We start from the raw sequence: 57,067 nt of genomic DNA on the forward strand, positions 1-57,067 counted from the left end.
TCGCCAAACAATGTTAGAGAAATTTTCTTTTACTGGTTTCATGATTAGTTTATTGCTTGCAATCCAGTTTGGAATAGATACTATAGGTGCATTAGGATTTTCTTTTGCTAAAAAACAAAACCATCCTTCTGGTGTACCGTTTAGTATTCCAGGAACTTTATTATCAATCATTATGATTACTGCTGGCATTTTTGTTATTTTATATTTGTTAAAACGAGATTCATTTAATCAAACAATGAATTGGAAACAAAGAATTACATTTGGCTTAGCTTTTTCGATTCCATTTTGTTCATCTGTTTTTTTTAGTATTTATTTTAAAAAACAAAGTTATCTATCCTATAACTTACCGATTTGGCTAGGTGCACTATTAACCCTTTTCTTTTACGTTTCATATAAATTCTTGTATAAAACTTCAAAATTTTAACAGCTCTTTTTAGGGCTGTTTTTCTCCTGTCTAATTTTACAAATTAAAAAATTTCATAAACAAAAAAAGAAAAATGCAAAATAATTAAAGTAAATTGTTGACGTGATGCTTTTATTATCGGTATCATATTTCTTCGTGAGCAATTATTTTTCGTTATATGGATTTTTATTGTTACTAAATTTTTGAGAGGGGAAATTTGATGTCACTGAAGAAGAAAACGCAAGTACGCACCGGCAAAATGGTACGTGAACTAATGTTAGCCGACGAGGATGTAAATGCTTCGCTAATTATGGTATATAGTGAAAACGGTGTAAACGCAGAAATTAAAATCGAGGGCTTAACACCGAAATGTAACGAAGAATTATTTTTGAGCGGAAATGTAGATTGGAACAAGAGTGTTATTTATAAAATTGTCGATTTTACTGGCAATGCTGAAGTTGGGAAAGTGACATTAAGCGCCATGAACAAAAACAATGTTTCCCTGCAAATCGAACGCGTGATGTGGAGCAAAGGAACAAAAGAAGAAACGGTAGAATTGGATGAAAATCCGCTATCCGTTGTCGAAACGTCAGCGCCGAAGAAAGAAACAGTAGTTGAAACTTCAAAAGAAACGACACCTGTAACAAAACCAGTTGTAAATGTTGCGCCTGCAGAGGCACCAATTCCAAAGCCAGTGCGTCCAGAACCTGTAGTGAAAGTAACACCAAAACCTGTACAAAAAGAAGTAGTTGCACCAACTGCAGCACAAAAAGTAGTAACGGTGTCAACTCCAGTAGAGCCAACACCTTCAGCTAAACAATCTGTGACAAATCAACCAAATTCTGAATTACAAGAAAAATATGTTCGTCTTGTAAAACAAGCTGTAGATGTATGTCAAGATTACGAACTTGGCATGGATGTTGACGATTCTATCGAGAACTTAAAAAATGAGCTACACAAACAAGGAATATCGGTAGCATTCGATGCAGAAATTATGGACGCTGTAAACCGTTTGCGTTTACTGAAACAAAAAGGCATTAACGTGGAAAAAGTATTAAACTTATTATAAATAATATAGCGCTGCTTTCCTTGCTAGAGAGCTCGCATTCATAGAAAAATAAGGAGATGGGTATCCATCTCCTTATTTTTTGTAATTCCATTCATCACTTTCATATTTTTCTTTCGCTAATGTTTGCACTTCATGAAGTTGTTCTTCTGTTAACTCATACGGTACTAGTTCCACATTTAACCCTTTTTCAAATCCAATATGGAATGCATCGATCAGTTGTTGAATCGTAAAAGTACGATCTGTTAAATCATTAATTGCAATTGCTTTTGAGGAGAACATTTTTTTCATGCGTTCTTTCACACGTTCATTTGGAAACAAGAACAGATCATACAGCATGTCTAAGTCGATTTCTAACGGAATGGAACCGTGCTGTAAAATAACACCTTTTTGTCTAGTTTGTGCACTCCCAGCAATTTTGCGCCCTTCTACAACAATTTCATACCATGACGGAGCATCAAAACAAACTGCTGAACGTGGATTTTTTAAATTGTCGCGCTCCTCAGCTGTTTTTGGTACTGCGAAATAAGCTTCTAAACCTAATGCTTGGAATCCATCTAACAATCCCTGTGAAATAACGCGATATGCCTCTGTCACTGTTTTTGGCATGTTTGGATGCTCTTCAGACACAATGACACTATACGTTAATTCATTATCATGAAGAACGCCGCGCCCGCCCGTTTGACGACGTACAAAGCCAAAACCATTTCTATTTACTGCATCCATATCAATTTCTTTTGAAACACGTTGAAAATAACCGACTGTTAACGTCGGAACTTCCCACTCATAAAAACGAATTGTTGGCGGTATTTTCTTTTCACTTTGCCAATTTAACAAACATTCATCTAACGCCATATTAAACGCTGGAGAGCATTTACCAGAATTTATATAACACCATTTTTCCTTTTCCATCCCACACCTCATATAACTAATTTTTCTCACATTCTCTAGTCTATCAAATTCGACAAAATTTGTGAAAGAATACGAAATTTCTTCTAATATAAAATGAACTTGTTGCATAAATACATGTGGGCATTATAATATGAAAAGTAGGATAAGAAAAAGGGAGCGATATAATCGTGTCAACAAACGTTATTATTTTACTAGCCATAGCTGCAGGAATCATCGGCTATTCTGTATGGATGTATTTCTATCAAAAAAAATTAATTAAAACACTTTCAGAAGAAGAATTTCGTGCTGGTTACCGTAAGGCGCAGCTGATTGATATTCGTGAAACGGACGAATATAATGCTGGTCACATTTTAGGAGCGCGTAATATTCCGATTTCACAAATACGTCTTCGTTACAAAGAACTTCGTACTGATCAACCGATTTATATGTATTGCCAAAACGGTTTCCGAACAGGCCGTGCAGCACAATTCTTAAAGAAACACGGCTATAAAGAATTTTATCAATTACAAGGTGGCTTTAAAACTTGGTCTGGTAAAGTGAAAAAGAAAAACTCATAATAAATAGCTAGCTTGTGCAAGACAAGCTAGCTATTGCATTTTACTTGCAATATATACTAAATTTTGTTTAACATCTTCACTATCTTGATCACGAACATTTCGGTAAAGCAACTGATACTCTACATTCTTTTCTTTCCATGTGAGAGTCGCCATATCTTCTCCGTCTATTTCTTCGTTATTATTTTTAAAATAGGCTGTTATACCATTTGCAAGTTTTACTTTCTCTTGAAAACGATTTTGTTCTACGATAAAAGGAAAATTATACGAAAAGTTCGCAACTGTTAATTCAATATAATCCCGCATGCCTTTTTCTTGCCGTTCATATTTAATATCAAGAGCAATCCGCTTATCTCCCATTTTTCGAACTACTGCTTTTGGATTATCTGTTGATTCATATGGTAAAAATGATGGTGTGTAAAAAGAAAAAGGAAGAACGTTTTTTACAGACTGTACCGGCATTGGATCAGACATCATATCCTCACTTGCCTCTAAATCTGCTGCAAACTTTTTTTCTTCAACCATTGTTTGCTGAAAAGAACATGCACTTAACACCATACTCGAAAATACGAAACATATCATCCGTTTTTTCAACTTGTATCCGCCCTTTCCTAACATTCTCTTTTCAGGCTTTCGTATGTTATGTTCATATTCTCTTTTTCTTACTGTTCTACCTTTGAAAACTTTCCCCTTTTATCTCACACAATTTGACAAACACGCTTTTGCTATTCTCACGCCGAATTGAATCGTTACGCGAATAACAAAAGCGATATTAACAAGATAGAATATGAAACGCTTTTCATGTCAAGAGTTTCACAAGATTTCTTTGATCCTTTTCTTGTATAATAGAAATAGAGGTGAAACATATGGTAAATATAAAACAAATCGCGAAAACGGCTGGAGTCTCTGTTACCACTGTTTCACGCGTCTTAAATGAGCATCCATATGTCAGTGAAGAAAAGCGAAAACGCGTCTTAGAAACTGTTAAAGAATTGAATTACGCCAAAAATGTAAATGCTGTTCATCTTCTAAAAGGAAAAACACATACAATTGGCGTTGTGCTTCCTTTTATTAATCTGCCGTACTTTAGTACAATTATTGAAGGGATTGGAACGAAAGCACTTGAAGCCGGATACCGTATTACTCTCTGTCAAACAAACTACGATAGCATTGAAGAAATGCGTGTTCTTGAAATGATGAAAATGAAACAATTTGATGGCATGATTATTTGTTCCCGGTCAAGCTCATGGGAAGTCATTGAACCTTTCGCAAAATTTGCGCCTATCATTTCGTGTGAAAAACTGCTGCATCCGCTTATATCTTCTGTCTATGTTAATCATTACGACGGATTTCGGATTGGAACAGAATATTTATTACAAAACGGACATGAGCGCATTGGATTTTGTCTAGCACGCAAAAATAGCGTGAGCACACAGCAGCGTGAGCAAGCGTTCTTTGATACTCTACACGCATATGGTAAACGTTCACAAACAGACTGGCAGTTTTATCAATGCTACACGATTCAAGACGGTGCAAATGTCATCCAAAGCATACTAACGATGAAAAATCGCCCTACTGCTCTTTTTGCTGCAAGCGATCAAGTTGCTTCTGGATTATTAACTGAAGCAAAAAAACAAGGACTGCGAGTACCAGAGGATTTAGCAATCTTAGGATTTGATAACCATCCTATTTCTGAAGCGTTAGAGATCACAACAATTGAAAATCCTGGCTTAGCAATGGGAAGCCATGCTTTTTCCTTATTTTATGAACAAGTACAACAGGAACAAATTATAGGGACTTCTGAAGAGTTACCATTTCGTCTCATTGAACGAGGAACAGTATAAAGTGAAACTTTAATCAGGGGGATAGAGCTTCTGACGTAGAGGTGTTTTTTACCTCGCAGGAAGAAGCGAAGCCACCGAACATTCTAGCCACTGGAACTGGACAATGCTTTTGCTGCATTTTGAGGCAGGAGTATTACTGCCCACGAATAGCGGGATAAAAGTTCCTATTACTGGAGCTTTTATCACTTTTGTATGTTTATCCTTCTTGACAACACCCGTGTATTATTCTATATTTTAACTAACGAACGGTAGGTAGGGGATGAACATGACAGCAAACCGTATTAAATCTGTAGCACTTTCACACTTTGCACGCTATGGCTATGAAGGAACTTCACTAGCAAATATTGCCGGGGAGGTTGGCATTAAGAAGCCGTCAATATATGCACACTTTAAAGGAAAAGAAGAGCTTTATTTTATTTGCTTAGAAGAATCTTTACAAAAGGATCTTGAATTCTTTAAACAGTATGTGAAGAATTCAGAAGAAACTCCCTTTGGAGACTTTTTATTTCATCTTCTTAAAGATTATAGCCATCGTTTTCAAGAAAGTATTGAGGCAATGTTTTGGTTACGCACTTCGTATTTTCCACCATTTTCCTTTCGCGAGCAAATTGTCGAAAAAGCAAATGCACACATTGAAAGCATCGGACAGCTTTTAGTACCTATATTTGAACAGGCACAAGAAAAGAATGAACTTTGTAGCATTGAAGTAACAGAAGCTGTTGCAGCTTATTTATGTTTAATGGACGGATTAATGGTTGAATTTTTATTTGCTGGAATACAACCATTTGAAAATCGATTACACGCATCTTGGAAAGTATTTTGGCGCGGATTGTCAAGCTGACGGATTGCACACGCAATACGTCATTTTCTCGCCCTAAACCTAACGACTGGTAGGAAGGAGAATGAATGATGGAATGGATTTATGTTGTTATCGCAGGAATCATTGAAATTGTATGGGTAATTGGCTTAAAACATGCGACAACACCACTAGAATGGATTGGGGTTGTACTTGCAATTGCAATAAGCTTTTTTCTTTTATTTAAAGCTTATGCGAAGCTGCCTGTTGGAACTGTATATGCTGTGTTCACAGGAATTGGAGCTGGAGGTATTGTCCTAACAGAAATTTTTGTATTTGGTGAACCTTTTTCAATAACAAAAATCTTATTTATCGGATTAATTTTCGTAGGTGTTATCGGCTTAAAACGAGTAACAGGTGAACAAGAACAGAAGGAGGCTGCATAAAATGGCATGGGTATATTTGATTATTGCTGGTATTTGTGAAGTCACTGGTGTTATCTTTATGAAGATAGCCAATGAAAAAAAAGGCTGGATGCCAAAACTTATGTTAATCGGCAACTTCGGTGTAAGTTTCTTCTTCTTATCTCTCGCTATGGATACACTGCCCATGGGAACAGCTTACGCAATTTGGACTGGAATCGGAACTGCTGGAAGTGCACTACTTGGTATTCTCCTCTTCCGTGAATCCGCTGATTGGCGTCGCCTTGCCTTTTTAAGCTGTATCTTATGCGGGGCAGTTGGTTTAAAATTAATGAGTTAACGAGGTGAATGCAGTGTGGAAAAAAAGAAGTACACAAATTATGACAGGAATCGTAATTGCCATTGCATTCTTATTGCAATCTATATTCCATATTGCAGAATGGTTATTTCATAAAGCATTTGCAATCCTCACGTTTTTGCCTAACATGGCTCTTGAGGCCCTTTCTGTAATTTGGTCCATTATTGCCTCTATTATCGTTATTATCATTTGGAGTATCGTAAAACTCTGGAAAAAGCTCTTTTCAAAAGACAGTTCTTCAAACTAAGAAGTAACTGTCTTTTTTTCATATCATTTCCTCCTTTGGACATACTACGAAAAAAGGAGCTGATGATATGCAAATTTCTGTCCACAAGCAAATTTTACTGCTATTTTTCATCTTTATTACGTTTGCTCTGTTTTTTAGTTTCATCTTACATACATATAACGTACCTGTTTACTCACCAAGTATGGTGTCGGTTTATAAAGTTGTTATGCATAGTTTGTTGCAATAAAGAAGGTGTCTCGTAATGAGGCACCTTTTATAACGTATGACTTTCTTTTTTTCTAATTATATCTCTCACTTCGCTGAATGCCGTTCACCACAAAACAAAAGTCTTTCTTCATAATCATTCTGTTTCATTTGTTACTTAGTCTTTTAAAATTCCCTATCTTGAAAAAACGAAATAGAAAACAACATAGAAACAAAATACGCGATACATACTCCAATACTTAACATACTTATGATAAACATAAGATTTGAAGAGTAAAAAAACATTAACATAAGCCTTTCCTCACCAAGAACATTACACATAAGTCCTAACAATCCTATTAGTGGAAACATAACAGCCACATTAAAAATAGTAACTATTTGTTTACTCCCTCCATACTTCAAAGGAAGTAGCATAATTGCATAAAGAGCCGAGAGAAAAACACCTATAAAAATTGCATACCATGGAATATTTATAGCTTTACCTAACAAAAATTTAGGTAAAATAGCAATAATTAAAGTAGCAATTAACCCGCATCCAATAAAGAGAATTGTCGATATATATTTCGCAATGACAATATCTTTTCTAACAAATGGAAAACTAATTAATAATTTATCTGCTTCATTTTTATCTTCAACCTGTAATGGTACAAATATCAATAAGCTACAAGTAGCAAAACAAACGACCGCAATCTGAAACGGGTCAACAGATTGTTTTAATGCACAATAAATTGGCAATATAAGATAAAGAAAAAAAACTTTTCGTTGTAAGAAAAAATCCTTCCAAACTAACTGCCCCATAATCCCTTCTCCCCTTTATATATCTCTTTTTTCATATAATTTAATTGCAATAAACATAGAGGCAATATACATAACTGCCAACCCAACTATCCCCATCATGCATATGCCTACATGTGACAGATTCATGATCCAATCACCAAATGAATCCTCCACACGATTTTCTCCTCCATCTATAACAAATAACGGTATAAGCGTCGTAGGTATAATTAGTCCTATTGCAAATAAACTACGGATAATTTTTGACCCAGCTCCATAATAGATTGGCAAATATAATGCAATGTATATAAAAGGAACGATAATACCTCTTAGCACTGAATACCACTTAAGTTCGATATAGAAATAAGGATGGTATACTCGAATGTCTTCAATTACAGTCATTCCTCTCATGATCCAAACGACCGTTGTTGTTAGTACAATCGCTATAATCGCAATTATAATAAAAGTCATATATCTCGCTATAATAATATCCTTTCGTTCTATCGGTAAACTAGCAATGATTTTTTCACTGCCATTCTTTTCATCCGCTCCTACAGACAACAGAATTGATACTATTACTGATATTAAACAGCTTACAGAAAAAATGCTTGAATCTGATGGATTCGTTATAAACAAGAAAGCCGAAAACCCCAAACAAAATATCCACATGGCACGCAGAAAATACAAGTCCTTAAACACAAGCTGACGCATTTCTCTTTCTCCCCTTCGCCGTATACACGATAATATCATCAAACGTCGGCTTTTCTAACACAACTTCTTGACCAAACCACTCTACAACTGCCTGTTTATCTCTCGCCAATCCTTCAAACCCATATTTATTTTTTCTTAAACCACTAAACAATTCTTTTCCTTCTTCGTCTAACAAATCGTTGCTTCCTTTTACGATTATGTAATTCTCCAGTAGTTCGTCTTTCTCTCCAGTAAAGACGATTTCACCTTCATTGATAAATGTAATATAATCGGCAATGCGTTCTAGATCAGTTGTAATATGTGTAGAAAATAACACGGATATTTCTTCTTCCATCACAACTTCTTGCAATATATCCAGCAACTCACTTCGGACAACTGGATCTAAACCTGCTGTTGGTTCATCCATAATAATAAGCTCGGCATGATGTGACAGCGCCATAGCAATGGCATATTTCATTTTCATTCCTTTTGATAATTGTTTAATCTTTTTATTTTTCGGAACTTGTAATCGTTCCATATAAGATTCATATTGTTCTTCATCCCACTTTTTATATAACGGTGCGATAATACGCTTCATTTGTTCACATGTTAAATCTTCATAGTAATGATTTTCATCGTACACAAAGCCGATATTTTGTTTTACTTCTTTTTCATATTTTTGATTGTCCTTACCAAAAATATGAATTTCACCACTATTTCGTTTTACTAAATTCATAATCATTTTGATTGTTGTACTTTTTCCAGATCCGTTTGGTCCAATAAACCCCATAATATATCCACGTGGCAGTGTAAAATTTACATTTCGGACTGAAAAACCTTGATAATCTTTGCAAACATTTTTTAATTCTAGCATGTGTCTTATTCCCCCTTATATAAAAACGCAATCATCTGCTGCAATTCTTCAAGAGACAGCTGAAGAAGTTTACTTTCATTGACTACTTCTTCCGCTCTACTTTCTAACAATCGCAACCTTTGTTCTCGTATGAGCTCATTATTTTGCACAGAAACATACGTCCCTTTTCCAGCAACTGTCTCAATATACCCTTCTCTTTCAAGTTCTTCATATGCTCGTTTCGTCGTAATCACACTAATCTGTAATTCTTTCGCTAAACTACGGATAGACGGTAATTGCTCTCCACCTTTTAAATTCCCATTTAAAATTAGCTGCCGAAGCTGTTTACTAATTTGTTCATAAATAGGATCTGGTGAAGAGTTTGAAATAATAATATTCATATTCCCCTCCACTGTGTATATACTGTACATATCTTATATACACAGTATATACACACTTCTCTATTTTGGCAACAAAAAAAGACCAACAATTTCCTGTTGGTCTTTCATATATGTATCACTTCTCAAAGCGATTTAACATCTCGTCTCTCATACCAAAGCTCACAATCGCAATCCCGACATACATAAAAATAAGAAATGCTGGATGTACTGTATTGTACCAATGGCTATCAATAACCAAATATACCGTTAAAGCTGCAACAAGTAAAAATGCAACAATAAACATATAGAAATGACTTTTACTACCCATAATAAACTCCTCTCTAATTACTCATTTATTGTAACGAATTATCCCCTATGACTCAAGACTAAGTTTCCTGTAAATGATCTAACTCAACTTTCACAATGTCATGACAAGCAATTGGAATCAGTGTTCCTTTACTATCAATTGCAGTTACACTCTTATTATCTAATACGTGATGCTTCACTCTTTCTAACATTTTTTCTGTATCTTGGTAATAAAATTCTTTAATATCTTTAATCATATCACCATTTTCTAAATGATACACCATCCTGCAACGTTTATAGCCCATCTTTCCCATCCCCTTGTTCATTTCTTCACATATGTATGAAAAATTGACATTTTTGCTTCTCATTTACTTTAATTTCAATAAAATTCTAACAAAAATACACACTATTATCAAAGGGACTTTTTCAACAAAAATGTTGAGAAAGTATGATAATTCTCCAATCTTACATAAAACCTGCAATTTTGTAACATCTTTTTTAGGTAATGACACCTTCTTCGACAATATGAAAAAAGAACCCGCATATAGCGAGTTCTCTACAAATTATTATTGATTATTAAACTTGTACCATAGATGGTTTTTGATAGCGTAAAATCGGCTTACGTGCTGCCATTGTTTCATCAAGACGCTTAATTACTGTTGTATGCGGTGCTTCTTGAACCACTTCTGGATTTTCTTCTACCTCTTTTGCGATTTGAATCATCGTATCGATAAATCCATCTAATGTTTCTTTTGATTCTGTTTCTGTCGGCTCAATCATAATACATTCTTCCACATTTAATGGGAAGTAAATTGTTGGTGGATGGTAGCCGAAATCAAGCAAACGTTTTGCGATATCAAGCGTACGTACGCCAAGTTTCTTTTGACGACGACCAGATAAAACAAACTCATGCTTACAATGTCTATCAAATGGAAGATCGTAAAATGGCGCTAATCTTCTCATCATATAGTTCGCATTTAATACTGCATATTCTGTTACAGCACGAAGTCCATCTGGACCCATTGAACGGATATACGTATATGCACGAACGTTAATACCGAAGTTGCCATAGAACGGTTTCACGCGTCCGATTGCTTGTGGACGATCGTAATTAAAGTGGTAGCCGCTTTCTGTTTTCTCTAAAATCGGCTTTGGTAAAAATGGAATTAAATCTTCTTTTACACCTACTGGACCAGAACCTGGACCACCGCCGCCATGCGGACCTGTAAATGTTTTATGAAGGTTTAAATGCACAACGTCAAATCCCATATCTCCTGGGCGTGCTTGACTTAATACCGCATTTAAGTTTGCACCGTCATAGTACAATTTACCGCCTGCATTATGGACGATTTCTGCCATTTCTAAAATGTTCTCTTCAAATAGTCCAAGTGTATTTGGATTTGTTAACATAAGCGCTGCTGTTTCTTCGTTCACAACGCGCTTTAAGTCTTCTAAATCAACAAGACCATTTTCATTTGATTGTACTGTAATCGTCTCAAATCCTGCTACTGTTGCAGAAGCTGGGTTTGTTCCGTGCGCAGAGTCAGGAACGATAACTTTTGTACGGTTATAGTCACCGTTTGCTTCATGATACGCACGAATTAACATTAATCCTGTCCATTCACCGTGCGCTCCTGCTGCCGGTTGAAGTGTAACAGTATCCATACCTGTAATTTCTTTTAAGTGCTCTTGTAAGTCATACATTAACTCCATTGCACCTTGCACTGTCTTTTCATCTTGAAGCGGATGAATATGCGCAAGGCCAGGGAAACGTGCTACATTTTCATTAATTTTTGGGTTGTACTTCATCGTACAAGATCCTAATGGATAAAACCCAGAATCAACACCGTGGTTACGGTTTGAAAGCGCTGTGTAATGGCGCATAATATCAAGTTCTGATACTTCAGGAAGCTCTGCATCTTCAATGCGAATATACTCGCTCCCAAACACATCTTCTAATTTTACTTCTTCTACATCTAATTGGGGTAAGCTATATCCTACGCGTCCTTCTCTACTCATTTCAAAAATAAGTGCTTGGTCTTGATTCTTCATTGGATAGCCCCCATTCCGTTTACAAGTGTGTCGATTTCTTCTTTTGTGCGAAGTTCTGTTACCGCTAGAAGCATATGATTTGTTAATTCTTTATAATCACGGCCTAAGTCGTAACCACCGATAATATTTTTTGATAATAATGCATCGTTTACTTCTTGTACTGGACGTTTGCAATCTACAACAAATTCATTGAAGAACGGTCCAGCAAATGTTACTGTAAAGCCTTTTGCCTCAAGTTGACGTTTTGCATATTGTGCTTTAGAAACGTTTTGACGTGCCATTTCCTTCACACCTTGCTTTCCAAGTGCTGTCATGGCAACAGAAGCTGCTAATGCATTTAATGCTTGGTTTGAACAAATATTAGATGTCGCTTTATCACGACGAATATGTTGCTCACGTGCTTGCAGTGTTAATACGAAACCACGTTGTCCTTCAGAATCCACTGTTTGTCCAACAAGGCGTCCTGGAATTTTACGCATAAACGCTTTTGTTGAAGCAAAATAACCGCAGTGTGGGCCGCCAAACTGCGTTGGGATACCAAATGGTTGTGCATCACCAATGACAATATCAGCACCAAATTTCCCTGGTGATGTTAATGCACCTAGTGATAGTGGATTTGAAGAAACGATGAATAATGATTTTTGCTGATGAGTGATTTTCTCAATATCAGCTAATTTCTCCACTTGTCCGAAGAAGTTTGGATATTGAACGATTACGCAAGCTACTGTATCATCTACTTCACTTTGTAATACGTCTAAATCTGTTACACCATCTTTATAATCAATTTCAACAACCTCAAGGTGTTGACCTTTTGCATATGTTTCAAGAACTGCTCTTGATTCTGGATGAACTGCTTTAGAAACAAGAATTTTCTTTTTACGAGTATGACCTGCCGCTAGCATTGCCGCTTCTGCTAACGCTGTACCTCCGTCATACATAGAAGAGTTTGCTACGTCCATACCTGTTAGTTCACAAATCATAGTTTGGAATTCAAAGATCGCTTGTAATTCCCCTTGTGAAATTTCTGGTTGGTATGGTGTATAAGCTGTATAAAATTCTGAACGAGAAAGAACATGATCTACAATTACTGGTGCATAATGATCATATACACCTGCTCCTAAGAAGGAAGCATAGTCTTTTAAGTTTGCATTTTTACTAGCAAGCTCAGACAGTTCTTTTAAAAGTTCTGGTTCTGATTTTGCCTGTTTTATATTTAAATCTCCTTGAAAACGAACGCTTTCTGGAATATCAGAAAATAACTCATCGATCGTTTGAACGCCGATTGTTTGTAACATTTCTTTTTTGTCTTCTTCTGTCATTGGAAGATAACGATGCAACATGAAATTTACCCCTCTCCCCGTTACTTTGAACGTTTGTAAAATGGTGTTGGAACAACAACTGCTTTGACGCGTTTATTACGAATTTCAATTTCAATTTCTGTATCAACTGCTGCATATTTTACATCAATTAACGCTAAACCAATATTTTTCTTTAACGTTGGAGATTGTGTACCACTTGTAACTTCCCCGATTTTTTCTTCGCCCACATATACTGGGTAATGCGTGCGCGGGATACCACGTTCAATTACTTCGATGCCGACTAATTTACGAGGTGCACCGTTTTCTTTTTGTTCCTTTAGCGTTTCTTTTCCAAAGAAATCCATTTCTTTATTTGTTTTTACTGCAAAGCCAATTCCAGTTTCAATTGGTGTAATATCTTTTGATAACTCTTGACCATAAAGAGGAAGTGCAGCTTCAAAACGCAGTGTATCACGCGCTCCTAAACCACATGGTTTTAAGCCGTCTTCTTCGCCTACTTCAAGAAGTTTCTCCCAAATCTTTGCAGCCTCTTCGCTCTTACAGTAAATTTCAAATCCATCTTCACCTGTATAACCAGTACGAGATACAAGCGCTTCTACATCGTCCACAAGAACATGGTCTTTAAATTTAAAGAACTTAATTTCTTTTAAATCTTCTGAGACAACTTTTTGTAAAATGCCCTCTGCTTTTGGTCCTTGAATTGCAAGTTGTGCAATTTCACTAGAAACGTTGACTACTTGCACATCACCGCTTACATGAGAAGCTAACCACTCATAATCTTTTTCAATATTTGATGCATTGATTACTAATAAATAGTCTTCTTCTCCGCGTTTGTAGATTAATAAATCATCTACCGTACCACCATCTTCGTAGCACATTGCCGTATATTGTGCTCCGCCTACCTTTAAGATAGAAACATCATTTGTAACTACACGTTGTAAAAATGCTAAACTATCTGCACCTTTTACTTCTACTTCTCCCATGTGAGAAACATCAAAAAGACCTGCTTCTGTACGAACAGCTTCATGCTCTTCTTTAATGCTTGAAAATTGAACTGGCAGTTCCCAACCACCAAAGTCAATTGTTTTCCCACCATACTTCGCGTATACATCAAATAGCGGTGTACGTTGTAACGTAATCATGTTCTCTCCCCCTTGCACTTTCTATGACAAATTAATAAAAGTTGACTTCCCATTTCTAAACATTTTCAAATTTAAAAAGATGGGATATACGGAATCTCATGCTATTTTTTTATGAAAGCGTAAATAAAAAAGTACTTTCTTGGATAAAATACGAAAGATTCCACACATTTCACACCATTATCCTAACATTTTTCGAGTAGTTTCATCAATATTCTAGCTAAAAAAATAATTTAGAATTTATAGAAGGTGAGATATTATCCATGAATGTCGAAATTTCAATAGAACGTTCTTGGCAAGAAAACTTCTTAAAACGAATAGAAGAAGATGGTCCGTGGACAAATTGGGAACTATTTCATCTCGCATATCAAACTGAACAGTCCCTTCTCACTCCCACATTTGACGGGCTACAGGCGCCTAAACATTTACCTAATTTCACGCCGCTTCCACATCAACTAGAAGTAGCGCAAACCGTTATTGAACAAATGAACGGAAAAGCAATCTTAGCAGATGAAGTTGGCCTTGGAAAAACAATTGAAGCCGGACTTATTTTAAAAGAATATATGGTGCGCGGACTTGTGAAAAAAGTGCTCATTCTTGTACCTGCATCTCTCGTTTCCCAATGGGCATATGAATTAAATACAAAATTTTTCATTCCAGCCGCCATGCAGCGAAAAAGTTACTCTTGGGAGCAAGCTGACGTTATTGTTTCGTCTATCGATACCGCGAAGCGCTCTCCGCACCGTGATATCGTTTTAAATTTAGAATATGATCTCATTATTATTGATGAAGCGCATAAACTAAAAAACAACAAAACGAAAAACTATGAATTTGCGCAACTATTAAAGAAAAAATTTTGCTTATTACTTACCGCAACACCTGTTCAAAATCGTATTGATGAAATATTTAATCTTGTCTCATTATTAAAGCCCGGTCATCTCGGCAACCAATCTAATTTTGAAGAATATTATGCTTCCAAAAATCGCACTACTGAAACAGATGAACATTTAAAACAACTCATTAATAAAGTAATGGTACGGAATCGACGGCACGACACTGGCATCGAGTGGCCAAAAAGGCACGTTCATACGCTCTTTGTCGACTTCAATGAACAGGAAAAGGCTTTATACGATGCAATTGAAGGGTGGAAAAGACAAGATGCATGTACCTCAGCATTTTCTGCTTTAACATTAAAGCGTGAAGCGTGCAGTAGCCGCGAAGCTGTCTATTTCTCACTCAAAAAACATGTAGAAAAGCGGCAAAAAGAAAATGAGCAATATACAGTGGATCCATACATAGATGTGTTAATGGAAAAAATCAATGGTATTTCCGCTAATTCAAAAGCAAATAAAGCATTAGAAATCATTAAAGAAATTAATGATAAAGTTGTCATTTTTACAGAATACCGTGCTTCTCAAATGTATTTACAATGGTTTTTAAAACAGCACGGCATTTCATCTGTACCATTTCGCGGCGGGTTTAAACGTGGAAAAAAAGATTGGATGAAAGAATTGTTTCAAAACCATGCCCAAGTATTAATTGCGACAGAAGCAGGCGGTGAAGGGATAAATCTACAATTTTGTAATTACATGATCAACTACGACCTTCCTTGGAATCCGATGCGCCTTGAACAAAGAATCGGCCGGATTCATCGTCTCGGACAAAAGCATGATGTTCACATTTATAATTTGGCAACGAAACATACAGTAGAAGAGCATATTTTAAAACTGCTTTATGAGAAAATTGACTTATTTGAGCGTGTCATTGGTGATTTAGATGAAATTTTAACAAGAATTAATATGAAGAATATCGATGCACACATTCACGATATTTTTGCTCATTCCAAAAGCGAAGGCGAAATCCGAATTAAAATGGAAAATTTAACATCTATTATTGAATTTGCCAAACGAAATGAAGCTGAGGTGCATGGCTATGCAGCAACATGAAATCCATCATTATTTGCATTGTTTTTTCGAGGCAAACGACTGCGAAATTGTGCAGCGTTTTCCTCATTTATTGGATGTTCAATTAACAATTGAAATGGACAAACTACTTATGAACCGTCCATTTTACTGGCATTATCTTGAAAAAACAGGCGGCATACCAAATCCAATGCGCCTTACATTCATTACTGATACAAAACACGAGGAGCAAGAAGGCGAGTTCATTCACTACGGTTCTCCGCGCCTACATCAAATTTTTCAAACAACAAAAGAATTAGGTGCTTACATTCGTTTATTTGAAGATGTACATTCAAATGGAAAAACAAGCACTCCGCTCCATCCTTGGCTTGGCGTCAATATAAAAGTCTCCTATCAATGTGATCGAAAAAAAGATATGTTGTACTCAATCGGTATTCATCTTATTTCCGGTACGATGATTACCAATTTTCATGAAGCATTGGCAGCACTTCGTCTCACACCAAAAATTCCTGATTTTTGTTTTACATTAACGCCGATTATTAAACCACAAAGCGGGCTAACTAGAATTGAAGAAGCAATGAAACGTATCATTACTTCCGACGATCATTCATGGGCTGAAGAAGCAAAAATTCGTTGGAATCACGATTTACAACTCCTAAACCGCTTTTATGAGGAAAGTAATGAATTACCAGAAAGCTATGAGATAGAAAAACGAGCTTTGCAAGAACAATACGAGCCGCGCATTACGATCCAAATTATAAACGGCGGACTCTTTTATGTGACAGCAAACCATTTTCTCGCATAAAAAAACTCCTTCTACAAGGAGCTTTTTTATGTTAGAAAGTAAAAGTTCATTTTAAATTTTCCCATTATATTTCCGGCCATCGTTATGTTCTTGCTGATGAATCTTTGTCATTCTCTTTTGATATTCTCTATCTTTTGCACTTACATGATTTGCATCTGTTTCTCTATTCTTCTTTGAACCGCCAGCTCCGTTACTCATTTTGTTCACCCCACTCGTATATACTTCGACATTAGTTTTCGCAATCAACATTTCCCTTATACAAAAAATAAGGAGAGGCATTTGCCTCTCCTTACATATATTTTTGAAACATATCACGCAGTCCTTGATTCACAAGGAAAGAAATCTGCTCATCTGACTTTTCAGGATAACGATCGCGCAGTCGAATAGATGCCTTTAAAATTAAATTCTCTAATACGGAACGTCCGCCTTTTCCATAAATTGTTTCTGCATATTCTATTAATTTTCCATCTTCAACTGTTGCAGGGTTTTGATCGAAGAAAAATTTACTCATTTGTATCACCTCTCCTTTGATAGCGTTTACATTTATATAAACTAAGAATGTTATTTATTTCACAATTAATGTATGCATGTATAGATGATTAGTTCCATTATAAAACAATATTGCCACTGTATTAAAGTGTATTTTAGACAATTTTGTGAACAAATCTAAAAATGAAAGCGTTTTAATTGCTTATTATTAATAATACACCAATTAAGCATGATAATTCAATATAATATAATAGAAAGATTAATTCTTACTATTAAGGTAACCAAAAAAATTTTTATCTTGAAATAAAGTAACTACTCAGTCACTCTATGAAAAAAAGGCATAATGATTATATTATGCCTCCCAAATTCTTATTTTATCTCACATTAATGTGCTCTAGTTCTATGCTTGTGATGCCCAATCCGCTGGATATGTAACGTACATAAAACGAGCATATTCAGGTACAGAAAATTGAATTTTTGTTCCCTTCGGAATGAGAATAATTTCACCTGCTTGTGCACTTACTTTCCGGCCATCAATTATTACTTCTAGTTTACCTTCAATTACATAATCAATTTCATCGTAGTTCAAGGTCCAATCAAATGTCGTTTCTTTCATTTCCATTATACCGCAGCCTAAACGTGGACTTTCTTCTAAAGAAAAAATGTCTTTACAGTAAACTATATCCTCTTGTTTACCTGTATTTAAACGGTCTGTTTCAGCTACTTTAACCGTTGGTAATTGTACAGATATTACTCCACTTTCGTCACGACGACTAAACATTTCATTTTGAGGCGTATTTCCTATTTTCTCTGCAATGATTTTACGAACAAGATCTTCAATAACTTGTTTATCCAATGTATTCATGACTTACATAGCCTCCTTTTGTTGATTAGCATCTTTTTTATTTTCAAGCAATCTTTTTGACATAAAGATCGCTACAAACACAGCTGAAATACCCCCAACAAACTTTCCAACTATCATTGGAAAAATCATGTCTTTTGCTACACCAGCTACAAATCCTAAATGGTCACCAAAGACAAAACTTGCCGATACAGCAAACGCGACATTAATTACTTTTCCTCTAGCATCCATATCCTTCATCATGCCGAACATCGGAATATTATTTGCAAGTGTAGCAACCATACCAGCTGCTGCAATTTCATTCATTCCAAGCATTTTTCCAAGTCTCATTAATGGTTTCTTAAATACTTTCGTAATTACAAATACCATACAGAAAGCACCTGCTAATACAATCGCGATATTTCCAACGATTTCAATTCCTTCATCGATCGGTGCAAGACCAGGAATAATTGTTATATTTGTTAACTGTTTCACAATTCCACACACTAAACCAAGTGTTGCCAGAATGACGATAAACTTCCCGAAAATTGTAAATCCTTTAACCATTCCATCCGGGAATTTCCAAAGTCCTAACACGATTAACACAGCAAAAATAATAATTGGCACTAAGTTTGATAGAATCATTGACACAGAATATCCTGCAACCAGTCCACCAATAAAACAACCTAAAGGAATAGTAATAATGCCTGATAAAACACCTGTTGCTAAAAACTTATGATCTTCTTTTTGAATAATTCCTAATGCGACAGGAATAGTAAATACAATTGTTGGGCCTAACATAGAACCTAAAATAACTCCTGCAAACATTCCAGCATCTGGGTCTTTGGCTAATTCTAATGCTAATGAATACCCACCCATATCATTAGCTAATAAACTTGTCGCAAACATAGATGGATCTGCTCCCAAAGCACTAAATACTGGAACAACAATTGGGCTTAATATCTTTGCAAGTACAGGTGATAATGAAATGATACCGACCATCGCCAAGGTTAATGATCCCATCGCCATTATCCCTTCATCAAACTGCTCGCCGAGTCCAAATTTATTACCAATACACTTATCAATAGCTCCAAGTATCATAAAAATAACCATTAAATAAATAATAATCTCATTAATGCTCATTTGTTCCCCTCCGTTCTTCTTATAAATATTTTTTCATCAACTCACTTGGCGAAGGAATGACTGTATAGTGAACAACACGTTTCTTATCAATAGATAAAACAGCTATTTTCATACCTTGTTCTACATCACTAACGGTACCTGTAAAAATCGCCACAAACTTACCGCCAATCCCCATGCCTAGTGTCATTCTTTTTAATGATATAGTCGCTTCTTTTAACGCCTTATTTATCGAAAAAATTCCTGCTGATACATTTGATGCTTCAAATATTCCAACAGCATGCGTCTCTTGTTGAGGATATCGATTTTTTAAGCCAAGTAAAATCTCTTCATGTACTCCATGTAGTAAAAATGTATCTACTAAAAACCCCTTTGCTTCATTCACTGCTTTACCCATCGCTTCATTTACATCTTCAGCTTCACCACTTATAATAATTAAAAATTTCCCTGGACAAATAGGACGTAAAACATGCATTTCAACTGAGGACTGCTTAAGCATTTTATCAGCTAGTTCGTATCCTTTACTTATACTCCTTAGTTCCAATACACCGATAGAACTATTCATCATTAACCTCAATAGAATCAATAATTCCTACAATTACTGCGTCAACAGGAACATCTTGATTTTCAACAGACGCCCGGGCAGCACTTCCTTGGCTGACAAGTACGGTATCACCAATTCCAGCACCAGCATTATCTGCAGCAACAAATATATCAGTATCTCGCGTTTTATTATGCGAAAGAGGTTTTATCACCAAAAACTTCCAACCGTTTAACTTTTCATCTTTCCTAGTTGCCCAAAGACTTCCAACAACCTCTCCAATAATCATAGTGTCCCTCCATCAAGCCCTTTGTACATGCATCTGTTGCATACGAATATAATCTTTTGCTAATGGCGTAATAATACTATTTGGTGTCACGATAATTTCCTTCACGTTTCGTAAATGAAATTTTTTCAAATCGGCTTCTGTAATTACTTTTTTGGAGATCACCGCTGCTTCCGTTTGAAGTTGAGTTTCAACGTTCATTTGGCTATTTGTAACTTGTACATTATGTACTACTTTTTTCTCACAACACGACTGCAATAGCTGTGTGTCATGAATAATCTTTATACCAAAACTTTCTACTTTCGCTTGATATTCTTCATACATTTTGAATAAATGAGCATTAGCTGTTTGTTTATATTTTTTATAGACAAGACCATCATCTAAGGCAATCACGTTCTTTCCTTTTAAAAGCATTGTTAAAATAAATCGTTCCCGAGGACTACTACTTAAGCCGTTAGCAAGATTCCCTAACAATTGAATACACATTTTAGGAATAACAACGACATCACAATCCATTACCGAATCATCAAAGTATTGAATAGTGTATTCATGTGCTAAAATGCCTTCAAGTTGTGGATAAACTTCTGTTGCAACAAACACTGCTGTTTTTAGGGGCTCTGCTTTCTTTGCAACTGGTATATTTTGAAGACGGTTATACACTTCTTTCGTAATAACTTCAACTAATGCTTCCACGTTCATCTTTTCACACTCCTAGGTACTTTTTTTTATAATCTTTCCGATCGTACCTTTAACAAAACCACAAGCATTTGCCTCATCATAATCAATGTGCATATACGTCTCATATGATGAACTAACCCGTATGACAACATCATCAAAAATTAATGGACGTTTTCCAAATACCTTTACTTGAACTATTTCACCATTTACAACATTATTTTTCTTTGCGTCTTCTGGGGTCATATGAATGTGACGTTTCGCTACAATAACACCATGATTAAGATGTACAACATTTTTCCCTGTCGAAAGAACAATACCTGGTGTTCCGTCAAGTTGTCCGCTTTCTTTAATAGGAGCTTTAATTCCTAACGAAACTGCATCTGTTTGTGATATTTCAACTTGTGTCTGTTTTCGTTCTGGTCCTAATACCACTACATTATGAATAACTCCTTTTGGACCAATTAATGTTACACGCTCTCTACATACATATTGTCCAGGTTGAGATAAATCTCTTAATTTAGTTAACTCGTATCCAGAACCGAATAATAAATCAATTGTAGTTCTACTTAAGTGCACGTGTCGGCCAGAAGCTTCAATTTCAATACATGTTTCTTTTTGTACACGTTTTAATATTTCATCTACGAGACTATCCATTAATTGATTGTTCATTGCTTCCTCCTGTTTTATTTGTATTTATTTGTCCGAACTTTAAACATCAGAATCCAAAAAAGAGACGATAAACGATTAAGTGCACGAATAATATCTTCGCGTTCAATCGCCCCATAATTATTTTTAAATGCTTCATAACCAAGTAATTCTGTCTCTCGAGTAAGTGTTCGGAGCGAATTTAACATAATAACTGCTTCTCCCATTTCATAGCTAGGTTGAAAATGATCCAGACCAAAGTATTTTTTCGGATGATGCGATTGTTCACGTAATTCTTTCTGTGTCATATTTAACAAAAAAAACTCTTCTACCGTTTCCCCTAATACTTCACATCGAACTAAGTTTCGAACAAACATCAAAATCTCCTCTAAATCCTTTGCAAGCTTTGGAAGACTTTGTTTCGTCGCTAAAATTTGCGCTTCTAAAATCTTCGCTTCTAGTGAATCAAGTTTCCCACGAAAAATAATCCGAGGATGATCTTTAAAAACTAATAAATTACCGTACAATTGTGTCATATGTTCTGGCTTTTCATCTAATGAACCACCATAAATGGTCTGATAACGCATTTTCTTCTCTTTAGGTGTTTCCTTTACTTCATCATCTTTCTCTTCTTGCCTCTTTTCTTTAGCATAAGAAAGTTTAATATGATGGTCGGATAAAAAACTTTTAGCAGAAGGTGTCAAAATAACTCCTTTTTGAACTTCATATACATCAATTTCTTTCAGATTTTGATCTTTAAAGTGCTTTCTTAAGTAACTTTCCGTAATAACAGCCACACTTTCACATCCCTTAATAAGTGGTGCCAAGCTTTTGGTTACGATGAAATTATCAAACTAAATTTCAAGTTAGATAAGAGGGATGCAGATGGTTTTCCATCTGCATCCTAACTCTCATTATTCTGCTGTTTTCGGTAAAATCGCATCTACTTCTGAATGTGGTCTTGGAATTACATGAACTGATAATAACTCTCCTACACGCTCAGCTGCTGCTGCACCTGCATCTGTTGCAGCTTTTACTGCACCAACATCACCTCGAACCATAACAGTTACCAATCCAGCACCTACTTGTTCTTTACCAATTAATGTAACGTTTGCTGCTTTTACCATTGCATCTGCTGCTTCAATTGCTCCTACTAACCCTTTAGTTTCTACCATTCCTAATGCATTTGCGTTTGCCATAATATAATTCCTCCTAATTAAATGTTTTTATAATAAAATTAATTAATCTTTTCTAAAATACGTTGCACAATCATGTTAATAAGCTCTTCATTTTCATTTAAGTTTGTTGTTTTTTCTTCTAGAATAGGTGTATTCTCTTGCAGATCCTCTAACTCTCTTACACCATATGCAATTCTTCTTACATTAAATAAATTTTCCGGTCCAATATTATCCGATGTCGAACTTCCACCTACTGCTCCGCAACCGAGTGTTAACGCTGGAACTAAATTTGTCGTTGCACCAATTCCTCCTAATGCTCCGGACGTATTCACTAGTAAACGAGATACTGGTTTTTTTAACGCAAATTCACGAATTACTTCTTCATTCTCAGAATGAATGATAAGCGTATGCCCTGCACCTTCATTATGTAAAATTTCAATGCAGCGATCACATGCAGATTCCCAATCTTTTTCTGTATAAAATGCTAGAATTGGTGCTAATTTTTCTCGAGAATAAGGAACATTGCTTCCAACATGAGTTTCTTCTGCAATTAAAACTCTTGCACTTGTAGGTATATTTAACTTTGCTAATGACGCAATGTGTTCCACACTTTTTCCGACAATTTGAGGATTCATCGAACCATTCGCACGCATAATAAATTCCGATAATTTTTCACTTTCTTCTTTAGATAGGAAGTAAGCACCTTGTTTCTTTAACTCTTCCATAACAACTTGTTTGCTGCATTCTTCCACAACAATGGATTGTTCAGATGCACAAATTGTTCCGTTATCAAACGTTTTAGAATCTAAAATTCGTTTGACAGCCAAAGGAATATTTGCACTCTTTTCAATGAAAGCTGGGCCATTGCCCGGGCCCACACCAATGGCTGGTGTTCCAGATGAATACGCCGCTTTAACCATTGGAGTCCCACCTGTAGCTAAAATGAGATTAGTATCTTTATGCTTCATTAATTCGTTCGTTCCTTGAACTGTTGGAACAGTCATACAGCTAATTGCTCCATCAGGACAACCAACTTGTTTCGCAGCTTCATTAATTATTTTCACCGTTTCTAAAATACACTTTAATGCATTAGGATGAGGTGAAAACACAATACTATTGCCTGCTTTCAGTGAAATTATTGCTTTATACAGCACTGTTGATGTTGGATTTGTTGATGGAATTAATCCCGCTATTACTCCAACAGGAACAGCTACCTCCATGATCTTCGTCTCTTTATCATCACTTATAATTCCTACTGTTCTCATGTCTTTCACTGATTCGTAAACATGCTTTGATGCAAAACTATTTTTGAGAATCTTATCTTGCCAACGACCAAAACCTGTTTCCTCATTCGCCATTTTCGCTAATTTTTCTCGATGTTTATAACCAGCATCTGCGATAGCTTTCACAATTGTATTAATGTTCTCTTGCGACATAGTCGCTAATTTTTGCTGTGCACTTTTTGCTTTTTTGACCAAATGACGTACTTCTTGGATAGATCTTAAATCTTTATCATATATCTCCATTATTTATCCTCCCCCCTATTACATTGTTGAATTGCGTCAATCAACTGTTCTTTTTTTGCATACTTTATTTGGCTTTTTGGTATATTAGATATATCTAGCTTGTAAGCAAGTTTTCTTAATTCAACTAACTTCATTTGTTGAAAAGATGGTACCTTTCTCTCGGAAACTACTGCTATTTCGCTAGTATTAGGTACTTGCACACTTTCATTCTCCTGTGCTTCTTCTATTTTTTGATACGAATCAACAACCTCTTGTATTTGCTCTTCTATATAACTAGTAGGCTCGTCTTTAATCATTTTGTGTAATTCTTCATGTAATCGTGCAATTACATGGCTCGTTATTAGTACGCCCAGTTTTTTAGCAGCTTCTTCCCCTGCTTCCACAGCAGCTTGAATTGCGCCAACATCTCCTGTTAATTGAACAGTAACAAGCCCACCTTTTATTACTTCACAGCGTATCAATGTGACATTTGCTGCTTTCAATGCTGTGTCAGCGGCTTGAACTGCACCTAAATATCCGCGAACTTCAATGAGACCTAACGCTTGATTTTCCATCTATTATCAACACCTTAATAGCTCGTTGGATTATCAGCTACATATTGTACTGCTGTTGCAAAGGCATCACATGCTGCTTTGCAAGCAGATTGGCTACCTGTTAATAATGCCCCGCCAAAATTCGTTTCAGAAGGAGGACCAAAGAAAGCTCCTATACTTACATCCGCTGCTTTTAATGCTGCATCTAGGGCATACATCGCTTCAAGAGGAGGTGCAATTAAATAGGCAATTGCTTCACCTTCTTTGACATTGGCTACCTCTGATAAATAAGTACCTGTACGTGAAACACAATGTGCAAAGTAAGTAATAGAATCATCGTCATTTGCACTAACAAAATGAGCACCGCTCTCCATGAAATCAACAACTGCATTTAATCCACTTTTTACTTCTGCTGGACTTGGCCCAGCCAAAATACCAATTACTTCACCTGCAAGTTTCGTAGAGGCATTAGCAGATCCCGCAAACATACTCTTTGCATATACAACATCTACCTCTGCTGATTTAGTAGCTTCATCTAAAGCGGTATATGTCACATCATCAATATCTGCGGTAATAATTCCTAAACTTTTTTGGTGAGACTTGAGCTTAAGCTTTTCTGCCATATCAGGACTTACGTTCGAAATTAATTTAATACTTAAAACGGTTGCGCGAATTGGCTCGTTCTTCATAAATTGCCCTCCATTCTTATAGCTTTAAATCAATACCTGATGCTTTCTTATCAATCATTGTTTTAATAAGCTCTGCAATGTGTGCTCCTGCTTCTACTGGAGGTGTACCACCTTGATGAATATTGGAGATTACCGTGCGTCTTGCTTCTGGCATCCCTACTGTTGGTTTATATGCAATGTAAGCACTCATAGATTCAGCTGTTACAAGTCCTGGACGTTCACCTACTAATAAGCACACTACGTCCGCTTCCGTTGCTTCACCGATAACATCCATTGATGGTACACGACAATGTTTGACGAAGATAATTTCACCAAGCTCAATACCATACATCGTTAGTCCTTGCTTTATTGCCGGTAAAATATCACGAAGATTCGCTTCAATTGCAGCTGAACTTAATCCATCACCAACAACAATTTGTACTTTTGCACCTTTTGTTGCATTTAGCTTTATCTTATCAATTGCGTCTTTTGGAAATTGCCGTCCCAAATCAGGTCTTGTTAAATATTCATCCTTATCCTGACAGAGTGTATTTACACTTATAAGTTCCATTTCTTTTACAAAATCTTCCGATACATAAGAAAATACTGCATCTTGTGCAGTTGCATGATCTGCACGGAAACGTAATGAAGTAGTTGTTTTATAGCGAGGTCCAGCACGCCAAATTCCAATACGGGCTGACGTTTTTTCCTTCATTTTTAAATACCCTTCTCGATCCTCAGGATCTGGAACTAAAAGTTGTTTCTTAATATCAATTTTTGTGATATCTGCTAAATATTCATCACTCACTTGAAGTTCATCTGCTACTTGTTCGGTAATGCCTTCAATAGCTTCATCTTTTTTATCCCCTATCATCTCAGATAAAATATTTTCAATCATAAACTTCAAATCTTTTTCATTCACCATTAACTCTTCCTCCTTCCTTTATTTTAAAAATACAGATGCATCTCCAGCTTTTTTCGTTAGTTTCCCATTTTCAATAAAGCCCATCTTTTCCATCCATTGCTCAAATTCTCTAATTGGGCGTAATCCTAATAATTCACGTAAAGTCGCTATATCATGATGACCTGTACATTGATAATTCAACATAATATCGTCTCCATGAGGAATTCCCATAAAGAAATTACATCCTGCAGTTGATAGTAAAACAGCTAAATTTTCAATATCATTTTGATCAGCCTTCATATGATTCGTATAGCAAGCATCACAACCCATAGGGATTCCGGTTAATTTACCCATAAAATGGTCCTCAAGACCTGCCCGAATAACCTGTTTAGAGTCATATAAAAACTCAGGGCCAATAAAACCAACTACTGTATTAACTAAAAATGGATCATATTTTTTCGCAAACCCATAACAACGTGCTTCCATTGTTACTTGATCTACTCCGTGATGTGCTTCTGAAGATAATTCAGAGCCTTGTCCTGTTTCAAAATACATTACGTTTGGTCCTGCTGTTACTCCTTCTTTTAATGCTAATTGACGCGCTTCTTCGATTGTCGCTGCATTAAAACCGAACGCTTCATTTCCTTTTTGTGACCCCGCAATGGATTGGAAAATCAAACCGCTTGGAGCACCATTTCGAATTGCTTCCATCTGTGTTGTTACGTGTGCTAATACACATGTTTGCGTCGGAATATCCCATTTTTCTCTAAAATCTTCAAATCTCTTTAAAACTCGGGTTACACTTTCCGCTGAATCATCAACTGGGTTTAACCCTATAACTGCATCTCCTACTCCAAATGTTAAACCTTCCATTACTGACGCTATGATTCCATCTGGATCATCAGTTGGATGATTCGGTTGTAACCTAGCAGATAACGTACCTTTTCGTCCAATTGTTGTATTAGCATGTGCCGTAATTCGAATCTTTCTTGCACCGTAAATTAAGTCTAAATTTGACATAATTTTTGCAACAGCTGCCACCATTTCAGCTGTTAAACCTCTTGCAACCCGTTTAATATCTGCTTCCGTTGTATTTTCATTTAATATCCATTCACGTAGTTCTTCGACTGTCCAATTTTTTATTTCATTATAAATACGCTCATTTACCTGGTCTTGGATAATCCGTGTTACTTCATCCTTTTCATAAGGAACAACTGGATTGTTACGTAGGTCTGCTAATGTCAGATTAGATAAAACTACTTTTGCCGCAACACGTTCTTCTGCTGAAGTAGCCGCTAGTCCCGCTAATTTATCACCGGATTTTTCTTCATTTGCTTTTGCTAATACGTCAATAATTGATGTAAATTGATACATATGACCAAATAATTTTGTTTTTAAAATCACAAAAGCTCCTCCTTCCATCTATCTCCTAATTAATTGAAAACTAATGTTTTAATAACTACTGGCAAAACTTTACCGTTTGCTATCGGTTTACCAATATCGATATAATCACCGTTTTCTACTTGAATACTATCAATACATACAACTTCTTTTTTGCGATCCATTAATGCATACAATGTTTGTCCAAGTACTTTTGCTATATCGTGCCGTACAATAACTACGAGTGGATACTCCTTTTTCAGAAGTTCCTGCATTCCTTGTACAATGCCTTTCGCATACTCCTGAATGTCTTGGAAACAAGGATTTTTCTTTCCTTCAAAAGCAATAGCAACTTTTTGTAGATCGTTTTCTACTTTGTACCAATTTATCTTCTCGCAAATAGCTTTTGCCATTGCTTCCCCAGAACCATTTTCATCATCAAATGAAAGCTTTAGTATTGGAATATTTTTCAATGGAAATGCGTCATCCGTATACGTAATCGTACTTCCGCTAACTTCTGTCGTATGGGATCCCGCTCCTACTACGGTAGCTCTAATCGTTTCATCCGCCTTAACAACATTGAAACGGTGCATCAAAGCTGAATCAGCAATTGCTTTTCCAAGTAAAATTCCAATGTCTCCATAGCGGAAAACATCTTCATTTGTTTCATAGTAAATATAATCTGCTACACCTCCGGAGAATGATATGCATGAGATTTCATCTTGAAGCTTTAATCCTTTATTCGTAACAATCGCATCATAATAATGACTTCGCTCATGAATACCAACACTTTCTTCTAGCAGTTTTACCATATCTTGAATGATCGGCTTAAGTTTATTTGGCATTGCCGTTTGGCCAAGTGCTATATCATATCCTTTTTGCATAATAAGTTGTTGAAGCTTTGGTGATATGTATGTTATTTCGTGAGTGGATGGATGTACTTTAATTAACCTGCCACCAATATCTAGACATCCAGTGTCCTTTAGTTCTCCATGGGCAAATAATGCTAAATTACTCGTTCCACCCCCAATGTCCATATTTACAACGGAAGTAGAATGTTCCTTGGAATAACTATGTATGCCAGCTCCCTTTGCAGCAATAATACTTTCTAAATCTGGACCGGCTGTCGCAACGACAAAATCACCCGCAAAACCACTTAATGTTAAAAGGACATCATTTGCATTTTCTTTCCTTACTGTTTCCCCTGTAATTATTACTGCTCCAGTCCGAATCTCTTCCTTTTTGATTCCTGCTTTTGCATATTGTTCTTCTACAAATGCTTTTATTTGATTGGCATCAATTTTCTTATTTGAAAGAAAAGGTGTGAAGCATATATCGCTTTTATAAACAACCTCTTTCTCACTGATAACAATACGTGGAACTGAAAAAGAAGAAGCCATATTTTGGACATGAAGTTTTGATAGTACAAGTTGTGTTGTAGATGTTCCAATATCAATGCCAACACTTAATAATGTTTCTTTCATTTTTTCACCCCCATCGCGTTATATAAGAGAAAACAAAAAGGCTTAAAGTTATAAATATCCCATAACCATTGGAATTTATAACCTTAAGCCTCTTTGCTTAATTCTTTCTACAACGTTGTAGATCTGTTATTTTTTAAATGTAATTGTAATTTTTGTACCGTTTATACTTGAATTCATTTGAATATTTCCTTTTAACTTGTCCTTCACATAGCTTTGGACAATTGTTAATCCTAAACTTCTATTCGCACATGTAGCAATATCAAATCCAGTCCCATCATCATTCACTTCTATTGTAATATATCCTTGCTCTTCGATAACATTTACACGAATAGTACCATTTCTATTACCATTAAACGCATGCTCATATGAATTTTGCATTAACTCATTAATAATAAGAGCAATTGCTACTGTACGATCACTATCAATATAAATAGCTTGATGCACATCCGTTTGAACATTAACATTCTTACAATCTATAAAACACCTTTGAATATTGTAAATAATTGATTGAATAACTTCCACCATGTCTACACAATCCCCTAATTGTTTAGATAATAGTTCATGTGTAGCGGCAATTGCTAATATCCGATTAACACTTTCATTTAAGCTTTTTTTCGCTTCATCACTCTTACACCTTCTACCTTGAATGCGAAGTAGAGAAGCAACTGTCTGTAAATTGTTCTTCACGCGATGATGAATTTCACGAATTGCGACAGATTTAGAAATAATTTCAGCCTCTTTATCTTTCATCTCCGTTAAATCATGAAGAATAACTACGAGTCGAAAATCCTTTTCATAAATGAAATTCCTTTTTACCGAAAAATAATATGCCCCGATATGTATTTCCTTTTTACAAGATGAGGACGCATCCTCCATCATGATATCACCAAAAGTTGTTTGATCAAGAGAAAGATTATCATAATGTAAACCTTGGATATCTTCTAAATATCCTAAATTTCGATAGTAAGTATCTGCTATACTATTTTTCAAACGTACGTAACCATATTTATCAAATACTAGAATTGCATCATCTAGCTGATTTGAAATAGATTCGTTAAATCGTACCATTGCCGTTAATGTCGACGAAACATCTTCAATATCATAATGATTTTTTACAATATCAAAGTTCTCTTTTATAGCTTCACTTATATCCTTTTCTACTATTAGAACTGCAATCACTTTTTTCTTATGTTTGATTGGATAAACAGTTTGTCTAACAAGTTGATTTTCTTGTGTCTTAGCGACTAACTCATGTGAAGATATACCTGTCTGTAGCGTCCGTAAGACACCTGGCTCATTTGCTCGAAGCGCCTTCTCTCCAACGACAGACTTTTTATAAAAAGATTTCCCATCTCTCGGATGACGGTGATATACAACCATTGCTTCATCAGAAAATCTAGATAAAACATCAATAAATAGATCGTATCCATCATACTTTTTTAATGTGCTAGTAGTTTGTGATACTTCTATGATTTTATTTATTTCGGCATTTGTTAAATTCGTATACTTTTTACATAAATCTTGTATATGTAGACTAGTCATATGAAATCACGATTGTCCTAGCAATCTCGATTATCGGACACCTTCTAGTCATGCTTAATTTACGAATTGTTTCATATGCCTCCTCTTCAGATAAACCATTTTCCTTCATTAACATTCCTTTTGCTTTTTCTACTACTTTTCGTTCTGCAAGCTTTTTCGTAACCTTTGTTAACTCATTTTCTAACTTACGAACAGACTTACCTTTCGCAATACTAACTTCAATCATTGGAACTAATGACTTTTCATCAAGAGGTTTCACTAAATAACCTAAAGCCCCAATATTCGTTGCTTTTTCAATATTCGTAGAGTCACTGAATGCCGTCAATAAAATGACCCCTCCAGCTAACTGTTCTGAAATAATTCGTTTTCCCGCTTTCAAACCATCCAAGATAGGCATTTGAATATCCATAATTACTAAATCAGGTAAATGCCTTTGACATAACTCAATTGCTTCAAAACCATCTGAAGCTTCACCTACTACATCGTAGTTCGCTTCTTCTAACATGTCACGAATATCCATTCTTGTAATAGGTTCATCATCGACTATTACAATTTTCCTATTCATTGTGGCATACACCTCATTATCTCAGCTGAATTTACACGATTACTTTTTGTCATCTAAAAATCGTTTTATTTTATCTATTCCTATGTTTTGCACGGCAGATATTTCAAATATTTGTTCCGCACCTGCTGTTTCTAAATGCTTTTTTGCTTGTTCGATCTTATCACGATTTTCCACTTGATCAATCTTAGTTACTATGCCGATAATAGGCTGAGGAAAAACACTTCCAAATGCTGGAGGGAAGTAATTTTCTTCCTCTGTGCAATCATGCACAAGTCCTATTATATCCGCATCTACACTTGTTACAATTAAGGCTTTATAGTAATGTCGATTTTCAATATACTCTCCAGGTGTGTCGATTGCATGATCAAAATTTTCAATTGCCTGCGTTTTCTTATACTCAATTACATGTTCATGTAATTGTTGACAAAGAGTCGTTTTCCCACTACCAGTTTTCCCGATAAAAATAACTTTTTTCATGTTATGTCCTCGTAATCTTTGCAGCTGAAAATCCAAGAATTGCTTGCAAGCCATTTAACACTTCATTTAAAGCAGATTCTACAGACGAAACATCACCTGTGATGACTAATGAACCACTAAATCGATCGACAAAACCAATGGATACACCAGCAGCTTTTGTAGCAATATCTGCAGCAATAATAGAAGCTTCACTTGGTGTAATTGTTAAAATTCCAATTGACTCTTTTAACTCATTACCTAATCCTAGTTTCTTGTATATATCTTGATTTGGATTAGCGATTAAATGAGCTAAAGTTACTTGTTTCCCAGGAACATATTCCTGAATCACCCGTTGTTTTTCATTTTGTTCGCTCATGTCATCATCCTATCGTTATATAATAATTGATAAAATTTACTTATAAACACACAAAGGCCTCTTAAAAATACACATAGATATTTTTAAGAAGCCTCATCGCTCTAATCAATAGTAACACGCCGTTGTGTTACCTCAAATATAATCCAACTTGAAAACGGTGTCAATACGTTCTCCTAGGAATAATTCTGATATTTTACAATTGATACATTTTGTTCAAAATTTCTTTTACATCATCTTTTGTTGGAATACGAGGGTTTGTTACTGTACATCCATCTTGAAGTGCTCCTATTGCAATTTCATCTCTTACCTCTGCTAATTTCTTGTTATCTATTCCACATTCTTTTAACGTTAGTGGCATATTTAATTGCTTTTGCATGTTTTTAATTGCATTCACTAAACTACGTACACCCACTCGTGGATTAGATGCTGATAAACCTAACAATTTTGCAATGGCCGCATATCTAGTTGCTGCAACACTATACTCTCCTCCGATAAATCCCTTTAATTCCGCATTGTATTCAATGACGAATGGAAGTAAAAGGGTATTCATCCGTCCGTGCGGAATTTTAAATTTCGCTCCTGCAATATGTGCGATTCCATGATTCAAACCAAGAGATGTCGTATTGAATGCCATACCTGCAAGACATGATGCATTATGCATTTTTTCTCTTGCCTCAAGATCATTTCCATCTTTATACGCTTTTACTAAATAATTAAATACAAGACGAATGGCCTTCTCCGCCAATGCATCGGAAATATCATTTGCTTTCGTTGATACATATGCTTCAATTGCATGTGTCAATACATCCATACCTGTATCGGCAGTAACAAAATTAGGAACACTCACGACTAGTTCTGGGTCTAAAATCGCCTCCTCTGGAATAATCGCATCTGACACAATTGGATATTTTACATTCTTTTGCTTATCTGTAATAACAGAAAATGCGGTAACCTCTGATCCTGTTCCACTAGTTGTCGGAATTGCTATGAACGGAATTTCTTCCTTTTTAACAATTTGTCTTGAAAAATCTTTCATCGCCTTTGCCGCATCAATAGCTGAACCGCCTCCAAGTGCAATCATTAAATCGGCATTAAATGTGCTCAATTCTTTAATCCCATCAACTACAACTTCAATTGGAGGATCAGGGACAATATTACTAAAAATAATATATGTATTACTATCATTTAAATTTTTTTCAATATGTTCAATCATCCCAGATTGAACCATGAATGGATCAGTTACAATAAAAATCCTTCTATCGTTAAATTCTTTTAATCGATTTAACGCTCCTTTCCCCATATAGATATCCGTCTTAAAACTTACTCTATCCATACTTACACCTCCAAAAAAATAAAAACTTCTAATAATTCCCTTACATTACAAGAGAGACATGCTTAAGTAACTTTATCAAAATTAAAAAAGTGCATAAAAAAAGCTTTTAAAGGAATTTCTTCCTCTAAAAGCTTCTTTGCTATTTGTTATGTACACGCCATTGTGTAATATTTATTCATTTTTCATACTAACAATGTACTACTTCATCTATAGCATAGTCAACATCACATTAACTATATTTTTCAAAATTATCTACACGCCTTCGTGTATATAAGCCCTCTTCATTGAAGGTGTATGTGATCTTTAATCGCACACCTTTGTGCTTTTTGCTTTTTCATGTAAACATGAACTTTGATATTTAATTAATAATTTATCTAGCAATGGTAATAAAATCGGTGCTAGCACCATATAAAATCCAACATTTCCAATCGCGTGATTAAAATCAAACGGTATGCCCGCCAAATAATAAGCCCAAAAATATTTCAAACCATAAATCGGCGCCTGACATAAAGAGATGACAAACCCATATAAAAAACCTGTAAATCCAGCATACACTCCCATGATGACATGTGGGATTTTCGAAAACATAGGTCGAATAATCAAACCGGTAATGAGCACAATGACGACATACGCAATAATTTGTGGAATTGTCCAAATTCCCATTCCTAATACTAAGTTCGATACTACCATAACAAGTATAGCGTGCAAAGTTCCATAACGCATTCCCATCAGCAATGTTACTAAAATAAGTAATGTCGTTGTTGGTTGTACATTAGGAATAAACGCAAATACTATCCTTCCAGTAACTGATAATGCTGTTAATACAGCCACTAACGCAATACTTTTAATGTGTGTAATTGGAACATTAGAAGATTGGTTATGAAGCTGCATGTAAATCCCACTTCACTTTATCACCATTTTTTAATTCAGTTTCGTTTGCACCTTTTACTGCTGGTGTACCATTAACATCAAACAGCCAATACTTATTTTCTTTCGTATCTTGCTTAACTCCATTAATCGAAGTGATAAACCCTTTGTTATCTTCAATTTTGAAGTTTTTCTTCATCACGTCTAATAGTGTTTCTTTTCCCTTAATTTCAACAGTCTTTTTTTCTACCTTACTTTCACCATTATTCTGCGTTACTTCAATTGTTACTTTACTTACTGCATCTTTCTTATTTGAGGCATTATCAGATGATTCCTTGTTTGAACAACCAACGATGCTTATTAACATCAAGATTGCCAAGAATACCCCCATCATTGTTCTTGTAAATTTCATCCTCGTCTCCTTTCTGCCCAAATAAAAAAGGCCTAGTAAGGCATGTAAGCAAAACTAGACCTGCAGACTAACTCCTTTGCCTCGAAACAGTTAGTCTAAACAAAGCTGTAGGTAATCGACCTGACTTAAGACTAGATACCTAATCTATTACAGTGGCGGGACCGCGTTGGAATTTCACCAAACTTCCTTTACCTACAACATTTTTATGGACAATTTTTTACAAATTGATTACTAAGTTTATCAATTCACGACTATTATATCACAATGAAAGCGTAAAACAATGTCGATTTTTCAACAACTCATTTCGAATTACCTATATTTCATAAATATAACTTAAACTTTCAATCCATAATTTTTTTTGGATTTGAACAGGAATTACCCTAACATTTTGACAGAAAAGAACTTGTTATTGTCTTAATCATATAATGATTCTCATTCTATCAATTTTTTATTCTTGACTCTACAAATAAGTATAATATTCAGAACCTTTATTGTAAAATACAAACAAAGGAGGATTTCAATGAAGCAAAACAATAAAGCGATCTACGATATTATTTTTTATCTCATCTTTCCATTTGTTATTTGGAAATTCGGCAAACAATATATGGGTGCCTATTATGCTATGCTTATTTCTTCTGTGCCAGGCATTTTTTATACATTGTATTGTTTTAAGAAAGAACGGCAATTTCATATGACTGGCTTTTTTATCCTCATTACGATGATTGTAAATACAAGCGTAGATTTACTTTCCGGTTCAGCTGAAAAGATGCTATGGAACGACGTGTACTATCACATTGCACTTGGGATTGTTGTGATATGTACCATTTTTATTAAACAACCACTCATGTTGTACTTTGCAGCAGACTATGCTGCATTGCAAGGGGATGATCGAAAGGAATCACAATTGTTATATCGTGACCCACGCCTCTTTCCATCTTTCCAATACTTTACTTTCTTTTTTGGCTTACAATTTATTGTACTTAGCTGTATTAAGATCTATATGATTTCTAAATTTGGAGTAGATGGATACGGAGAAATGAAAGCCATTATGACAGGGATTGGTTGGTGCATTTCAATAGGAATTGGTGCTGGGTTCCTTTGGATTAGCAATAAGATTAAACAGGTGACTGAAGCTGAAGTTTAATGTATAAAAAGAAGTTCCACTGTTTATAAGCAGCGGAACTTCTTTTTTATGTTATATTGTCGATTTCTATGACATAGTATCCTTTTCTATATAAATTCATTTTAATTTTTCGACGCATAATTAGCTGCTATGCAGAATACAACATGCCCGCTACTTGCTTTCTCCTTTTGTTTTAAACCTTGCATGTGGTAGAAAAAGGCACTAACCGCTTCTATGCATGGCCAGATGCTCTCGCCCGCCTAAAAAGAAAAAGGGTTTTTATGTCGATTTTTTAATCTGTATTTATATAGTTTTATATCATTCCAAAGATACTTAACTCGATTTCTTTCTGATTTTCTTCATTTGACGGTAAAAAATAGTAGCGCTTAACGGTAACATCCCAAACCAACGATTCAAAAATGGTTCTCTCTCTTCACGGCGCTGCTGCCGTTTTTGTTTTCGGTCCTCTTTTGGAGCATCCATATATGATACAAATTGTTGTGTGACATATTTTACATAATCATTTGTAGACATACTTATCACCTCTACTAGATTAGTATGTCCACTTTTTTATTTATTAATCGACCCGTGAATCTCTTGCACAATTGCTTCAATGCTTTTATTCGTCGTGTCGATTTTTACTGTTGCTTCTTCATAGTAAGCTTGACGCTTTTCAAATTTCTGAATAAACGCCCCTATATTTTCTTTTTGAAATAACGGTCTTGTTGTATCCTCAGCAATTCGCTCGGCAATCACATATGGATCACAGTACAAATAAATTACCGTTCCATGTTCATTCATCCATTCTCGGTTCTCCGCTTTTTCAACGATTCCTCCTCCAGTTGTAATAATGTAATCATTTGTCGGTAATGATTGCAGCACTTCACTTTCGTACTTTCGAAATACATCTTCTCCTTCTTCTGAAAAGATATTCCGAATCAGTTTCTTTGTCTTTTCTTCAATACGCTGATCTGTATCAATAACCGGCATATGAAGTGCACTACTTAACGCTTTGCCAACAGTTGTTTTCCCCGCTCCCATAAAACCTGTTATATATAACGTTTGCATGTTATCCTCTCTCCTCTTGCCAATTCGTAATCGCTTCGTTACTTGTATTATAACGAAAGCTAACTTTACTTGCTCGCTTTCGTTTTGTTATACATTGTAAAGTAATAAGAGCATTCCCATCTACAATTGTGTAATCTCCCTTTGCTTCTCCTGCCTCATACAAATAAAAAAATTCTCTTTTTCCCATTTCAGCTTTTAATTCTTGTTTCACATCCGCAACAGCTTGGCTCGTTATTTCTTCTAATATAAACAATTCTTCTGCTTCTGTATAAAATTTTTGATCTAATAGAAATATATTTGTCTCATATACTAAAAAAGACATGAGTAAAAATAGGAGGATGATTGTTCCCGGCATTGTAAATCCACTTTCCGACTTCATCATTTCACCTCAATAGCAGAATAACGGGTAACAACACCATCATATACTTTACCGTTTATATCCCGCACACATATCATTAATGTATGAGCTGTTAATTGATAAGAAATGTCCTCTACTTTTTGTAATAGAACTTCATGTCCCGCCCCATTTACTTTTCGAACAATATTATTTCCAGATTTGACATATGTGATATGTTCCCCTGCCTTTGTTTTGAAAAACAATTTTCCTTCCCCATTATTTCCTTCTTCCACATCGCGAAACTCAATTTGCACTTGCTCTAAAAAAACGTTCCATTCCCAATTCGTAATCTGTTTAGGGTACGGGGGTTCTATAAAGAGAACTTGAAGACGCGGGAGAAGAAGAAAAAATACAGATAAAAATAGAAAACATATCATAACTTCTAACAACGTAAACCCAGCTTGCTTATTTTTTAACATGACGACACCGTTCATTCTCACGCTGTTTACTATCTTTCCACATTACGCATACCTTTTCACTCTTCCATTGAATTGTATATACCGTATGTTCATAGCGCTTTTCTATTACTGACGAAACGACATGATTATACATATATACAGATGCCGCTTCTTTCAAAAGTAGCTGCGCTCTGTACCGAAGCTGAATATTTTTTCTTTCCTGCATAATGAGAAGCGTTTGCGGAATCAAGAGCGAAACCGCCATCATTAATAAACTAAGAGACACAAGAATTTCTAACATAACCGAACCTTTGTCACACTTCATAATACGTAAATCTTCCTCTCCCAAGTTGAAATACAACATGGTACGTTTTGGATTTATAAGAAATAATAATTGTTCCGCCTCTATTAATATTACCGTCCGCTCCGTAACTCATTGGATTAGGGAATGTATTTACATTCACCTCTATATCTGATGGATAGTAACGAACGAGAAGAGGATTGGTTTCTCCTGACGATGTAATGCTATACGAATATTGATTAGGAAACCACCGTAATGTGTGACGGTTATGACGGCTCATCGCTACTTGTTGCATGAAAAGGATATCTTGAGAAAATTGATTCATAAACTGATTCATCTTTTGCTTTTCATAAATCGGTGAAAAATTAAAATATGTTACAACACTTAAAATAGAAATAGCACTTAAGACGAGGAGCATTTCTAATAATGTGAAACCATTTTTCTTCACGATTTTCCTACAACTTTAACCTCTCCATTTGTAGGATCAATTGCAATACTTTCTCCCTTTGGACAAGTTTTCGATGTAATATACTTACCCGTATACAATTCATCCACCGTTGGGATTTTATTATGCTCTAATTGATATCCTTGTACTTGTGATTCAACTGACTTTACAAAAGCATCGCATCCCTTCCCTTGTACGGAAGAACGCTGGTTTACGACATTTGGAATAATAAGCAGTAGCAACACAGAAATTACAACCATAACAAGCAACATTTCTAACAGCGTAAAGCCTTTTTCATTTTTCACAGAACACGCCTCCTAAATAGAATCCATCATTTGAAACATCGGCATAATCATCGCTAAATACATAAGCACAACGACCAGTCCGATACATGTAAACAAAAGGGGTTGTATCACAAACAACATACGATTAATTTTCTCTTCAATTTTTTCTATTGTCATGTCACTATAATCGGAAAGCTCAGTTGCTAAATTGCCATTTGCTTGTCCATGTTTAATAATGTAAGCGAGCTCCTGTTCATAATACGAACGAGTCATCATAATAGAATCCAGGTGTTCACCTATCGTTAATAACTCCTGTATTTTGAGCGCTTCGCATTGAAAAAACAAATGATGTTTTTGCTCCTTCATTAACGTTAGCGCTTCTAATATAGAGAGCCCGCCTTGTAAAAGGCCGCTTAATTGAATTGCAAAATAGTGTGAGTTCGTTAATTTTAAAAACATTTGTATAAGAGGCACTCTCATACAAATGTTCATTCTCGTAACTGGATGCAACCTTTTTACATACAGCACGTAGATAAGAACTACGGCGCCAATTGCAAAAGCGACACCTCCCATAACATACGGAAGTGCTTGAATAACCATTAAAATATTGTCTGTAAATGAAGTGGATGATCCACGGAGTGAACGATATAAAGTAGTGAACTGCGGAAGAAGAACTAGGTTAAATACAAGGAGAATACCTAATAAAAACAAAGAAAGAACGAATGGATAGCGCAGCACCTTCACCATATTTTTTTGATGTTTATCTTTTCTGTCAAGGAGTGAGCTCCCTTGCTGCAACGCAAAGGCAATGTCACCATGCCGCTCTGCATAAAATAAATAGCTTAAAATATCAGGATGAAATGCCAGTTTATCAAATACATCATGTAAACTACTTCCTTTTTTAAATTCTTCGGCAGCATCTTGAAGCTGTATTTGTTTACGCGGGGTTAAGTGAAAATATAGAAACTCTAATGCGTGCAATAAAGAATATCCTTTCTCCAAAAGTTCTCCAAGCCTTCGGAGCAATAATGCTTGTTCATGTAAACGCCACTTTTCTTGCTTAAACATAAACATCTTCTTCAATAAACCCGAGCGCATACCCTTTTCTTAGTTCATCTTGAAGTGTTGTATATTGGTACGCTGCTTGCTTTCCATTTGCTTCATAAATGACTTCTTTCAACTCATCACCGTACAATAATTCATAAATGCTTGCTCGGCGTATGTGACGCATTTTTTTGCATAGAGGTGAGCATTTCCCTTTGCAAAATGGACATTTTAATTCCACTAACCGCTGCGCTGCAACCGCTAGTAGCGATTGTTCAATTTCTAGAAGCGTTATACCATAATCCATTAAACGTAGCACTGCACTCTTTGCATCATTCGTATGCAATGTCGTCATCACTAAATGACCTGTTAAACTCGCTCGAACCGCCACCTTTGCTGTTTCCTCATCACGAATTTCTCCCACTAAAATAATATCTGGATCATGACGTAAAATTGCTTTCAATCCTGTTGCGTACGTAATACCAGCTTTTTCATTAATTTGAATTTGTAATAGTCCATCCTTTTTCTTTTCAACCGGATCCTCCAGTGTAACAATGCGGCGGGTCTGCTCCTTCTTTGCTACTTCTAAAAGAGCATACATCGTTGTCGTTTTTCCGGAGCCGGTCGGACCTGTAAAAATTATTAGTCCGTGTGAATGATGTAAAAAAGAGAGAAGTGTTTTTGCGGAACTTGGGAATAATGAGAGATGAGAGAGGTTCGGGACTGCAGTTTGTAAGTGTAATCGAATAACAAGACTTTCATGATGTACAGTTGGCAAAGTAGATAGGCGTAAATATACTTCCTCATCATCAACTTTCATCTGCAATGAACCATTTTGCGGCTTTCTCCTTTCACCAATATCCATAGCTGCTAAAAACTTAAAGTGTGATACAAGTCGTTCACAAAATTCTTTTGAAGTATGATGCTTTGTCACCAAATCTTTTCCAATACGCAATTGTACAACAGCATCTTCGTGACGCGGCACAATATGAAGATCTGATGCGCGCAAGCTACAAGCTTCTTTCATAATTGTGTCAGCAAACTGTTCGACAGCATTCACTGTTATCGCCTCCTCACTATGTATATATCATGGTCATCATGAAAAGAAAAATAGCGAATTTCCTGTTTTTATCGTAATGTTTTTGAACTTTCCAAATAAAAAAAGTAACTACTCACTCAGCCACTTTATGAAAGAAAAAGACGGAAAACCATTTTTTAAATGGTCTGAGAGGGACCGGCCATGCATAGAAGCGGTCAGGGCCTATTTCTACTACGCGCAACGTTTAAAAAAAAGAAAAGCACCAATCTTTCTGCGAATAGAGTGGATGGTTGAGTAGTTACATTAAAAACCGAAATAAGTTTGTGAAATTATGAACAATTAATGAATCATTGCCCAAAAACATGTTATGCAACGTTATCTATATTATAATATTGTTATCTCAGATAAACCGATAAAGGTGGCGATCCTCATGGAACAGGCTTTAAAAATTACAAACGTACTATCCGATCCAACACGCTATTATATTTATAAATATATTTCTCAAAAACATACGGAGGTTACCGTACAAGAAATTGCCGACGAATTTGATATTCATCCGAATGTTGCGCGTTTACATCTTTCAAAGCTAGAAGATGTAAATATGTTAAAATCAGAAACAAAAAAAACAGGTAAAGGCGGCAGACCAAGCCGATTATATGCCTTATCAGATGATGTCATTCAACTACAATTTCCGTTTCGTGATTATCAATTGTTAGCACAAATTGCTTGCAATACATTATTTAGCTTAGGTGAAGTTGGCGAGAAAGCTCTATATGAAACGGGTAAAAAGTTTGGTAAAGAATTAATGGAACAACAAATGAACCGATTAAACAGGAACGAAAATGAATTGACGGTTGAACAAAAAATACAAATTGCCAAAGAAGCTTTATCAACGGCGGGCTTATCCCCGGAATTTGAATTAAGCACCGATGGATCAAAAATTTTCTATGACGTATACAATTGTCCATTTAAAGAAGTTGCTGTTCATCATCCAAAAGAAGTTTGTAACATGCATGTCGATATGATGAAAGGCATCTTTGAAGTTCTATTCCCGAACATGGAATTAACACGTGATGATACGATGTTCGAAACAGGTTGTAAGTCTTGTAATTATCATCTTCATATGTAAACTAAGAAGCCAGATTATACTGGCTTCTTATTATTTTGTAAATGTTTACAATAGTTAGAATAGTGCATTATAATTAAAAGGAGTATTGAGTTCATACAAAGGGAGGGGAATGGGATGGAGCGCATGTTTCGCGTTCTTGGCTTTTGGACTGGTATTTTTTCCGTGATGTTTTATTTAGGGGATATGTATGGGGCAGCACTATTATTTTTAGGACAAACAGGATTTTTTGTACTTTTAAGTTATTTAAAGTTAACAGAGCGCATGTACATTTATGTATTTGGCGCATATTTAACAGTCTTCTTCATTGGATTTACATACTATACGACGTTCCTTCTTACACCAGGAGTTGGACATTAAGATGGCATATATGCCATCTTTTTTTATCTCCGCTTAAATTCATAGTTGACTTATTGGTTTTCTTTGAATATATTTATTGTAACAAATTTTAAGGAGGAAAACAGTATGAACACATTGTTAGTTAGCATAAACGTCATTATTATGCTCCTATTAGTAGGTGTATTATATTATATGCAACGGAAACACCTTTCTTTTAATAAACGTGTATTTACCGCACTCGGACTCGGAATTATATTTGGACTTATTTTACAACTTTTTTATAAACCAACTTCCGAAATCATTATTCAATCTAATAACTGGTTTAACTTAATCGGGGGCGGTTATGTTAAGTTATTACAAATGATCGTTATGCCACTTATTTTAGTTTCCATTATTTCAGCGTTTACAAAATTAAAATTAACTAGTAATCTTGGCAAAATTAGCGGACTTATCATCGGTATTTTACTTCTTACAACTGGAATTGCTGCTGCAGTCGGAATTGCAGCAAGTGCTGGCTTTGATTTGCAAGCAACTGGCTTACAGCAGGGCAGTGCAGAAGCAGCTCGTTTAAAATTAGTACAAGAAAAATTCACTTCTATTGACCAAACACCTATCCCGCAAAAATTATTAGAACTACTTCCTGCAAATCCATTTCTCGATTTAACAGGAGCCCGTCCAACATCTACAATTTCTGTTGTCATTTTTGCGGCATTTATTGGGATTGCCTTCTTAGGAGTGAAAAAGAAATATCCAGAACAAGCAGAACAATTTAAGAATATACTAGATGCCGTATATGCAGTGGTCATGCGTATGGTCACATTAATTTTACGCCTCACTCCATACGGCGTACTTGCTCTTATGGCCAAAACAGTTTCAGGAAGTGATGTGCAAGCGATTTTAAAACTTGGTAACTTTGTTTTGGCATCTTATGTAGCACTTATTGTTATGTTTATTATTCACTTATTACTAATCGCTCTGTCTGGTTTAAACCCAGTGCAATATTTAAAAAAGGCATTCCCGGTTTTAACATTTGCATTTACATCACGTTCAAGTGCAGGTACGATGCCGTTAAATATTGAAGCGCAAAAAGAAAAACTCGGTGTTTCAGAAGGAATTGCAAACTTCGCTGCTTCCTTTGGTGTCTCAATTGGTCAAAATGGATGTGCTGGTATTTATCCAGCCATGCTTGCGATGATGGTTGCGCCAACTGTTGGTATCAATCCATTGCAACCGCAATTTATCTTAACGTTAATCGCCGTTGTTGCAATTAGTTCATTCGGCGTTGCAGGTGTCGGAGGCGGAGCAACATTTGCTGCACTCATCGTACTTTCTACTATGAACTTACCAATCGAAATTGTCGCTCTATTAATCTCTGTTGAACCATTAATTGATATGGGACGTACAGCATTAAACGTAAGCGGTTCTATGACAGCTGGTCTTATTTCTAGCAAATGGCTTGGAGAGTTAGATGTAAATACGTACAATGAAGCAGTCGATAAAACTGAAGAGATTGCATTATAAGAAAGAAAACACCCTGGATTTCCAGGGTGTTTTTCTATATAAGTAAACATTAAAAAACACGCTATTATAAGCGTGTTCAATGCCATACACATCTATTGTTTTACAAATATCCTTGCTCTTCACACCAATCATGAAATTGCCGAACATCTACATCAATTAAAACAATATCTTTTAATTCAATATCAATATCCATGCCGTCAATTACAATCGCATATTTTGCACCATTCTCCGTGCTAGTTCGTTTTATGATTCCTATTTGATTTCGATGCGGTCCATCTTTTACATATGCTTTTTGTCCTATAATATCAAAGTTCAACATCTTCACCTCTTTCTTTTGCTCCACTTAACTATGTATATGATGAAACATCGAAAGAGTCCCTACTTTTTTTCTTTATTACAATTATTTTTCATTTATTTTAATTTCATAAAGTACATATAAAGATTCCTCTTCAAAATAAATTGTTAGCGCTTTCTTTAATAGACTCATGTTATACTAATACAGTGAAATCACCATCAAAATATGGCTTCACTAATGATCATTTTCATACATCGTTTTTAGCGGGTATTTATTCTTCACAATTTTTTAGGCTTTCTCACAGTCTTTAGGTGGAGGGCATACTGTCCGCAAATAGCGAGATAAAGTCGAATTTCTTAAAGAGGAAAAACAATGAATACAGTAACAATTACAAAAATCATCGAAGCTTTAAAATCATACGGATTTCAAAATGTAGCATATTGTGAAAAAACAAAACAATATCTATTTCAAAATGTAACAGATATAATGAGTGGCTATGCTGAAATTACCTATAGTACTCAATTTGAAAAATTCAGCTTACAAATCCATCCTATTGAAACGCATCAGCTTACAGAATTGCAAGAAGTCGAGAAGCATATACAATCTTGTATCCGGAAGGTTGAGCATTTAAATGCGATCATTGAAAAGCAATATAAAAACGCAGAACATACAATCATTCTATAAAAAAAGAACGTGCTCGACACGTTCTTTTTTTATACATTCATATCTTCTTTAATCTGAAGGCCTGTCACATTCTCTACTAATTCAATCGCTTCTTCTAATGTCAGCTCAAATATTGTTTGGCCACCTTCTACATAAGGGAATTTTGAAAAACGTTTCTCCATTTTCTTTATTGTATCAGATGAAAACATCGCACTATCTACACGAAATTCTGATTCCAATAACACAATGTAGTCTAATAATTGAAACCCTAAGCCATTTATAAAAGAGATGAATTTTTCTTTTGACTGCGTTGATAAAAAGACGTTACGCTCAAGTTCATAATATAATTCTTCACCTAAAATCTCTGCTAATTCTTCATCATGTTCACGATTGATAATCTCTTCATATCCATAATCATCGACAAGTTCTTCTACTTCTTCGCCGTCTTCAAATAGTAATTGCGCTAAAGTTGCATCTTTCTTATATTCACTTTGCTGTACAACTGTTAAGAAATTTGTTTTCCATCCTTGTTCTAAATGCATGATTTATAACTCCTTTTATACACTCTTTATTTTTAAATATATATTTTGTTTCAATTGCTTTTTCGCTTTCTCATTACACTGTTTAACAAATGAAGATACGCAAGATGCCCTTTGCATCTTGCCATTTGTATAAATGAGCGGGTCAATTAATCGTTCTTTTCCTCCCTTATAACAAATGTCGTATTCGGTCTCATTCTCTTCTAATACTACTTTCGAATGCAGAGAGTGAAGCATCTTATCAATTTGACAATCCCCACAACTTCGTAATAGATGTAACACCGTTTCATCGTCAGTTAAAAAATCAGATAGCTGTAAAATATTCTTTTGCAACGCCTCTTTTAACACCTTTGTTAATATATAATAACCATACGAATTCGACGGATGCAAAAAGAAATCAATCGTTTCTTTGTAATAAGCTTCTGTAAACCATTCTGCTGCCTGCACAGATTGTAAACAAATTTGTCCGTTACGAACTATTACATCTTCTAAAAAAGAGGACACTTCTTGCTTTGAGATCATTCCATATGTATATAAATCCCGTAACGTATAGTCTACACGATCTGCACATAAATTCGGAAGCGGTTGCTCTAACAACGTCCATTGTTCCCATTTCTCAACCATTCTATAATCATAGCCATATCTCTCCAAAATAGAGGGAATATCTGAAGCTTCAATAACATCCATAAAAATTTGTTCATGATAATCCTCATCTTGCTCTTCTAATACGTGGTCAACAATGTGAGAAAATGCTGTATGAGATACATCATGAAGCAATGCCGCAATTTGTTCTTCCACACTACCACCTAGCATTCTCACAAGAATCATAACACCAACAGAATGTTCATAACGTGTTACGTTCCACGTTGGATTCACAAGGAAGCTTGCGCCGCCTTGATGAATTTTCTGCAAACGCTGCACCGCCTTTGATTGTAATAGTTCCGCAAGCACACCATCTATATAATGTTCACCATATACAGAATCATTAATTATAATCATGCTCCTTCACCCTCTAACACTTTCTCCACTAATCCATCTAGACTGCCTTCGACTATACATACTTCTGGCAAATGGTAAAATGTTGTATCCAAAGAACCGTTTCCTTTATACACAAATATTTTCTTTTCCCAAGCAAGCGCCATTCCAAATTCGGTATGACTTCCTTTTCCACCATCTAATAAAAGCAGAAAAACGTCTGCGTCTCGTACAGCTTGTTTTTCTGCTTGTCCTATACGTTGTAATTCTAATCGATTTGTCGCTTTTTCATTTTTTGTCCAATCGTATGTATGAATCCATCCTGCTTGTTTCAGTCTATCTGCTACAATGTGGACAATGTGTTTATTTGTAAAAGTTGAAGCGATGTAAAATTTCATGTTACCTCTCTCCTTCATATAAAAACAAACAGGAAGATATTGAAAAAAAGGGACGTTTACGAATCCCTTTTTTCTTTTTTATCAATTTTATCATTTAACATGTCTAATTCAGCTGTAATTTCTGATTTTTCTAATTTGCGTTCTTGTGAAAAATTCCGTCCCATATATATTATAATACTACCAATATACAATACTAAACAAACAACTAGAGCAATATTTTCACAGAGACTTAGCCCCAATGTAGTCACTCCTAATCTCATCCATATTATCACGCTTCAATAATTAGAATTCGTCCGTCAAATCTATGCTATTGTAACATAAAGTGTGCTTTTATCTCTATCTTAAAAAGCAATCCTAAATGGATCGCTTTTTTTTACTACTCACCTTTTTCTTTCGAGAAAAACATTCTAGAAATAACAATTCCTAGCCCACCAATAAGTAAGAATAATACTGCACGAATCATCATTGATACTTCTGGTAAATCTAAGAAGAATAACTTAATCACTGTTACAACTAACACAACTAATCCAGCGTATAATATTTCATTCATTCCTCTATTACGTCCAAACCAAACTGAAACTAAAGCATATATCATCCATAAAAGAGAGACAAATACACTGATAATACTTCCGTCTGTTGAAAGAACCTCTCCTATTCTAGTAATCGTAATAAATACAAGTACCATAAAGCCATATAACGTAATCGAATACACATATTTCCCAAAACGTTGCAACATTGGTTTCATTTTCATCATTCCATAATAAAATGTTCCAACTAAAATGAGATGGGCTACAAAAGCTGCTGACATGAATGTCTCAAATGGACTCACAAGCGTTTGCAACATACCGATTCCATAAATAACTGCACTGATATAAAACTTGATTTCTTGTTTTAATTTCGCAGAAGTAACGATACCTAAAAAACCTTGCAACATCAATACAATTGCTCCATTTACTAAACTAAATTCATTTAAAATTGTTAAACTAAACGACCCCATCGCAAAACCAAATAAAAGATCTGTAAATGACGATTTTTTATTTTTCATATAGTCAGCTATAAACATTACACTGTGTACAATTGTACTAATTAACAATCCCCATGTTGTAAAATCCGGAATTTTTATAATTGCCAGAATAAAGAAGATTGCATTGGCACTAAATAAAGCCATTCTAGGTTGATAAATAAAACTTCGATCAATAAACATATGCCAGAAAAGCAGAATATGAATTAATCCATAAACAATTGTTAATTGTACCTGTAAATTCCCTAGTAACATGGTCATAATTACAAAAAAGACAAACGTTACAAGTACAGAAACAGAGTAAGATACCATATATAAATATTGATAGCGATTTTTATACGCATACCATAATAAACTCATCGTTAACACTGTTTCATATCCAAAGAAAATGTAAGAATTAGGTGCTGTACTATTTAATAAGAACGGTACAAAAAAGGCTCCTACAGATACAAATATAGCGAGATACTCTGATTGATATCGCTTAGCTAAATAAATACCGAGTATAATCCAAATAATATTGAATATAAATGCCATGCTTGCCGGAAAGAAATGATACAAATAATGCGCAGCGAATGTCGTTAAAACAATGCCTGTAATACTTCCTCCAGCTAACACTAAGCCTAACGCTTGATGTTCTTTTTTTATTTGTATATCACCTACATAATACAAAGCAACTGATAATGCTACGCCAAATACAATACGAATTGCTGGAGTAAGTAATCCTGCATCTACTCCCGCTTTAAATAGCCAAATTACCCCAAGCAGCATAATGGCAACGAAAATACGTGGTAGCCATGTTTGACAAAATTTTATAATGTCAAATGGTTCAGGCTTAAACGCAGATATATCTACCTGCTTTATCTCCGGTTCCTTCACACTTTCTTGGCTAATGACTCTTTCTTCTTGTCGTACATTTTGCACAGGAGTACTAACTTCTTGTTTCTTCTCAATAGGTTCCTTTACTTGTTGAACTCTTTCTTCGTCCATTTCTCTTCGCTGTGCTTTTAACTCATAGAGCGTCTCCTGCAATGTATCAATTGCTGTTTCTAGAGCTTCTATTTTTTTGCTCAAATCTTGTTTCATTTTCTCCCCCCTCTAATCATGCTGCTAAATAGAAATATGCCTATAATTAGTTTAATTTCCAATTAACTACATCATACTATTAGTTTATTCATTTTTTAAGAGGTTTTTCCTAAAATTATACAATTCATTCCATTTTGAAAGTAACACGTTACGATTTAAAATATCCATCTAAAAAAACCTGAAATACAGCAGGTTCCCTATAGTTCCCTACTAGTACCTGAATATCTTCCACTGGTGTAATCATACTCTTAAAAAAATAAAGGTGTTAACAGCTTTCCAACCAGCCCCAAAAGCATGATTTCATAGAAATCATGCTTTCGTTACATAATCAATAATCGTTTGCAAAGCTTCTTGTCCGCTATATTGCTGCATCGATCTTTTATACTGCAAACGATTTTTATACAGTTCTTCTACATGTTCAATTAGCAACGTTTCTGTTATATCTTCTTCAAATAACATGCGTCCATATCCTTGTTTTTCAAAAGACTGTCCGTTTAAAATTTGATCTCCTCGGCTCGAAGATTTCGGAAGAGGAATTAATAACATTGGCTTTTGTAATGTTAAAAATTCAAAAATCGCATTGGATCCTGCACGAGAAATAACGATATCAGTTGCCGCTAATATATCAGGAAGTTCATCGTGAACATATTCAAACTGTTTGTATCCCGGTGTATTCTCAAGCGTTTCATCCATATTGCCTTTCCCGCACAAATGAACAATTTGATAGGTTTGCAGGAGGTTTGGCAGGGCACCGCGTACTGCTTCATTAATACGGCGTGCTCCTAAGCTGCCTCCCATAACCGTAATAACTGGTTTTGATGCAGTGAATCGTAAAAATTGCAGTCCTTTGTTTCTACTTCCCTGCAATACTTCTTCACGCACAGGTGAGCCAGTAAATACTGTTTTTTCTTTCGGTAAATGTTTTTTCGCTTCTTCAAACGTAACAAATATTTTTGAAGCAAAGCGAAGAGCAATTTTATTTGCAAGCCCAGGCGTCATATCAGACTCGTGTAAAAAAACAGGAACACGATTTAGCCACGCACCAATTACAACCGGCACAGACACGAAGCCGCCTTTTGAGAAAATAACATCTGGTTTTAGCTTTCGAATCAGGAAATACGCATCCATAACCCCTTTCATAACAAGAAAGGGGTCTTTTATATTTTTTAAATCAAAATAGCGGCGAAGCTTTCCACTCGCTATTCCATAATAAGGAATCCCTTCTTTTTCAATGATCGTCTTTTCAATTCCATTATGTGAACCAATATAACACACCTTCCAACCGCTCTTTTGAAAATGTGGTATAAGCGCTAAGTTCGGCGTAACGTGACCCGCAGAACCACCGCCTGTAAATATAATCGTTTTCAACAGTATGTCTCCTTTTAATAAAAGATTTACTTTTTATTATAACACACTGAAATAACGCGCTTCTGGATGAGCAAACACCAGCGCCGATACAGAAGCCTCCGGTTCCATCATAAACCCTTCTGTTAAGGAAATTCCAATTTCCTCAGGGCGAAGCAACCGAAATAACTTTTCTTGATCAGCAAGCTCTGGACACGCAGGATAGCCAAAAGAAACGCGAATCCCTTGATATTTTGTTCGGAACCGCTCTTCCATCGTCATGTTTGGTGAATCTGGAAATCCCCAGCGATCACGGATGAGCATATGCGTTTTTTCAGCTAATCCTTCTGCAAGTTCCAGCGCAAGTGATTGAATCGCATGACTACGCAAATAATCGCCTTGTTCTTTCCACTTTTCTGCTACAGCACGGACACCTGTTCCAACCGTTACAGCTAAAAAAGCAACATAATCCATTTCATCTCCAACTGGGCGTAAATAATCACCAAGCGTGCGATGCGGTGCTTTTCCTTGTCTTGGGAATGTAAAACGCTCTAGCACACGACCCTGATCTTCTGGATCATAAATTAAAATGTCTTGATTTTCACTTTGTGCAGGAAAGAATTGATACACAACGCTCGGACGTAACCATGATTGTTCTTCGCGAAGCAATTCATCGATTAAGTCATTCAGTTCATGGGCTCTTCTATCCCCTTCTTGTAGCAACTTTTTTACATTCCCTTTTAAACCTAAGTGATGCCCAAGTAACATTTGCCGATTTAAAAACGGAGCAAGATGTGTTACTGAAATATCACGCAAAGCGACACGTTTTGTAGAATACGGTACATATACTGGTGCCGGCGGTAATTTTTCAATTTGAATCGGTACCAGTGCCCGGCTTTTCTCTTCTTCTACAACAACATGTAAATGGCGTTTCGCTTTTTCCTCACTCATCTTTTCCCGTTCTTCTTCGTTTTGCAGGCGATTGATCAGATCTAATCCTGTCATCGCATCACTTGCATATAAAACAAGCCCTTGATAAGAGGGAGATATCCGCGTTTCTGTGAACTTCCGCGTCAGCGCAGCACCTCCTACAACAATCGGAACATCAATATTTGCCGCTTTTAAGTCTTCTGCTGTTGTTACCATTTGCTGCGCAGATTTAACAAGTAATCCTGATAAACCAATAATATCTGGTTTCTGTTCTTTTACCTCTTGAATAATACGATCAGAGCGCACATTAATACCCAGGTTTACAATGTCGTATCCATTGTTCGATAAAATAATTTCCACCAAATTTTTACCGATGTCATGCACATCACCTTTTACTGTCGCAAGCAGCACTTTCCCTTTCTTCGCACTATCACTTGTCTCCATATACGGCTCTAAATACGCAACAGCCGCTTTCATACTTTCCGCACTTTGCAATACCTCTGCCACAATAAGCTCATTATTATTAAATAAACGTCCCACTTCATCCATGCCAGTCATAAGCGGTCCGTTAATAATATCAAGCGGTGCTCTTCCTTCATCTAGAGCAAATTGCAAGTCATCATGTAGTCCTTGTTTTGTCCCTTCTACAATATAATGAGATAACCGCTCTTCAAGCGTTAACGTTTCAGCTGCTACGACTTCTTTTTTCTTCACATTTCGATAAAAATTTGTAAATTCTTCTAACGTTTCTTTCGTCGTCTCAAACAAAAGAGCATTCGCTAATAGCTTTTCCTCTTCAGAAATAGAAGCATACCGCTCTAGCTTTTCGGTATTCACAATGGCATAATCTAAACCAGCCTTTGTCGCATGATATAAAAAGACCGAATTTAATACTTCGCGTCCTGCTGGCGGTAAACCAAATGAAATATTACTTACACCTAATATTGTTAAACATTCAGGCAATGCCTCTTTTATGAGCCGAATGCCTTCAATTGTCGCTGCAGCTGAACCGATATATTCTTCATCACCTGTTCCAACCGGAAAGACAAGTGCGTCAAAAATAATATCTGACGGGCGCACTCCATATTTTATTGTTAAGAGCTCATAACTTCTTTTCGCAATTTCAAGTTTTCGCTCAGCCGTTACCGCCATACCAATTTCATCAATTGTTCCCACAACAATAGCCGATCCGTACTGTTTAATAAGTGGAATTACTTTTTCAAAACGCTCTTCTCCATTTTCTAAGTTAATAGAGTTAATTACTCCTTTTCCTTGCAAATAAGTAAGAGCCAGGTTTATCACTTGCTCATCTGTCGAATCAATCATAATGGGTACTTTTAATACTTTCGTCACAGCTTGCAAGAAATTTTCCATATCTTCTATTTCATCACGGTCTGGGTCTGCCATGCAAATATCAATAATATGGGCATTTTTCTTTACTTGTGCCCTTGCGACTTCCGCTGCTTCTTCAAAATTCCCTTCTGCAACAAGACGTTTAAATTTGCGTGAACCAATTACATTCGTACGCTCTCCAACGAATAACGGGCGCATAGAATCTTCATATTGCAACGCTTCAAGCCCGCTAATCCCATGACCTTTTCTTTCTCGTTTCACACGGGGCTCAAATGATATTAGCGCCTCTTTCATCGCACGAGTGTGCGCTGGCGTCGTCCCGCAGCAACCACCAACAATATTCATCCAGCCTTCTTCTGCAAACTGTTTCACTTTATGAGCAAGTGACTGCGGGGATTCATGATAATGACCGTCTTCATCTGGAAGTCCAGCATTGGGATAACAAGAGATGTAACACTCTGATAACTCTGCAAGTGAACGAATATGTTCTCTCATAAACTCTGGTCCTGTTGCACAGTTTAGCCCAACCGATAATGGATTCATATGCTCTACCGATAAGTAAAATGCTTCAATTGTTTGCCCAGCTAACGTCGTTCCCATTGGTTCAATTGTTCCCGAAATCATAAGCGGAACTTTTTTCTCTGCCTCAATAAATGCCTTTTCAATTCCTAAGCATGCCGCTTTTACATTACGCATGTCCTGACTTGTTTCTACAAGTAACAGATCTACACCTCCGCGCAGTAAACCGCGTGCTTGTCTTGTATATGCCTCAATGAGCTCTTCAAAAGTAACGCCACCCGTGACACTAATTGCTTTTGTCGTTGGACCCATTGACCCGGCTACATATACTTCTTTACCGCTCTCCTTTACAGCTTGTTTTGCTAACCTGACCGCCCTTTCATTCAACTCCTCATCTAAGTGAGAAAGGTTATAATCACTAAGTACAATGTTCGTTGCACCAAATGTATTCGTTTCAATAATATCTGCCCCTGCTTCAATATACGCTTTATGAATCTGTAAAATAACGTCCGGCCGTGTTTTTACTAAATATTCATTACAGCCCTCATATTCTTCTCCGCCAAAATCTTCAGCTAAAAGGTCTTCTTGTTGAATCATCGTTCCCATTGCACCATCTAATATTAAAATTTCTTGCTGCAATCTTTCCTCGATTTGTCTCATACATTCATTCCTTCTTTCTGCCCTTTCTTCACTTGAATATACCGAACGAGCGCTTCTGTCACTTCATATTTTAAAAATGGTGTAATTAAATAAATACCATTAAATAACTCCATCGCAATATCAATTAATTCTTTAGCTATACAAATACCTTCTGCCACCGCTTCTTCTGACGTTTTATGTGCGTCCATACGCCTTCTCACTTCTTCTGGAAGCGTAATGCCTGGCACCTCAAAATGTAAAAAGTCTGCATTTCGTTTACTTACAAGCGGCATAATTCCAATAAAAATTGGCTGTTCAATATGCTTCGTTGCTTCATATACATTTCGGATGACTGCCGCATCATAAATGGGCTGCGTTAAAAAGTACTCCGCACCAGCTGCAATTTTTTTCTCCATACGTTTTACAGCTGCATCGATATGTCTGACATGCGGATTAAAAGCCCCGCCAATTGAAAAATTGGTGGCTGCTCCAATTGTTTTCCCTAAAATAGAACGGCCATTGTTCATTTCCTTAATCATTTTAATAAGTTCTATAGAAGAAAGATCATATACAGATGTTGCACCAGGAAAATCACCAACCCTCGCAGGGTCTCCGGTTAATGCCAATACTTCCTCCATACCGAGCGCTGCTAATCCAAGTAAATGAGACTGCAGCCCAATCACATTATGATCACGACATGTTAAATGAGTTAATATCGGGATATCGTATTTTCTTAATAACGCTCCCATTGCCATATTTGATAAGCGAGGCGATGCTAAAGAGTTATCTGCTAACGTAATAGCATCTGCTCCAGCACGCTTCAACACTTTTGCTCCTTCAAAAAACCTCTGTGTATCCAACGTTTTAGGAGGATCTAGCTCAACAATCACCGTCGTTTCCTTTTTCGCTTTTTCTGCTAATGTAATTCGATCTGCTACATTTACACGCTGCGCAGTTATAACCTCTGCACGCTTTACAACTTCTTTTGCTGTTACAGGACGCTCATTTCCAAGCGCTCGCTTCATTGCCTCAATATGGGCAGGAGTTGTACCACAACAACCTCCAAGTAGCCTAACGCCTTGCTTAATAAATTCCGGCACCATCTCTTCAAAATAAGCCGGACTTCCTTCATATACGTAACGGCCCTCTACATATTTAGGGAGACCAGCATTTGGATACGCAGATAAGTAACCATATTTAGGGATTTCTATCGTTTTAAAAGATTCGATCATACGAAGCGGTCCTAACTGACAATTTAATCCGACCACATTTGCACCATACTCTATAATTTGCTTCAATACATCATCTACACTATTTCCGTTTTGAGTCGTACCAGCTTCGTGAAGAGCAAGCTGCGCAATAAGAGGGACATTTGTTTGTTTACGTAATACCTTCACTGCATGAAGTAATTCAAACTCATCGTAAAACGTTTCTAATAATAGCCCATCCACACCTTCTTCTAGCAGGGCATCCGCTTGTTCTAAGAGCATAAACTCACGCTCCATATCAGTAGTTGTAACTGCCCCAATATGTTTCATTCCACCGATTGTTCCAACGATTGCATTTTTTTCTGTCACTGCTGCTTTTGCATGTCTTACAGCAGCCCGGTTAATTTCCTTTACGCTATCCTCAAGACCGTACATGCGAAGTTTCCCTTCATTTGCTCCGTATGTATTGGTTTGAATGACATCTGCTCCTACTGCAACATATTGTTTATGAATCGAAATAATCCGCTCTGGTTCAGATATATTCAATTCTTCAAAGCAGCTTTGTAAACCATGAGAATACAGAAACGTTCCCATCGCTCCGTCCCCAATGACAATTCCTCTTTGCAATAAATCTAGTAGTTTCACATGTCTCCCTCTCTTCTTTCAATATAAAAACCCCCTCTTCTCAATGAAGAGGGGGACAGCGTTTTATCCTCCTCTTATCATTCAGAACGCTTTGTTCCGCAGGTCTTAGCACCGTTTCAAACATATAATTTGAAGGTTGCTGGGTTTCACAGGGCCTTTCCCTCCACCACTCTTGATAAGAGTTATATTCATTTATGATTTCAAAAAGCAAACATCGTCCGTTCACTTATTAGCAATCTTTGTTAATTTTCTCACTAATTTAGCATGTTAAAATATGAAAGTCAACAAAAAGAAAGAAAAATAAAATTATTCAAAATATAGTTGCATTTCTTTCTAAATTTGTTGTAAAGTAAAAAACATAATCAAAAACTTCATATTTCGAATTCTTATCGAGAGAGGTCGAGGGACTGGCCCTTTGACGCCTCAGCAACCATTAACAAACTTTTTATTTGTTAATAAGGTGCTAATTCCAGCGAATTGAGAAATGATTTGACAGATAAGAAGAAGACTATATTTGTCGTATATAAGCCTTCTTCTTAGAAGGCTTTTTTTGCATACAAATCCAAATTTTAAAAAACAAAAACCATTCTTTTTCGATGAGCGAGGGCATCTAGCCGCGCATAGAAGCAATCGGACCTTCTTCTGCCACACGTAAAATGCAAACAAAAAGAGAAAGCAAGTGCAGGCTCTTTTTTTCTTCATACCAACAATCTAAATGTCGAAAAATCAAAATGGATTTACCTGTTTAAGGAGGAATTCTATTATGTCTACAATGGAAACAAAGCTTGCCCAAATTGGAAATCGCAGTGAAACAACAACTGGAGCAGTCAATCCACCAGTTTACTTCTCCACTGCTTATCGCCACGAAGGAATTGGGAAGTCAACAGGGTTTGATTATTCCCGAACTGGAAATCCAACGCGCCTTCTATTAGAACGTGCGATCGCTGACTTAGAGCACGGCGAACAAGGCTACGCCTGTAGCTCAGGAATGGCCGCTGTTCTTCTTGTCCTTTCATTATTCTGCTCTGGTGACGAACTGATTGTATCTGAAGATTTGTACGGCGGAACATATCGTTTATTTACAGAACACGAGAAAAAATGGGATGTTCGATGTAGATATGTAGATACGCAGCATATAGAAGAAATTGCAAAAGCCATTTCACCGAAAACAAAAGCCATTTTCATCGAAACACCAACAAATCCACTTATGCAAGTAACAGATATTGCCGCAGTTGCTGCCGTTGCAAAACGTCACGACTTGCTCCTTATTGTTGATAACACATTTTACACACCGTATTTACAACAACCATTAACAACAGGCGCCGACATTGTCCTGCATAGCGCTACAAAATATTTAGGCGGTCATAACGATGTATTAAGTGGGCTCGTTGTTGCAAAAGGAGTAAAATTATGCGAAGAACTCGCTCACTACCACAACGCATCTGGAGCTGTGTTAAGCCCGTTTGATTCGTGGCTTTTA

Annotated in this window: 69 protein-coding genes and 3 riboswitches (2 of these 72 only partly in view); of the genes, 17 read left to right on the top strand and 52 right to left on the bottom strand. The window is 36.0% G+C overall.

Annotated elements, in window-relative coordinates:
- Together BM211_RS07425 and BM211_RS07430 are read left to right on the top strand one after the other, a co-directional pair.
- Positions 1 to 424: the 3' portion of a DUF1129 domain-containing protein gene (locus tag BM211_RS07425; protein ID WP_035429559.1), read on the top strand. The gene continues 248 nt to the left of window position 1, outside the view; only the last 424 of its 672 coding nucleotides appear in the window; its start codon lies beyond the left edge, outside the window; it ends in the stop codon at positions 422 to 424.
- Between the two features lie 199 nt (positions 425 to 623).
- Positions 624 to 1,472: a hypothetical protein gene (locus BM211_RS07430; RefSeq protein WP_090996142.1), complete on the top strand. Its 849-nt coding sequence runs from the start codon at positions 624 to 626 to the stop codon at positions 1,470 to 1,472.
- A gap of 72 nt (positions 1,473 to 1,544) precedes the next feature.
- Here BM211_RS07430 and BM211_RS07435 read toward each other — a convergent pair whose 3' ends face one another.
- A complete protein-coding gene (locus BM211_RS07435) occupies positions 1,545 to 2,381 on the bottom strand; it encodes a lipoate--protein ligase family protein (RefSeq protein WP_090996145.1) in 837 nt (278 codons plus the stop codon).
- A 167-nt stretch (positions 2,382 to 2,548) separates the two neighbouring features.
- Between BM211_RS07435 and BM211_RS07440 the strand changes: the two genes are divergently transcribed.
- Positions 2,549 to 2,938: a rhodanese-like domain-containing protein gene (locus tag BM211_RS07440; protein WP_035429567.1), complete on the top strand. Its 390-nt coding sequence runs from the start codon at positions 2,549 to 2,551 to the stop codon at positions 2,936 to 2,938.
- Positions 2,939 to 2,968: 30 nt separating this feature from the next.
- On the opposite strand, the gene BM211_RS07445 is transcribed toward BM211_RS07440, so the two are convergent.
- On the bottom strand, positions 2,969 to 3,553 hold the full coding sequence (locus BM211_RS07445) for a hypothetical protein (RefSeq protein WP_051957197.1): 585 nt from the start codon (positions 3,551 to 3,553) through the stop codon (positions 2,969 to 2,971).
- A 248-nt stretch (positions 3,554 to 3,801) separates the two neighbouring features.
- Here BM211_RS07445 and BM211_RS07450 point away from each other — a divergent pair, with 248 nt between their 5' ends.
- The 6 genes from BM211_RS07450 to BM211_RS26385 all read left to right on the top strand — a co-directional run bounded on the left by BM211_RS07450 (position 3,802) and on the right by BM211_RS26385 (position 6,828).
- Entirely contained in the window at positions 3,802 to 4,779 is a 978-nt protein-coding gene (locus BM211_RS07450) for a LacI family DNA-binding transcriptional regulator (protein WP_035429569.1), read from the top strand.
- Between the two features lie 259 nt (positions 4,780 to 5,038).
- Entirely contained in the window at positions 5,039 to 5,620 is a 582-nt protein-coding gene (locus BM211_RS07455) for a TetR/AcrR family transcriptional regulator (protein WP_035429571.1), read from the top strand.
- Positions 5,621 to 5,688: 68 nt separating this feature from the next.
- On the top strand, positions 5,689 to 6,021 hold the full coding sequence (locus BM211_RS07460) for a DMT family transporter (RefSeq protein WP_035429574.1): 333 nt from the start codon (positions 5,689 to 5,691) through the stop codon (positions 6,019 to 6,021).
- 1 nt (position 6,022) lies between these two features.
- A complete protein-coding gene (locus BM211_RS07465; protein ID WP_035429577.1) occupies positions 6,023 to 6,337 on the top strand; it encodes a DMT family transporter in 315 nt (104 codons plus the stop codon).
- Positions 6,338 to 6,350: 13 nt separating this feature from the next.
- Positions 6,351 to 6,602 (top strand): DUF3975 family protein, encoded by a 252-nt coding sequence (locus BM211_RS07470; protein WP_035429578.1) that lies wholly within the window; start codon positions 6,351 to 6,353, stop codon positions 6,600 to 6,602.
- Positions 6,603 to 6,669: 67 nt separating this feature from the next.
- A complete protein-coding gene (locus BM211_RS26385) occupies positions 6,670 to 6,828 on the top strand; it encodes a hypothetical protein (RefSeq protein ID WP_177206895.1) in 159 nt (52 codons plus the stop codon).
- 143 nt (positions 6,829 to 6,971) lie between these two features.
- Here the strand turns inward: BM211_RS26385 and BM211_RS07475 are convergent, their stop codons facing one another.
- From BM211_RS07475 to gcvT, 9 genes are all read right to left on the bottom strand, one after another.
- Positions 6,972 to 7,604 carry an ABC-2 transporter permease gene (locus BM211_RS07475; RefSeq protein WP_035429581.1) on the bottom strand — a complete coding sequence of 211 codons (633 nt, stop codon included), beginning with the start codon at positions 7,602 to 7,604 and terminating at the stop codon, positions 6,972 to 6,974.
- A 15-nt stretch (positions 7,605 to 7,619) separates the two neighbouring features.
- Entirely contained in the window at positions 7,620 to 8,330 is a 711-nt protein-coding gene (locus BM211_RS07480) for an ABC-2 transporter permease (RefSeq protein WP_081904755.1), read from the bottom strand.
- Positions 8,272 to 9,144, bottom strand: a complete 873-nt coding sequence (locus tag BM211_RS07485) for an ABC transporter ATP-binding protein (protein ID WP_035429586.1) — start codon at positions 9,142 to 9,144, stop codon at positions 8,272 to 8,274. The genes BM211_RS07480 and BM211_RS07485 overlap by 59 nt, the downstream gene beginning before the upstream one ends.
- A gap of 5 nt (positions 9,145 to 9,149) precedes the next feature.
- A complete protein-coding gene (locus BM211_RS07490; protein WP_035429588.1) occupies positions 9,150 to 9,524 on the bottom strand; it encodes a GntR family transcriptional regulator in 375 nt (124 codons plus the stop codon).
- Between the two features lie 115 nt (positions 9,525 to 9,639).
- On the bottom strand, positions 9,640 to 9,831 hold the full coding sequence (locus BM211_RS07495) for a hypothetical protein (RefSeq protein ID WP_035429591.1): 192 nt from the start codon (positions 9,829 to 9,831) through the stop codon (positions 9,640 to 9,642).
- A gap of 58 nt (positions 9,832 to 9,889) precedes the next feature.
- Positions 9,890 to 10,114 (bottom strand): DUF3929 family protein, encoded by a 225-nt coding sequence (locus BM211_RS07500; RefSeq protein ID WP_035429594.1) that lies wholly within the window; start codon positions 10,112 to 10,114, stop codon positions 9,890 to 9,892.
- A 271-nt stretch (positions 10,115 to 10,385) separates the two neighbouring features.
- A complete protein-coding gene (gcvPB, locus tag BM211_RS07505; RefSeq protein WP_035429596.1) occupies positions 10,386 to 11,861 on the bottom strand; it encodes an aminomethyl-transferring glycine dehydrogenase subunit 2 in 1,476 nt (491 codons plus the stop codon).
- Positions 11,858 to 13,201 carry an aminomethyl-transferring glycine dehydrogenase subunit 1 gene (gene gcvPA / locus BM211_RS07510; protein ID WP_035429599.1) on the bottom strand — a complete coding sequence of 448 codons (1,344 nt, stop codon included), beginning with the start codon at positions 13,199 to 13,201 and terminating at the stop codon, positions 11,858 to 11,860. The genes gcvPB and gcvPA overlap by 4 nt, the downstream gene beginning before the upstream one ends.
- Before the next feature lie 20 nt (positions 13,202 to 13,221).
- Entirely contained in the window at positions 13,222 to 14,322 is a 1,101-nt protein-coding gene (gcvT, locus tag BM211_RS07515; RefSeq protein ID WP_035429602.1) for a glycine cleavage system aminomethyltransferase GcvT, read from the bottom strand.
- 260 nt (positions 14,323 to 14,582) lie between these two features.
- Between gcvT and BM211_RS07520 the strand changes: the two genes are divergently transcribed.
- Both BM211_RS07520 and BM211_RS07525 read left to right on the top strand, forming a co-directional pair.
- On the top strand, positions 14,583 to 16,265 hold the full coding sequence (locus tag BM211_RS07520; protein WP_035429604.1) for a DEAD/DEAH box helicase: 1,683 nt from the start codon (positions 14,583 to 14,585) through the stop codon (positions 16,263 to 16,265).
- On the top strand, positions 16,252 to 17,046 hold the full coding sequence (locus tag BM211_RS07525; RefSeq protein ID WP_035429607.1) for a YqhG family protein: 795 nt from the start codon (positions 16,252 to 16,254) through the stop codon (positions 17,044 to 17,046). Before BM211_RS07520 ends, BM211_RS07525 begins: the two co-directional genes overlap by 14 nt.
- 51 nt (positions 17,047 to 17,097) lie before the next feature.
- Here the strand turns inward: BM211_RS07525 and BM211_RS07530 are convergent, their stop codons facing one another.
- The 23 genes from BM211_RS07530 to BM211_RS07640 form a co-directional block, all read right to left on the bottom strand.
- Positions 17,098 to 17,244: a hypothetical protein gene (locus BM211_RS07530; RefSeq protein ID WP_090996252.1), complete on the bottom strand. Its 147-nt coding sequence runs from the start codon at positions 17,242 to 17,244 to the stop codon at positions 17,098 to 17,100.
- Between the two features lie 91 nt (positions 17,245 to 17,335).
- The gene (locus BM211_RS07535) at positions 17,336 to 17,566 is read right to left on the bottom strand and encodes a hypothetical protein (RefSeq protein WP_177206896.1); all 231 of its coding nucleotides are present in this window, start codon (positions 17,564 to 17,566) and stop codon (positions 17,336 to 17,338) included.
- Between the two features lie 369 nt (positions 17,567 to 17,935).
- Complete coding sequence (locus BM211_RS07540; protein ID WP_035429616.1) at positions 17,936 to 18,400, bottom strand: cupin domain-containing protein; 465 nt, start codon at positions 18,398 to 18,400, stop codon at positions 17,936 to 17,938.
- A 3-nt stretch (positions 18,401 to 18,403) separates the two neighbouring features.
- Positions 18,404 to 19,519 carry an ethanolamine utilization protein EutH gene (gene eutH, locus BM211_RS07545; RefSeq protein ID WP_090996151.1) on the bottom strand — a complete coding sequence of 372 codons (1,116 nt, stop codon included), beginning with the start codon at positions 19,517 to 19,519 and terminating at the stop codon, positions 18,404 to 18,406.
- A gap of 19 nt (positions 19,520 to 19,538) precedes the next feature.
- Positions 19,539 to 20,084, bottom strand: a complete 546-nt coding sequence (locus BM211_RS07550; RefSeq protein WP_035429620.1) for a BMC domain-containing protein — start codon at positions 20,082 to 20,084, stop codon at positions 19,539 to 19,541.
- The gene (locus tag BM211_RS07555) at positions 20,074 to 20,346 is read right to left on the bottom strand and encodes a EutN/CcmL family microcompartment protein (RefSeq protein WP_035429623.1); all 273 of its coding nucleotides are present in this window, start codon (positions 20,344 to 20,346) and stop codon (positions 20,074 to 20,076) included. Before BM211_RS07555 ends, BM211_RS07550 begins: the two co-directional genes overlap by 11 nt.
- Positions 20,347 to 20,358: 12 nt before the next feature.
- A complete protein-coding gene (locus tag BM211_RS07560; RefSeq protein WP_090996154.1) occupies positions 20,359 to 21,042 on the bottom strand; it encodes an ethanolamine utilization protein in 684 nt (227 codons plus the stop codon).
- 12 nt (positions 21,043 to 21,054) lie between these two features.
- Positions 21,055 to 21,690 carry an ethanolamine utilization phosphate acetyltransferase EutD gene (eutD, locus tag BM211_RS07565; protein ID WP_090996157.1) on the bottom strand — a complete coding sequence of 212 codons (636 nt, stop codon included), beginning with the start codon at positions 21,688 to 21,690 and terminating at the stop codon, positions 21,055 to 21,057.
- A 14-nt stretch (positions 21,691 to 21,704) separates the two neighbouring features.
- Positions 21,705 to 22,463, bottom strand: a complete 759-nt coding sequence (locus tag BM211_RS07570; RefSeq protein ID WP_035429632.1) for an ethanolamine utilization cobalamin adenosyltransferase — start codon at positions 22,461 to 22,463, stop codon at positions 21,705 to 21,707.
- A gap of 117 nt (positions 22,464 to 22,580) precedes the next feature.
- Positions 22,581 to 22,865: a BMC domain-containing protein gene (locus BM211_RS07575; protein ID WP_035429634.1), complete on the bottom strand. Its 285-nt coding sequence runs from the start codon at positions 22,863 to 22,865 to the stop codon at positions 22,581 to 22,583.
- Positions 22,866 to 22,903: 38 nt separating this feature from the next.
- Positions 22,904 to 24,370: an acetaldehyde dehydrogenase (acetylating) gene (locus BM211_RS07580; protein ID WP_035429637.1), complete on the bottom strand. Its 1,467-nt coding sequence runs from the start codon at positions 24,368 to 24,370 to the stop codon at positions 22,904 to 22,906.
- Complete coding sequence (locus tag BM211_RS07585) at positions 24,370 to 24,924, bottom strand: BMC domain-containing protein (protein WP_035429639.1); 555 nt, start codon at positions 24,922 to 24,924, stop codon at positions 24,370 to 24,372. Before BM211_RS07585 ends, BM211_RS07580 begins: the two co-directional genes overlap by 1 nt.
- Positions 24,925 to 24,938: 14 nt before the next feature.
- Positions 24,939 to 25,592, bottom strand: coding sequence for an ethanolamine utilization microcompartment protein EutL (eutL, locus tag BM211_RS07590; RefSeq protein WP_035429641.1), 654 nt, complete (start codon positions 25,590 to 25,592; stop codon positions 24,939 to 24,941).
- 16 nt (positions 25,593 to 25,608) lie between these two features.
- Complete coding sequence (gene eutC / locus BM211_RS07595) at positions 25,609 to 26,496, bottom strand: ethanolamine ammonia-lyase subunit EutC (RefSeq protein WP_371261860.1); 888 nt, start codon at positions 26,494 to 26,496, stop codon at positions 25,609 to 25,611.
- Between the two features lie 18 nt (positions 26,497 to 26,514).
- The gene (locus BM211_RS07600; RefSeq protein WP_090996255.1) at positions 26,515 to 27,879 is read right to left on the bottom strand and encodes an ethanolamine ammonia-lyase subunit EutB; all 1,365 of its coding nucleotides are present in this window, start codon (positions 27,877 to 27,879) and stop codon (positions 26,515 to 26,517) included.
- Positions 27,880 to 27,908: 29 nt separating this feature from the next.
- Positions 27,909 to 29,339, bottom strand: coding sequence for an ethanolamine ammonia-lyase reactivating factor EutA (gene eutA, locus BM211_RS07605; protein WP_035429643.1), 1,431 nt, complete (start codon positions 29,337 to 29,339; stop codon positions 27,909 to 27,911).
- Positions 29,340 to 29,465: 126 nt separating this feature from the next.
- Entirely contained in the window at positions 29,466 to 30,881 is a 1,416-nt protein-coding gene (locus tag BM211_RS07610; protein WP_090996160.1) for a sensor histidine kinase, read from the bottom strand.
- Complete coding sequence (locus BM211_RS07615) at positions 30,874 to 31,446, bottom strand: ANTAR domain-containing response regulator (protein ID WP_035429646.1); 573 nt, start codon at positions 31,444 to 31,446, stop codon at positions 30,874 to 30,876. The genes BM211_RS07610 and BM211_RS07615 overlap by 8 nt, the downstream gene beginning before the upstream one ends.
- Before the next feature lie 39 nt (positions 31,447 to 31,485).
- A complete protein-coding gene (locus BM211_RS07620) occupies positions 31,486 to 31,923 on the bottom strand; it encodes a EutP/PduV family microcompartment system protein (RefSeq protein ID WP_090996163.1) in 438 nt (145 codons plus the stop codon).
- A 1-nt stretch (position 31,924) separates the two neighbouring features.
- On the bottom strand, positions 31,925 to 32,278 hold the full coding sequence (gene eutS, locus BM211_RS07625; protein ID WP_035429649.1) for an ethanolamine utilization microcompartment protein EutS: 354 nt from the start codon (positions 32,276 to 32,278) through the stop codon (positions 31,925 to 31,927).
- Positions 32,279 to 32,471: 193 nt separating this feature from the next.
- Positions 32,472 to 33,611 (bottom strand): 1-propanol dehydrogenase PduQ, encoded by a 1,140-nt coding sequence (locus BM211_RS07630; RefSeq protein ID WP_035429651.1) that lies wholly within the window; start codon positions 33,609 to 33,611, stop codon positions 32,472 to 32,474.
- A gap of 303 nt (positions 33,612 to 33,914) precedes the next feature.
- Complete coding sequence (locus tag BM211_RS07635; RefSeq protein ID WP_035429652.1) at positions 33,915 to 34,502, bottom strand: ECF transporter S component; 588 nt, start codon at positions 34,500 to 34,502, stop codon at positions 33,915 to 33,917.
- Entirely contained in the window at positions 34,489 to 34,890 is a 402-nt protein-coding gene (locus tag BM211_RS07640; protein WP_081904757.1) for a DUF4430 domain-containing protein, read from the bottom strand. The genes BM211_RS07635 and BM211_RS07640 overlap by 14 nt, the downstream gene beginning before the upstream one ends.
- Positions 34,891 to 34,951: 61 nt before the next feature.
- Positions 34,952 to 35,105, bottom strand: a riboswitch (adenosylcobalamin (AdoCbl) riboswitch).
- A gap of 305 nt (positions 35,106 to 35,410) precedes the next feature.
- Here BM211_RS07640 and BM211_RS07645 point away from each other — a divergent pair.
- Entirely contained in the window at positions 35,411 to 36,034 is a 624-nt protein-coding gene (locus tag BM211_RS07645; protein WP_035429654.1) for a VC0807 family protein, read from the top strand.
- Positions 36,035 to 36,346: 312 nt separating this feature from the next.
- On the opposite strand, the gene BM211_RS07650 is transcribed toward BM211_RS07645, so the two are convergent.
- The 9 genes from BM211_RS07650 to comGA are packed head-to-tail and all read right to left on the bottom strand — an operon-like array spanning position 36,347 to position 41,010.
- Positions 36,347 to 36,547 carry a YqzE family protein gene (locus tag BM211_RS07650; RefSeq protein ID WP_035429655.1) on the bottom strand — a complete coding sequence of 67 codons (201 nt, stop codon included), beginning with the start codon at positions 36,545 to 36,547 and terminating at the stop codon, positions 36,347 to 36,349.
- A gap of 36 nt (positions 36,548 to 36,583) precedes the next feature.
- Positions 36,584 to 37,081, bottom strand: coding sequence for a shikimate kinase (locus BM211_RS07655; protein WP_035429656.1), 498 nt, complete (start codon positions 37,079 to 37,081; stop codon positions 36,584 to 36,586).
- Position 37,082: 1 nt separating this feature from the next.
- A complete protein-coding gene (gene comGG / locus BM211_RS07660; protein ID WP_035429658.1) occupies positions 37,083 to 37,460 on the bottom strand; it encodes a competence type IV pilus minor pilin ComGG in 378 nt (125 codons plus the stop codon).
- Complete coding sequence (gene comGF / locus BM211_RS07665; protein WP_035429660.1) at positions 37,460 to 37,897, bottom strand: competence type IV pilus minor pilin ComGF; 438 nt, start codon at positions 37,895 to 37,897, stop codon at positions 37,460 to 37,462. The genes comGG and comGF overlap by 1 nt, the downstream gene beginning before the upstream one ends.
- On the bottom strand, positions 37,884 to 38,201 hold the full coding sequence (locus tag BM211_RS07670) for a type II secretion system protein (RefSeq protein ID WP_035429662.1): 318 nt from the start codon (positions 38,199 to 38,201) through the stop codon (positions 37,884 to 37,886). The genes comGF and BM211_RS07670 overlap by 14 nt, the downstream gene beginning before the upstream one ends.
- Positions 38,191 to 38,625 (bottom strand): competence type IV pilus minor pilin ComGD, encoded by a 435-nt coding sequence (gene comGD / locus BM211_RS07675; protein WP_035429664.1) that lies wholly within the window; start codon positions 38,623 to 38,625, stop codon positions 38,191 to 38,193. Before comGD ends, BM211_RS07670 begins: the two co-directional genes overlap by 11 nt.
- Positions 38,622 to 38,927 (bottom strand): competence type IV pilus major pilin ComGC, encoded by a 306-nt coding sequence (gene comGC / locus BM211_RS07680; protein ID WP_035429667.1) that lies wholly within the window; start codon positions 38,925 to 38,927, stop codon positions 38,622 to 38,624. Before comGC ends, comGD begins: the two co-directional genes overlap by 4 nt.
- Positions 38,928 to 38,939: 12 nt before the next feature.
- Entirely contained in the window at positions 38,940 to 39,980 is a 1,041-nt protein-coding gene (gene comGB / locus BM211_RS07685) for a competence type IV pilus assembly protein ComGB (protein WP_035429669.1), read from the bottom strand.
- Positions 39,967 to 41,010: a competence type IV pilus ATPase ComGA gene (gene comGA / locus BM211_RS07690; protein WP_035429670.1), complete on the bottom strand. Its 1,044-nt coding sequence runs from the start codon at positions 41,008 to 41,010 to the stop codon at positions 39,967 to 39,969. The genes comGB and comGA overlap by 14 nt, the downstream gene beginning before the upstream one ends.
- A gap of 409 nt (positions 41,011 to 41,419) precedes the next feature.
- Here comGA and BM211_RS07695 point away from each other — a divergent pair, with 409 nt between their 5' ends.
- The 3 genes from BM211_RS07695 (at position 41,420) to BM211_RS07705 (ending at position 43,975) form a co-directional block, all read left to right on the top strand.
- Positions 41,420 to 42,118 (top strand): helix-turn-helix transcriptional regulator, encoded by a 699-nt coding sequence (locus BM211_RS07695; protein WP_035429673.1) that lies wholly within the window; start codon positions 41,420 to 41,422, stop codon positions 42,116 to 42,118.
- Positions 42,119 to 42,232: 114 nt separating this feature from the next.
- Positions 42,233 to 42,475, top strand: a complete 243-nt coding sequence (locus tag BM211_RS07700; RefSeq protein WP_035429676.1) for a DUF2626 domain-containing protein — start codon at positions 42,233 to 42,235, stop codon at positions 42,473 to 42,475.
- A gap of 105 nt (positions 42,476 to 42,580) precedes the next feature.
- Positions 42,581 to 43,975: an L-cystine transporter gene (locus BM211_RS07705; RefSeq protein WP_035429679.1), complete on the top strand. Its 1,395-nt coding sequence runs from the start codon at positions 42,581 to 42,583 to the stop codon at positions 43,973 to 43,975.
- A gap of 100 nt (positions 43,976 to 44,075) precedes the next feature.
- On the opposite strand, the gene BM211_RS07710 is transcribed toward BM211_RS07705, so the two are convergent.
- A complete protein-coding gene (locus BM211_RS07710) occupies positions 44,076 to 44,291 on the bottom strand; it encodes a DUF3912 family protein (RefSeq protein ID WP_035429958.1) in 216 nt (71 codons plus the stop codon).
- Positions 44,292 to 44,642: 351 nt separating this feature from the next.
- Between BM211_RS07710 and BM211_RS07715 the strand changes: the two genes are divergently transcribed.
- Positions 44,643 to 44,954 (top strand): hypothetical protein, encoded by a 312-nt coding sequence (locus tag BM211_RS07715; protein ID WP_035429681.1) that lies wholly within the window; start codon positions 44,643 to 44,645, stop codon positions 44,952 to 44,954.
- A 29-nt stretch (positions 44,955 to 44,983) separates the two neighbouring features.
- Here BM211_RS07715 and BM211_RS07720 read toward each other — a convergent pair whose 3' ends face one another.
- The 8 genes from BM211_RS07720 to BM211_RS07755 all read right to left on the bottom strand — a co-directional run bounded on the left by BM211_RS07720 (position 44,984) and on the right by BM211_RS07755 (position 55,587).
- Entirely contained in the window at positions 44,984 to 45,475 is a 492-nt protein-coding gene (locus BM211_RS07720; RefSeq protein ID WP_090996170.1) for a hypothetical protein, read from the bottom strand.
- 15 nt (positions 45,476 to 45,490) lie between these two features.
- The gene (locus BM211_RS07725; protein ID WP_035429959.1) at positions 45,491 to 46,468 is read right to left on the bottom strand and encodes an HD domain-containing protein; all 978 of its coding nucleotides are present in this window, start codon (positions 46,466 to 46,468) and stop codon (positions 45,491 to 45,493) included.
- On the bottom strand, positions 46,468 to 46,845 hold the full coding sequence (locus BM211_RS07730; protein ID WP_035429684.1) for a nucleoside 2-deoxyribosyltransferase: 378 nt from the start codon (positions 46,843 to 46,845) through the stop codon (positions 46,468 to 46,470). The genes BM211_RS07725 and BM211_RS07730 overlap by 1 nt, the downstream gene beginning before the upstream one ends.
- A 56-nt stretch (positions 46,846 to 46,901) precedes the next feature.
- Positions 46,902 to 47,105 (bottom strand): DUF3966 domain-containing protein, encoded by a 204-nt coding sequence (locus BM211_RS07735; RefSeq protein WP_035429686.1) that lies wholly within the window; start codon positions 47,103 to 47,105, stop codon positions 46,902 to 46,904.
- A gap of 116 nt (positions 47,106 to 47,221) precedes the next feature.
- The gene (locus tag BM211_RS07740; RefSeq protein WP_035429689.1) at positions 47,222 to 48,949 is read right to left on the bottom strand and encodes a DUF2339 domain-containing protein; all 1,728 of its coding nucleotides are present in this window, start codon (positions 48,947 to 48,949) and stop codon (positions 47,222 to 47,224) included.
- A gap of 309 nt (positions 48,950 to 49,258) precedes the next feature.
- On the bottom strand, positions 49,259 to 50,317 hold the full coding sequence (locus tag BM211_RS07745) for an undecaprenyldiphospho-muramoylpentapeptide beta-N-acetylglucosaminyltransferase (protein WP_035429692.1): 1,059 nt from the start codon (positions 50,315 to 50,317) through the stop codon (positions 49,259 to 49,261).
- 36 nt (positions 50,318 to 50,353) lie between these two features.
- Positions 50,354 to 53,755 carry a methionine synthase gene (metH, locus tag BM211_RS07750; RefSeq protein WP_035429695.1) on the bottom strand — a complete coding sequence of 1,134 codons (3,402 nt, stop codon included), beginning with the start codon at positions 53,753 to 53,755 and terminating at the stop codon, positions 50,354 to 50,356.
- Positions 53,752 to 55,587, bottom strand: coding sequence for a bifunctional homocysteine S-methyltransferase/methylenetetrahydrofolate reductase (locus BM211_RS07755; RefSeq protein WP_035429698.1), 1,836 nt, complete (start codon positions 55,585 to 55,587; stop codon positions 53,752 to 53,754). Before BM211_RS07755 ends, metH begins: the two co-directional genes overlap by 4 nt.
- A 71-nt stretch (positions 55,588 to 55,658) precedes the next feature.
- Positions 55,659 to 55,769, bottom strand: a riboswitch (SAM riboswitch).
- A 201-nt stretch (positions 55,770 to 55,970) separates the two neighbouring features.
- Positions 55,971 to 56,090: riboswitch (SAM riboswitch) on the top strand.
- 260 nt (positions 56,091 to 56,350) lie between these two features.
- On the opposite strand from BM211_RS07755, the gene BM211_RS07760 reads away from it, so the two are divergent.
- Positions 56,351 to 57,067, top strand: the 5' portion of a protein-coding gene (locus BM211_RS07760; RefSeq protein WP_035429700.1) for a methionine biosynthesis PLP-dependent protein. 396 nt of this gene lie beyond the right edge of the window; the window shows 717 of its 1,113 coding nt (coding positions 1-717); it begins with the start codon at positions 56,351 to 56,353; its stop codon lies off the right edge, out of view.

The organism is Bacillus sp. 491mf (genome assembly GCF_900112415.1).
Lineage (GTDB): Bacteria > Bacillota > Bacilli > Bacillales > Bacillaceae_G > Bacillus_A.

Coding starts and splice junctions, on each gene's coding strand:
- BM211_RS07620 (WP_090996163.1), bottom strand. CDS start 31,923: ATGAAAAAAGTTATTTTTATCGGGAAAACTGGTAGTGGGAAAACGACT.
- BM211_RS07735 (WP_035429686.1), bottom strand. CDS start 47,105: ATGAGATTAGGAGTGACTACATTGGGGCTAAGTCTCTGTGAAAATATT.
- BM211_RS07640 (WP_081904757.1), bottom strand. CDS start 34,890: ATGAAATTTACAAGAACAATGATGGGGGTATTCTTGGCAATCTTGATG.
- BM211_RS07520 (WP_035429604.1), top strand. CDS start 14,583: ATGAATGTCGAAATTTCAATAGAACGTTCTTGGCAAGAAAACTTCTTA.
- BM211_RS07550 (WP_035429620.1), bottom strand. CDS start 20,084: ATGATGAATAGTTCTATCGGTGTATTGGAACTAAGGAGTATAAGTAAA.
- eutA (WP_035429643.1), bottom strand. CDS start 29,339: ATGAAAGAAACATTATTAAGTGTTGGCATTGATATTGGAACATCTACA.
- BM211_RS07445 (WP_051957197.1), bottom strand. CDS start 3,553: ATGTTAGGAAAGGGCGGATACAAGTTGAAAAAACGGATGATATGTTTC.
- BM211_RS07530 (WP_090996252.1), bottom strand. CDS start 17,244: ATGAGTAACGGAGCTGGCGGTTCAAAGAAGAATAGAGAAACAGATGCA.
- BM211_RS07700 (WP_035429676.1), top strand. CDS start 42,233: ATGGAGCGCATGTTTCGCGTTCTTGGCTTTTGGACTGGTATTTTTTCC.
- eutC (WP_371261860.1), bottom strand. CDS start 26,496: ATGGTGAATGAAAAAGATTTGAAGTTTATGATTGAAAATATTTTATCT.
- comGG (WP_035429658.1), bottom strand. CDS start 37,460: ATGAAGTCGGAAAGTGGATTTACAATGCCGGGAACAATCATCCTCCTA.
- BM211_RS07615 (WP_035429646.1), bottom strand. CDS start 31,446: ATGAATAGGAAAATTGTAATAGTCGATGATGAACCTATTACAAGAATG.
- BM211_RS07575 (WP_035429634.1), bottom strand. CDS start 22,865: ATGGCAAACGCAAATGCATTAGGAATGGTAGAAACTAAAGGGTTAGTA.
- BM211_RS07730 (WP_035429684.1), bottom strand. CDS start 46,845: ATGAAATTTTACATCGCTTCAACTTTTACAAATAAACACATTGTCCAC.
- BM211_RS07650 (WP_035429655.1), bottom strand. CDS start 36,547: ATGTCTACAAATGATTATGTAAAATATGTCACACAACAATTTGTATCA.
- BM211_RS07460 (WP_035429574.1), top strand. CDS start 5,689: ATGGAATGGATTTATGTTGTTATCGCAGGAATCATTGAAATTGTATGG.
- BM211_RS07495 (WP_035429591.1), bottom strand. CDS start 9,831: ATGGGTAGTAAAAGTCATTTCTATATGTTTATTGTTGCATTTTTACTT.
- BM211_RS07435 (WP_090996145.1), bottom strand. CDS start 2,381: ATGGAAAAGGAAAAATGGTGTTATATAAATTCTGGTAAATGCTCTCCA.
- gcvPB (WP_035429596.1), bottom strand. CDS start 11,861: ATGAAGAATCAAGACCAAGCACTTATTTTTGAAATGAGTAGAGAAGGA.
- eutL (WP_035429641.1), bottom strand. CDS start 25,592: ATGAAGAACGAGCCAATTCGCGCAACCGTTTTAAGTATTAAATTAATT.
- BM211_RS07705 (WP_035429679.1), top strand. CDS start 42,581: ATGAACACATTGTTAGTTAGCATAAACGTCATTATTATGCTCCTATTA.
- BM211_RS07430 (WP_090996142.1), top strand. CDS start 624: ATGTCACTGAAGAAGAAAACGCAAGTACGCACCGGCAAAATGGTACGT.
- BM211_RS07480 (WP_081904755.1), bottom strand. CDS start 8,330: ATGATATTATCGTGTATACGGCGAAGGGGAGAAAGAGAAATGCGTCAG.
- gcvPA (WP_035429599.1), bottom strand. CDS start 13,201: ATGTTGCATCGTTATCTTCCAATGACAGAAGAAGACAAAAAAGAAATG.
- BM211_RS07635 (WP_035429652.1), bottom strand. CDS start 34,502: ATGCAGCTTCATAACCAATCTTCTAATGTTCCAATTACACACATTAAA.
- BM211_RS07580 (WP_035429637.1), bottom strand. CDS start 24,370: ATGGAGATATATGATAAAGATTTAAGATCTATCCAAGAAGTACGTCAT.
- BM211_RS07630 (WP_035429651.1), bottom strand. CDS start 33,611: ATGGATAGAGTAAGTTTTAAGACGGATATCTATATGGGGAAAGGAGCG.
- gcvT (WP_035429602.1), bottom strand. CDS start 14,322: ATGATTACGTTACAACGTACACCGCTATTTGATGTATACGCGAAGTAT.
- metH (WP_035429695.1), bottom strand. CDS start 53,755: ATGAGACAAATCGAGGAAAGATTGCAGCAAGAAATTTTAATATTAGAT.
- BM211_RS26385 (WP_177206895.1), top strand. CDS start 6,670: ATGCAAATTTCTGTCCACAAGCAAATTTTACTGCTATTTTTCATCTTT.
- eutD (WP_090996157.1), bottom strand. CDS start 21,690: ATGAACAATCAATTAATGGATAGTCTCGTAGATGAAATATTAAAACGT.
- BM211_RS07740 (WP_035429689.1), bottom strand. CDS start 48,949: ATGAAACAAGATTTGAGCAAAAAAATAGAAGCTCTAGAAACAGCAATT.
- BM211_RS07475 (WP_035429581.1), bottom strand. CDS start 7,604: ATGGGGCAGTTAGTTTGGAAGGATTTTTTCTTACAACGAAAAGTTTTT.
- BM211_RS07555 (WP_035429623.1), bottom strand. CDS start 20,346: ATGATTATTGGAGAGGTTGTTGGAAGTCTTTGGGCAACTAGGAAAGAT.
- BM211_RS07490 (WP_035429588.1), bottom strand. CDS start 9,524: ATGAATATTATTATTTCAAACTCTTCACCAGATCCTATTTATGAACAA.
- BM211_RS07525 (WP_035429607.1), top strand. CDS start 16,252: ATGCAGCAACATGAAATCCATCATTATTTGCATTGTTTTTTCGAGGCA.
- BM211_RS07455 (WP_035429571.1), top strand. CDS start 5,039: ATGAACATGACAGCAAACCGTATTAAATCTGTAGCACTTTCACACTTT.
- BM211_RS07645 (WP_035429654.1), top strand. CDS start 35,411: ATGAAGCAAAACAATAAAGCGATCTACGATATTATTTTTTATCTCATC.
- BM211_RS07585 (WP_035429639.1), bottom strand. CDS start 24,924: ATGGAAAATCAAGCGTTAGGTCTCATTGAAGTTCGCGGATATTTAGGT.
- BM211_RS07450 (WP_035429569.1), top strand. CDS start 3,802: ATGGTAAATATAAAACAAATCGCGAAAACGGCTGGAGTCTCTGTTACC.
- BM211_RS07485 (WP_035429586.1), bottom strand. CDS start 9,144: ATGCTAGAATTAAAAAATGTTTGCAAAGATTATCAAGGTTTTTCAGTC.
- eutS (WP_035429649.1), bottom strand. CDS start 32,278: ATGAGCGAACAAAATGAAAAACAACGGGTGATTCAGGAATATGTTCCT.
- BM211_RS07560 (WP_090996154.1), bottom strand. CDS start 21,042: ATGAACGTGGAAGCATTAGTTGAAGTTATTACGAAAGAAGTGTATAAC.
- comGB (WP_035429669.1), bottom strand. CDS start 39,980: ATGTTTATGTTTAAGCAAGAAAAGTGGCGTTTACATGAACAAGCATTA.
- BM211_RS07655 (WP_035429656.1), bottom strand. CDS start 37,081: ATGCAAACGTTATATATAACAGGTTTTATGGGAGCGGGGAAAACAACT.
- BM211_RS07715 (WP_035429681.1), top strand. CDS start 44,643: ATGAATACAGTAACAATTACAAAAATCATCGAAGCTTTAAAATCATAC.
- BM211_RS07695 (WP_035429673.1), top strand. CDS start 41,420: ATGGAACAGGCTTTAAAAATTACAAACGTACTATCCGATCCAACACGC.
- eutH (WP_090996151.1), bottom strand. CDS start 19,519: ATGAGCATTAATGAGATTATTATTTATTTAATGGTTATTTTTATGATA.
- BM211_RS07610 (WP_090996160.1), bottom strand. CDS start 30,881: ATGACTAGTCTACATATACAAGATTTATGTAAAAAGTATACGAATTTA.
- BM211_RS07540 (WP_035429616.1), bottom strand. CDS start 18,400: ATGAATACATTGGATAAACAAGTTATTGAAGATCTTGTTCGTAAAATC.
- BM211_RS07465 (WP_035429577.1), top strand. CDS start 6,023: ATGGCATGGGTATATTTGATTATTGCTGGTATTTGTGAAGTCACTGGT.
- BM211_RS07500 (WP_035429594.1), bottom strand. CDS start 10,114: ATGGGCTATAAACGTTGCAGGATGGTGTATCATTTAGAAAATGGTGAT.
- BM211_RS07670 (WP_035429662.1), bottom strand. CDS start 38,201: ATGAAGTGTGACAAAGGTTCGGTTATGTTAGAAATTCTTGTGTCTCTT.
- comGF (WP_035429660.1), bottom strand. CDS start 37,897: ATGTTAAAAAATAAGCAAGCTGGGTTTACGTTGTTAGAAGTTATGATA.
- BM211_RS07720 (WP_090996170.1), bottom strand. CDS start 45,475: ATGCATTTAGAACAAGGATGGAAAACAAATTTCTTAACAGTTGTACAG.